This is a genomic window from Thermogemmatispora tikiterensis (genome assembly GCF_003268475.1).
In the GTDB taxonomy this organism is placed as follows: domain Bacteria; phylum Chloroflexota; class Ktedonobacteria; order Ktedonobacterales; family Ktedonobacteraceae; genus Thermogemmatispora; species Thermogemmatispora tikiterensis.
Genome location: NZ_MCIF01000002.1, coordinates 4,658,556 through 4,716,226, shown reverse-complemented (window position 1 = coordinate 4,716,226; position 57,671 = coordinate 4,658,556). Strand labels below are relative to the sequence as shown.

Genomic DNA, 57,671 nt, shown 5'->3' with positions numbered 1-57,671 from the left:
CGAAGTAGTAGCTGTAGGCATGGGCAGCGGCGGCGACCTGACAGCCAGCGCAGCCCCGGTCTTGCTGGTCCAGGGCCTGAGTTTTGCCGAGACGCCCACCGAGGCGCGCGAGGCCCTGGCTCCCTTCGAGCGCTGTCCGGCGCGCTCGCGCGCCCTGCTGGAGCAGGTGCTGGTTCCCACAACCCTGGCCGCGGAATACGTCGAGCAGCGGCGCGCCAATCCCAAGGAGCACCGCTACGCCGTCGATAATGCCTGGCTCAACGCGCCAGCGACGACGGCCATTCCGGCCCTGCGGGAGGCCTTCGTTAGCCTGCCCACCGCGCAATCGTTCTCGCTCTGGTTCGGCATGGCCCCCCTGCATCCGCTGCCGGATATGGCCCTCTCGCTGCAAGCCGATGTCTATTTCGCCAGCTACGTGATCTGGAAACAGCCCGCGGATGACGCTCGCTGCCGCCGCTGGCTGGCCGAGCAGATGCGCCGCATCGAGCCGCTCAGCGAGGGTCTCTTTCTGGCCGATTCGGATTTTACCACGCGCCCAGCACGCTTTATGGACGAGAGCCACTGGCAGCGTCTGCAGGCAGTGCGCGCCCGCTACGATCCCACGGGCCTCTTCCATTCCTATCTGATCAATCCCGAGACCCCCATCAACGTCAATCCCTGGAGCCAGCCCGGAGCTTAGACAGCATCCACCTCACACGGGTCCTTTCTCCATCCAGAGCCGGCTGGGGCTGGTCGCGGTCCCTTCGGGCAGCCTACCCCGTCCGTCCCGACCAGCCCTCTCTCACTGTTCCTTTGCCTGGTCAGGCCAGAGCGGCGGACAGCGGGCCCCAGCAATGGCGAGCGGACGGCGCGGCTCAGTCAGGAAGGCAAGTCGCCCGCCCGCGGCGGGTTGGTCTCCTGACGCAGCCGTTCACCGTCCGCTGAGGACCAGAAGGAGAAAGGGAGTCTGCAGCTCGCCCACAGCCAGTCAGGGCGCGCGGGGAAGCAGATCGGCGTGGCCGCTCAAGATCTGCTGGCGCACCTGTGGCGCCAGCTCTGCCCCAAAGAGAGCCGTTGGCGCGCGCGTTCCCATGTCGAAAGGCAGGTCCGTGCCGAGCACCACGCGCTCCGCTCCCAGCAGCGTCACCAGGTAACGCAGCGGCTCAGCGCCATGCACCAGTGAATCAACATAGATACGGCGCAGCAGATCGAGCGGTGTTTCACGTAGATGGGATAATTCAGGTCGCACGCGCGCCCCATGCTGCCAGCGTCCCACCACAAAGGGGGCCACACCTCCGCCGTGGGCCGCCACAAAGCGGATCTGCGGATAGCGCTCCACCACACCGCCGAAGAGCAGCGAAGCCAGGGCAAAGGCCGTCTCCGCCGGGTTGCCCAGGAGATTGCGCAGGTAGTAGCGCGTTAGCCGCTCGGCCCCCAGAACCTCCAGCGGATGGATCAGCACCAGAGCCTGGCGGGCGTCCAGGGCCTGCCAGACCGGTTCCAGCTCGGGCGCATCCAGGTTCCAGGCATTGACACGCGTCAGAATCTCGATCCCTGCCAGGTGGAGCTGATCCATCAGATAGGCAATCTCTTCCACGGCCCGCTCCGGCTCCTGCAGTGGGGCCAGGCCCAGGCCGTGAAAGGAATGTGGATAGCGGCCTACCACCGCGGCGATCGCCTCGTTCTGTTCACGCAAGAGGGAGGCCGCTTCTGCGCCCGGCAGCTCGTAGAAAGCCATGAAAGGCGGCGGCGACAGCACCTGCAGATCGACACCCGCCGTCGCCAGTAGCTCCAGGCGCGCATCGAGATCGTAGAACTCCTCGGGTCGGCAGGCGCTGCCCAGAGGGATACCGCCGGTCTCCAGTATGGCCGCCTGGCCTTCCCCTCGCCAGCGGGCCCCCAGGATGCGCCCGTCGGGGGCGCGGGCATGCATCTGGAGATGCTCACGCGCCAGATAATGGGCATGAAAATCGATAATCATAGCGTAGAGCCTCTGTCTGCGGTCACTGTTGGCACGACGGTCTCGGCTGCCTGGCCTGGTGCGGACAGACAGGTAGCAGGCAGACTGGCAGGTCAGCGGCGATTGCCCTGGCCCAGGCAAGGACAGCGGAGCCGCCAGGCCCTCAGCGCGGGCCGGTGCCAGTGGTCGGCGGCTCGCCCCTCAGATAGGGGTCGCGGCAATCTCGAACGAGCGGCGCGTCAGGCCCTCCACGTCGGCATCGGGCGTCTGATCGCGCTCCCACTGGCTCAGCTGTGATGAGATCTCGACCAGGGCCTTGCAGCGCTCGTAGCGACGCTGCATGAAGCGGTCCAGAGCCTGTGGAAGCGGGTCGCCGCTCTCCAGCTCCTCGGCCAGGACGATCGCATCCTCGATGGCCATCGCCGCCCCCTGGGCCACATGGGCCGTCATGGCGTGGGCCGCATCGCCGATCAGCAGCACGCGCCCACGATACCAGGGCGAGGGCAGCAAGAGCGTCTCGAAAGGACGATAGATAACCTCGGACTCATCGGTAATGTAGCGATCGCGCACCAGAGCCACCGGTCCCCCGAAAGGAGCAAGCCGCTCGCGATAGGCCGCCGGTAAGCATTCGCGCGGGAAGCGCGGCGGTGGCCCCGGAGGAGGCGTCTCCACCAGCAGGATGTACATCAAATCGGGAGCCAGCGGAATAAAACCAGCTTTGCCGTGGGGGCCGCCATCGAAGAGCCAGCCAGTGGTGACGTCGGGCAGACGCGGCACATTGCAGCGCCAGCAGACCTGGCCCACGTAGGTCGGCTGGTACTCGGAGCCGAAGACCAGGCGGCGCACCAGCGACTTCAGGCCATCGGCCCCCACGACCAGATCGTAGCTGGCAAAGGAGCCGTCGGAGAAGGTCACCGAGACCTCGCTCTCGGACTGCGCCAGGGTCGCCACCGTCAGGCCCAGGCGGATCGTCGCGCCGGACTGCCGCACGGCATCCTGCAGAATGGCGTGCAGACGGGAGCGCGTCAGGCCGTTCCCTGGGGGATAGTGCGGCCCTGCAATCGGAGGCTGGGGCACCTCGAAGAGAAAGGTCCCCTGAAGATCGTAGAAGCGAACACCCCCCATCGGGTGCCCGGCAGCAATGCACTTCTCGGCCAGGCCGATGCGATCGAGGGCCCGCAGGGCGTTGCCTTGCTGGATAATGCCTACCCCGTAGACCGACCACTGGGGATTCAGCTCAACGACCTCGACCTCGCGGCCGATCTGGCGCAGCGCCACTGCCGCCGTCAGGCCGGCGATGCCGCCGCCGACAATCAATATCTTCTGCGCGCTTTTGTCCATCGTAGGACACTCCATCTTTCGCTGAGGATTCTCCCACCGCCCGAGCGAGCTGGTTAGCCACGCCCGCGCCGACGGAAAGGATTGACCAGATCAGGATCGATCTGCGTACCCCCGGTGGCCGCCGGCTCGGGGAAGGAGCCACCCGGCGCCAGCGGGAAGGATTCCGTCATCGAGTCGGGCATGGCAGCATTGCGATACATGGTGTTCGATCCCTGCGAGGGCACCCAGCGCACCGGCTCCCAGTCCGGAATGTAGTTGCGATAGCCGCCCGAGTTTAGCTCGATACGCATGCCGCCGGGCTCGCGGAAGTAGAGATAGTATTGCTCGCCCATCCCATGCTGCCCGGGGCCGTACTCCATGCTCAGCCCGGCCTCCAGCAGGATATCGGTAGCCCGCAGCAGGTCCTTGATCTCCGGCAGGAAGAAGGCCACGTGATTGACACGGCCCGGAATGCCTGAGAAGTCGGCGACAAAGCCCAGATCGTGCGACTTCTCGTTGGTGGTGATCTGCGTGAAGACGACGATGTCCGGCATTTCGTCAGGAACGGTATATTCCATGAAGCGGAAGCCGAGGGTATCGCAGTACCAGTGCGTGTCTCGCATGACATCGAGCGAGGCGACGGTGACGTGATCGATTTGACGTGGAGCCACACCCCGCCCGGTGAAGCGCTGCGGGCGGGCGGGATAGGTTGAGCGCAGTTCGGGCGGCGCGCTGTAGCGATCTACCTCCCAGAAGACTTCGTTGAGGTGGCCGCCGGGCCCGCGGAAGCGATAGGCCGGACCGTGCCCCGGTCCGCGTTCGATCCACTGGCCCTGCTGGCCAGCGGCTTCGATTTCTTTGACGGCCTGCTCTAGCTCTTCCGGTCCCCAGGTACGCCAGCCAATGTGGCCCAGGGCTGGTTGCTCACCAGCGGTGAGCACCAGGCTGTGGTGGTAGAATTCTCCCCAGCAGCGCAGGTAGCAGGAGTCCCCGACACGCTCGCTCAGCTCCATCCCCATCACCTCCGTGAAGAAGCGCAGCGAATCCTCCAGGGCTGGCGTGATGATCTCCACATGGGCCAGGTGGGCAAGCAGGTGTTTGCTCATGGTCTCGTTCTCTCCTCATTGGGTGATCGATAGCACCAACAGCGGTAGCAGCAGCAGCGTGCCGTCTGGCGTGGCGCCTTCGCCCCCGCTGGCATCGCCGATCCGACCGGCGCCGGCCCACACTGGCGCCCGGCAGCGCGGGCTTCAATAAGGCGCCTCTCTGGTGGTGGCAGGCCGATACCAGGCCAATCCCAGCCACTTAGCAATCATACAAGCAAGCAGAGAGAGGGGCACCGCTCTTGATTGACGCTCAGCCAGTTCTGTGCTACCATAACAGCCAGGACGCTGCTGAGTGCCCGTCATGCCTCTCACAACGCTGTGAAAGGGCCTGGCCTGCTTCCTTCCCGTTTGCAAGCGACGGGCATCGAGCTTGGCGCCTCGTCTGACCGAAGGCTGTGCCTGGTGGAGCGATCTGTTCGTTCCTCTCTCCCGTTCGCCAGACTCGCTCACAGTGTAGCGAAGGGCGGGGGAAAGATCACTACCACTCGCTTCCGCTTTTCTCTTTCCGGTTGCTTCCGGTGAAGGAAAGCACCCGCTGCGCTCTGTCCACAAGAGGATACTGAAAGTGGGCTATCACCGTCGATACAAGCTCAAAGATGACCGCTTCGGTCTGCTGGCACTCACGCTGCGCGAGAAGGCCGGCTTGACACAGACTGAGATCGCGACCATGCTCGGAGTGTCGGAGCGCACGATCCGCCACTGGGAGGGCGGCACGGCCTTCCCCACAAGCGAGAATCTGAAGAAGCTCATCGAGATTTACTGGCAGTACGGTGCTTTCCATGAGGAGCACGCGCGCGACGAGGCTCGTACGCTCTGGCATCAGGCCGCTGAGAGCGCGGCCCGGCGCTCGATCCCCTTCGATGAGCTATGGTTTGAGGAGCTGCTTCAGACACAGCGCCGCTCGCCTGCTCACGTCCGTTCCTCTTCTTCTTCTGTATTGACCCCAGCTTTGATCTCCTCTTCGCAGGAGCCGGCGACCGCCGCCACCGGACCCCTGCCGGCCCAGTCGGCGCACCCCTCTCCTGCTTCGGCTCCAGCGACCACCACTCACGCCGAGTGGGGCGAGGCTCCCGACGCATCTGCGTTCTATGGCCGTCAGCAGGAGCTGGCTACCCTGGAGCGCTGGCTGCTCTCTGATCATTGCCGCCTGGTCGTTGTCCTCGGCATGGGCGGCATCGGTAAGACGACCCTGGCGGTGCGCTTTGCCCAGCAGGTGGCGCACCGCTTCGAGTTTGTCCTCTGGCGCTCGCTGCGCAACGCTCCGCCGCTTGATGAGTTGCTGGCCGACTGCATCCAGACCCTGGCTCAGCAGCAGGGCCTGACGCTGCCAGGGCAGCTCGAAGGACGCATGACCTTGCTGCTCGATCTGCTGCGCAAGCGACGCTGCCTGCTGGTCTTCGATAACGTGGAGACCCTGCTGCAGCCCGGCAGCTTCGAGGGACGCTATCGCGAGGGCTATGAGGGCTATGGCCGCCTGCTCCGCCACGTGGCGGAGTGTACGCATCAGAGCTGCCTGCTGCTAACCAGTCGCGAGCTGCCCGGCGAGCTGGAGCCGCTGGAAGGGCCACTCTCGCCGGTGCGCGCCCTGAAGCTGTTCGGATTGGAGCGCGAGGCTATCCAGCAGCTGCTAGAGGAGCGTCGCCTCTCAGGCACGCCGCACGCCTGGGATGAGCTGGTACGCCACTATGCCGGCAATCCTCTGGCGCTGAAAATCGCCGCTGCTACTGTGCAGGAGGTCTTTGGCGGCCAGATCGAGGCCTTCTTGCGCGAAGGGCCAATGCTGCTTCACACCGTGCGTCAGCTGCTCGACTACCAGTTTGAGCGCCTCTCTTCCCTGGAGAGCGATCTGATGTACTGGCTGGCGATCGAGCGCGAGATGGTCCCTCTGGAGGAGCTGAGTCAGGACTTGCTGGGGGCGGTCTCGCGTCGCGAGGTGCTGGCGGCTCTCAAGTCGCTGCGCTGGCGCTGCCTGGTAGAGCGCGCTGAGCAGGGGGCCATCTTCACCCTGCAGCCGGTGGTGATGGAGTATGTGAGCGAGCGGCTGGTCGAGGAGGTCTGCAGCGAGATCTTGCAGGAGCGCCCGCGGCTCTTACTCTCACACGCGCTCATGAAGGCTAACAGCCAGGACTATATCCGTGAGAGTCAGATTCGTATGCTACTGCAGCCGCTGCTGGAGTGCCTGCTCTCCTTCTGCGGCGATGAGGAGCGGCTGGAGGAGCGGCTGATGGCTCTGGCGAGCAGCCTGCGCGGCCTGCCCTACACGGCCCAGGGCTATGGTGGCGGCAATCTGGTCAATTTAGTGGCCACGCTCAATGGCCATGTCCGCGACAAGGATTTTTCTGGCCTGGCTGTGCGTCAGGCTTATCTACAGGGCATAGAGGCCCAGCGGGCCAGCTTCGCTTCAGCCTGGTTGAGTGACTCGCTCTTCACGGAGCCGGTCGAGAGCATCGCCTCGCTCACGCTCAGCCCCGACGGGCACCTGCTGGCTGTGGGCAGCTTCAGCGGGCAGATTCGCCTCTGGCACCTGACGGAAGGGAGCCCGCTCTTGACGCTGCGTGGTCACAGCCGCATGGCCTGGGCCTTGGCTTTTAGCCCCGATGGGCGCCTGCTCGCCAGCGGCGGCTACGATCGCAGCGTAAAGCTCTGGCATGTGAGCGGCGAGGAGCGGGGGCAATGTTTTCGCCTCTTCCAGGGCCATGAGAAATGGGTGCGGGCCGTGGCCTTTAGCCCCGACGGGCGCCTGCTCGCCAGCAGCGGCATGGATCAGACGATTCGCCTCTGGGAGATTGAGACGGGCCGCTGCCTGAAGGTGCTCTACGGCCACATCGGACCCGTCTGGGATCTGGCTTTCAGCCCCGATGGCCGCTTTCTGGTGAGCAGCGGCAATGATGAGACAGTGCGCCTCTGGGAGCTTCAGTCGGGCGCCTGCCTGCGCATCCTGCGTGGCCACAGCGGCGATATCATGGCGGTCGCTTTCCATCCCCAGGGCGAACTCTTCGCCAGCGGTGGCGAAGATGGCCTGGTCAATCTCTGGGACATGGCCAGCGGGCATCTCCTGGCCACGCTGCGCCTGCACACAACGCGCGCGGCCACCATCGCTTTCAATCCCGAGGGCACTTTGCTGGCCAGTGGCTGCGACGATGGGGCGGTCGAGATCTGGCAACTCAGCGGCGAGGCTCAGCGGCTGCGCATTCTGCATGGTCATTCGACGTTCGTCAGCGCCGTGGCCTTCGGTCCCGCCGGCCTGCTGATCAGCGTCTCCTACAGCGGCAAGGTCAAGCTCTGGGATGTGGAGAGTGGCAAGTGTCTGCGCATACTGCAGGGCCACAGCAGCGTGGCTCGCTCAATGGCTTTCAGCCCCGACGGGCGCTATCTGGTGCATGGAGATGATAACGGCCTGCTGCGCCTCTGGCTGCTGGAGCCTGGTGGCCAGGCCCGCTGCCTGTACGCCTTCCAGGGCCATGCCGGTCCGATCTGGTCGATTCTCTTCCGCGACAGCCAGACCTTTATCAGCAGCGGTGACGACCAGGCGATCCGCCTCTGGTCCCTGAGCGAGCAGGAGGGGACCACACGCTGCCTGCAAACCTGGCACGGCCACAGCGCCGTCATCTGGTCTCTGGCTCTCGCCCCCGACGGCCAGCGGCTCGCCAGCGGGAGCCACGATCGCACCGTCCAGCTCTGGGACCTGCGCCGCGAGGGCCAGGCGGCCTGTCTGAAGACCCTCCACGGCCATAGCTCGATGGTCTGGTCGCTGGCCTTTAGTCCCGATGGCAGCCTGCTCGCCAGCGGCGACAACGACGGAGAGATCAAGCTCTGGGAGGTCGAAAGCGGGCGCTGCCTGCGGACGCTCCAGGGCGAGGCCAGCCCTATCGGAGCCCTGACTTTCAGCCCCGATGGTCGCTTCCTGCTGAGCAGCAGCAACGATGGCAGTCTGAGCCTCTGGGAGGTGAGCAGCGGCTACCGCTGCCAGCGCTGGCCTGGTCACGGCGCGCTCACCTGGTTCCGGGCCATCGCCTTCAGCCCCGATGGCAGCCTGCTCGCCAGCGGCGATGAGCATAGCCTGCGCCTGGGTCAGATCGACGGCCTGAGCTACCACCTCTGCGAGCAGACCTTTGCCAGCCACCGGGGCCAGGTCTGGTCGGTGGCCTTCAGCGCCGACGGCGAGCTGCTCGCCAGTGGCGACGACGCTGGCGTGATTTTCGTCTCTCAGGCCAGAACCGGGGCCTGCCTCTACGTCCTGCAAAGCGAGCGCCCCTACGAGGGGATGAACATCCGCCACGTGCGTGGCCTCAGCGAGGCGCAGAAAGCCTCGCTTAAAGCCCTGGGCGCCTGCGAGGGGAGCGAGACAACGCCAATTGCTCCTTCCCTTCCAGCTAAGTCATAGACGGCCTCCGCCTCCAAGCGCTGGTCTCTCTTTGCTTTGCCCTCTCTCCTTTCTTCCTTCCCCGCGGCGGGCCTCGCAACTGAGCTGGAGGAGCGGACCGGAAGCAACCGGAAAAGTGAAAACGGAAGCGAACGGTAGTGAACTCTGGTTCCGGTCCAGCTACACTGAAGTATGGAGTGGAGGAACAGATGGCTGGTGCTACGCTGCGCTGTGCCCGGGCCTGCGCTGCTTTGTGGGCCTCCCATCGCCGTCGGTTGCGCTCCTGCCGCTCCCGCTCCCCTGGAGCGGCCCCGTTCGTTGGCTTCCTGGACGCCTCTCCCCTGTTGGCCAGCGCGTCAGGCGCCCGCGGTCGGCACACCGCCAGCGATCGGGCACAGCGCACAGCACTGGCCAGCAGAGACCGCCATCTCATCAGCAAAGCGGTAGGCAGCAGAGGAGGAATAGAGCGAGCATGGCCCAAGAACGCTTTCTTGTCACCGGGGCCCTGGGCTGTATCGGGGCCTGGACCGTGCGCAACCTTGTGCGCGAAGGCACCCCCGTGGTCGCCTTTGACCTGGGCCAGGACACACGGCGACTCAAGCTGATCATGGCGCCCGCGGAGCTGGCCCAGGTCACCTTCGTTCAAGGCGACCTCAGCGAGCTGGCAGCCGTGGAGCAGGTCATTGACCAGTACGGGATCACCCACGTCATCCATCTGGCCGCGCTCCAGATGCCTTCCGTACGCGCCAATCCCTCGCTGGGGGCACGCGTCAACGTCGTCGGCACCGTCAATGTCTTCGAGGCCAGCCGGCGTCGAGCGGACCAGGTCAGGCGTATTGTCTATGCCTCCTCTGTGGCCGTCTACGACCCCGGGGCCGGCGGGCCAGGTGGGATCGTCCAGCACGATACGCCACTGCGCCCTCACTCGCTCTACGGCGTCTTCAAACAAGCCAACGAGGGCACGGCGCGCATCTACTGGCAGGAGCATGGCCTTACCAGTATCGGCCTGCGCCCAGCCACCGTCTATGGCCCGGGCCGCGACCAGGGCCTGACCTCCGCCCCTACACGGGCCATGCTGGCCGCCGTACTGGGGCGACCCTTCCACATCCCCTTTGGGGGACGGGGCGAGTTCCAATACGCCGATGATGTGGCCAAAACCTTCCTTGCCTGCACACGCGCGCCCTTCGAAGGGGCCGAGGTCTTCAATCTGCACGGCGCCGTCGCCCACATGAGCGAAATTGTGGCCCTCATCGAGGAGCTGCTCCCAGAGAGCCGCGGCCTGATCACCTTCGCCGAGCCTGCCTTTCCTTCGCCCGAAGCCTATTCCTCCGAGGCCCTGAGCCGCGTCATCGGAACACCGCCACAGACGCCGCTGCACGAGGGTATCGCCGCCACTCTTGCCCTCTTCCGCGAACGGGTCGCGCGCGGCGAGCTGAACGAGCGCGCACTGCAAGAGGGCAGCGCCGGCAGCTAAACAGGGTCGCCGCTGCTCTCCAGCAGCCCAAGCCAGCGCGGCTCTCGTCCACGCGCTCTGTTCCAGGCCGCAGACGAAGATGATGCTCCCCCTGCCCACATCGGCGCAATCTGCGCCTTTCTGTGACCAACCAGGACAGGGAGCAGCGGGCCTGCATACGATCAGTCAGTAGGAAGCAGAAGAGAAAGGAAAGAGAAGAGCCAATGATTGTGCTCGTGGCACGTTACTACGGCAAGCCGGGTCAGGGCGACGCCATCGAGGCCGCTCTCAAACAGATGGCGCCCCGCGTCGCCGCCAGCGAGCCTGGCTGTTTGCTTTATCACGCCTGTCGCTCGCAGGAGCACCCCGATCAGTTCTTACTCTATGAGCACTACGTCGACGAGGCCGCCCTGCAGCACCATCGTGAAACGCCGCACTATCGCCAGTTTGTCGAAGAGACCATTCTGCCGCTGCTAGAGAAGCGCGAGCGCGATCTCTACACGCTGGTCGTTGGTCAGCCACCAGCCTCCACAAAGCAGAGAGCAGGCGAGTAGCAGATGAGTACCCGATTCTTTGCCCTTGGCACCTTTTCCGTAGCTGGCTGCCCGCCCTTTGCGGGCCTGGTTCTGGACGAGCGCGTGATCGCCGTCCACGCCCTGCAACCGCTCTGCGAGCGCCTCGGCCTGCCGCTGAGCGCAGACGAGAGCGTCCTTGGCCTGCTGCAGCAGTGGGAACGCAACGAGGCCGCCCTGCAGCGCGCCGTCGACGCCCTGGCGGAGCCAGCCGCCGCCACAGCCACAGCCGACCAGAGCTGGCTACCTCTGGAAGCCGTGCATGTTCACGCGCCGATATTGTATCCGCGCCAGATCTTCTGCGCCGGTGCCAACTATCGTCAGCACGTCATCGAGCTGGCCACCGCCCAGGGACACGGCGCCCACGACGCCCGCGACGAGGCCGAACGCCGCGCCCTGGCCGAGCGCATCATGGATGCCCGCATCGCCAACGGCATCCCCTACGTCTTCACCAAAATCCCATCGGCCATCACTGGCCCTTACGATCCCATCCCTTTGCCTGCCGACAGCACGCAACCGGACTGGGAGCTAGAGCTAGGCGTCGTGATCGGACGACCAGCACGCCGCGTCAAGCGCGAGGAGGCGCTGAGCTACGTCGCCGGCTACACCATCGTCAACGATCTGACCTGTCGAGATCGCGTCTACCGTCCCGATCTGGAGGCCATCGGCAGCGACTGGCTGCGCAGCAAATGCCCGCCGGGCTTCCTTCCGACTGGGCCTTTCCTCGTGCCAGCCAGCTTCGTGCCCGATCCCCAACAGCTCCACCTGACCCTCAAACTGAACGGCCAGGTCATGCAGGACGAGGGGACCAATGACATGATCTTCGGCGTCGCCCGCCTGATCGAGTACATCTCTCACTACGTGCAGCTCTGGCCCGGCGACCTGATCTGCACCGGCTCGCCGCGCGGCAATGGCATGCACTACCGGCGCTTCCTCCAGCCCGGCGACGTGCTGGAAGGGAGCATCAGCGGCCTCGGCACCCAGCGCAACCGCTGCATTGCCGAGGAGGAGCGCGACAGCTAAAGACCGCCAGACCAGACCCAGGCAAAGGAGAGCAGCAGCATGGTGTCCTCAGCCAACCCACTCAAAGACTGGCAGGTCGATCGCCGCAGCATCCGCACTATTGGCCACGATCTGCAGCGCCCGGAGTGCATTCTGGCCGAGCGCGATGGCACCCTCTGGGTCGCTGATGCCCGTGGCGGCGTCATGCGCATCAACGCCGACGGCAGTCAGCAACTGATCTTGCCCGTGGTCGAGCGTGAACCAGGCACGGGGCCGACCCCAGAGAGCGGCGCCAGCTTCGAAGAGCGCTATGTCCAGGCCCAGGGATCGCTGCCCAACGGCCTGGCCTTCGCCGAGAACGGCGATCTCATCATTGCCAACTGGGGGACCGACGCCGTCGAGATCATGACGCGCGACGGACGCCTGCGCACCCTCTACCGCGAGATCGACGGCCAGCCGCTGGGTAAGGCCAATTTCGTCCTGCGCGACAGCAAAAATCGTATCTGGCTCAGCGTCAACACCCGCGAGCATCCCTGGACCAACCAGCTGAACACACGCACCGCCGATGGCTACATCGCCCTCATCGACGAGCGCGGCATTCGCATCGTCGCCGAGGGCTTCTGCGGCACCAATGAAATCCGCTTCGACGCGCGCGAAGAGTGGCTCTACGTTGTCGAAAGCACAGCCTGGCGCATCAGCCGCCTGCGCCTCCAACCCGACGGCTCCCTGACCGATCGCGAGATCTATGGCCCTGCGCGCCTGCCCGGTTTTCCCGACGGCTTCGCCTTCGATGCCTACGGCAACCTCTGGGTGACGCTGATCTTTACCGACCAGCTCATCGCCATCACTCCAGAGGGCGAGGTCCTGACCCTGCTCGACGATAGCAATCCCGAGACGCAGGCCCGCCTCTTCGCTCACTACGAGAGCCATACGCTGACGCCCGAGATCCTGGCCGCCACCCACGGCACTATCGCCCCCTGGCTGGCCAGCCTGACCTTCGGCGGGCCAGACCTGCGCACCGTCTATCTCGGCAGCCTGCGCGGAACGACCATTCCCTATTTCCGCAGCCCAGTTCCTGGTCAGCCAATGATCCATTGGCACTGAGCCCGGCCATCGTCATAGCGCGCAGAGGAGCCTGAGAAGGCCGCCGGAAGCCAGGTCGGCCTCTGGCCTGGCCCGGCAGCCGACCTGGCTTTCCACCAGGACAAAGAAGCATACGAACACAAAAGCTAAACCACTACCACTTACCACCACCATCGCCATCATCTTGATCACAAGGAAGAGAGGCCAAACGCTTATGTCCAGGCAGCAAAAACCGTCTTCTCTCGCCGCCCTGACAGCAGCTGGTGCACGCTGGTTCCAGGTCGCCTACGCCGTCAACGATCTCGCCGAGGCCCAGCGCTTCTTTCAAGAGACGCTCGGCGTGCCCCGCTTCTTCGTCATCGAAGATATTCAGTTCCGCGCCTATACCTATCGCGGGCAGCCGGCGTTCTGTCGTCAGAACGTGGCCTTCGGCTACGCTGGCCCGCTGCAGATCGAGCTGATGCAGCCGCTAGAAGGAGAGAACAGCCTGACCGCTTTCCTGCGCCAGCGCGGTCCAGGCGTGCATCATCTGGGGCTGGAAGTTGATGATCTTGAGCAGGTTCTGCAAGCGCTCCAGGCAGGATCGGAGCCATCAGGAACGGGGAGTGTAACTATTATTGAGAGCGGGATCGCTGGCCAGGGCACCCGCTTCGCCTTCCTCGATACGCTGACCAGCAGCGGCACCTATCTTGAGCTGGTCGCCCTCGACGAAGAGAATCGCGCCCTCTTTGAACGCATCCGCCGCGGCGACTTTTAGCCAGACCGCACCGGACGACGCCAGCCCACAGCCAGCCGGCCAGACGGCCAGATAGCGAGGAAAGGAGGGGAGATAGACAGCCCCCTCCCCTGTAGGGAGCAGCCCAACCAAACGCCGCCGCGGCGTGGGCGGCTGCTCGCTCCCGGCCAGCCCCGCATAGATAAGGCTGCCAGACACGCGGACCTCCTACGCGGCGGCGACGCCACCGGTCGGACCACTCCCCCTGGTCTTCCGCAACAGGACGAGTTGCCGGCGCGGACCAGGTGGCGCTATTTCTTACTCGCACCAGGTAGAATGCGGTTCAGGCGCGTGCCACAGACGGGACAAGTGCCCTGCAGCGCCGCCCGACCGTTCTTCATCGTCACCTGATGCGCGTCCTTGATCTCCCGCTTCTCTTTGCACTTGACGCAATACGCCATGTCTGCCATAACTTACATTCCTTTCCGTCTAAAGCTTATGTACACGACAAACGACCGTCAGTCACGGTAGTTAATCGTGCCCTGCCCCTCGTACTTCACGAAGGACAGAGGCTATCTAGGTACACGACAATATTACTCTCTCTGGTTCATTTCCCGAAAGCATAGGGCTGGATTGGCTATGCAAGGTGTCTCTCCTCCTGTGCTATAGTAAAATCCAGAGCCTTGCCGCCCGCCTGCCACAGCAGAAAGAAAGGTGCAATGCCCTTCATATCAAGAAGAATAGAGAAGATATGCATCACCAATAAAAGCGGCGACAAGTGACTCTACTGTTACTGTCGGCAAGATACGAGGAATGTCTGTGAGGGATCTCGACCCAGAACGAGGCGCATCTGATGCCTCTAGTGACGCGCAGGCTCGCCACGATCCCTATCGGGCCCTGCGCTACCGTAACTTTCGCCTGCTCTTTATTGGCATCTTTCTCTCGTCAATCGGCGAGCAGATGGTCACGGTGGCCATTGGCTGGGAGCTATACGACCGCACCCACTCGGCGCTGGCCCTGGGGCTGGTCGGCCTGGTGCAGGTGTTGCCAGTGCTCTGCTTCTCGCTACTGGCCGGCCACCTGGCGGACCGCCTGAATCGGCGCCGCATGGTTATGCTGGCTCAGACCATTCTTGCCCTTTGCTCCCTGGGGCTGATGCTTCTCTCCTGGCAGCGCGGCCCGCTCTGGCTCATCTACGGCTGCCTGCTGCTCATAGGCACAGCCACCGCCTTCAACGAGCCGGCGAGCGCCGCGCTCCTGCCCCAGACCCTGCCAGCGGCCCTCTACGCCAACGCCGCCACCTGGGAGAGCAGTGCCTGGCAGCTCGCATCAGTCGTCGGGCCGGCCCTGGGTGGTTTCCTGGTGGCCCTCTTCCGTGGGGCCACGCCTGTCTATGGCCTCAATGCCCTGGCCATTGTTCTCTATCTGCTGCTGCTGGCCCTGCTGCGCCTGCATCCGGCGCCAGCGGCCCCATCTCGAAGCGACGAGCAGGGCAAGGAGGGGACCCTGCGCTCGCTGGCTGAGGGCCTGCACTTCTTGCGGCGCACCCAGGTCATCCTGGCGGCCATTACACTCGATCTCTTCGCCGTCCTCTTCGGCGGCGCCACCACCCTGCTGCCAATCTACGCGCGTGACATCCTGCAGGTCGGCCCCACCGGTCTGGGCTGGCTCCAGGCCGCGCCCTCTATTGGGGCCGTCTGTGTCGCCTTCCTGCTGGCTCACCTGCCGCCCTTCAAGCGAGCCGGACGTACTCTGCTGCTGGCAGTGGCCGGCTTCGGTCTGGCCACCATCGTCTTTGGCCTCTCGCGCTCCTTCTGGCTCTCGCTGCTCATGCTCTTCATTCTGGGCGGACTTGACAACATCAGCGTGGTTATTCGCGGCACCCTGCTGATGACACGCACCCCGGACCACATGCGCGGGCGCGTGGCGGCGGTCAACACTATTTTCATCGCCACCTCCAACAAGCTCGGTGGCTTTGAGTCGGGCCTGGCGGCTCAGCTCTTCGGTCCCGTGCCGGCAGTTGTCGGCGGTGGCCTCGGCACCATCCTGGTGGTGCTCTGCGTAGCCCTCATCTGGCCCGAGATGCGCCGCCTGGGAACGCTTGCGCCTGCAGGCCCGAGCCAGGCAACCGGGCAGCTCGCTGGCCAGATCGCCGCAGAGGTACGGGAAGAGACCGCTGCCCAGCGCCAGCTCTGACGAAGCACGACAGAATCAGCGGACAGGCCAGCCTCCTCCGCGGCACTTTCCCAGAGGAGGGTGAACCTGTCCGCTGAGCCAGGCCGGAGCTTTGGCAGCGCTCTGACTGGCCTGGCCTCACTCCTGCTCTTGCTCTTCCTCGGAAGGCGGCACCGCCTGCAGCCATTCGCCAGCTTCCTCGATATGGCGCCGCATCACCTGCTCAGCCCGCTGCGGATCACGGTCTCGCAGGGCCTCAATGATGACCTGATGGCGCTCGGCCAGCTCCTGGGGTGTGCGTTGCGCCATCGCCACCGTCACAAAGGTCGTCGTGTAGAGCTGCATGCTGTCCCAGTACTGCAGCAGCAGGCGATTGCCCGCCGCCTGCACAATCAGACGGTGGAAAGCAATATTGGCCGCCGTTTGGGCATGCAGCTCATTGCGTGCAGCCGCATCGCGCATCTCGGCGAGCAGCTCCTCTAGCTGTTGCAGCGTCGCCTCGTCGATGCGGATCGCAGCCGCGCGCGCCGCCACTCCCTCCAGGGCGGCGCGAATGGGATAGAGTTCCAGTAGATCACGCCGTGAGACCTTGCGCACCTGCGTGCCGCGATAGGGCGAGCTGACGACGAAGCCGAGCAGCTCCAGGTCGCGCAGCGCCTCGCGTACTGGCCCCTGGCTCACCCCCAGCTCCTGCGCCACACGGCTCTCCACGATGCGCTCCCCTGGCCGGTAGTGGCCCTTGACGATGGCATCGATAAGAAATTCTTTGATATCCTCGCGCAGAACGCGTCTGCCAAGAATAGGTGTACGTATATTCATCGGTGTCGAAAATCCCGCAGAAATTGGCCCCGTATTCCGGGACACTGCTCCTCACCTACAAAGAGGCACAATCGATTATTGATTAGTATAGGTCAGGGAGAAAAAGGGCGTCAAGGCAGAGATGAAGGGAAGAGAGCGAGCAGAGCCTGACGCCCTTGGTGTAGAAGCGCATCAATCGGTGTGGCGATACTGAGCCACCATGCGCGCCGCCTGCTGATTGGCAGTGGAAGCAGCGCCCTTTTTGAGCAGGATATAGCCGTCCTGCATATCGATCACGCCATATTCGCCGCTGCTGAGTATGGCGTCGACCGCATGTTCGTAGTCAGCATAGGTCTTGAAGGGATAATAGTAGCCTGGGGCATTCAGCAGGATATAGTCGGCATAGCCCGCCCCATAGGGAAAGAGATAGATGCTACGCCGTTCACTCAGATGGGGGACCAGCATTGTCTGTGTCGAGACCGAGGCGGTAGGCGGGATCTCTTGCAGAAAATGATAGGCGAGGCGGTCATGAGCATCCTGAGAGGGCCAGATAAAGCCGGTTGCATAGGGCATGGCACTATAGACATCGTAGCGCGCAGTGGCCCTGACCACCTGCCCCATCACATAGCTCAGCAGGAGCAGCAGGAAGAGGGCCCGCAGGATGGGCCAGAGCCGTCCACCAGCCAACGGGGCAGGCTGTCTTCCGAACCAGCCTCCTGCCGACGACAACGAGGACCAGGCGGGGCGCTCCTTCCCCTGGTCCCCGGCAGCGACAGGCAAGACGCTAAGGGCGGGACCTCTCATCTGAGCAAGCCAGGCCTGGCCCAGTCGCAGGCAGCGGCGCAGCAACCAGAGCAGCAGCACCGTCGCCTCAATGGTGGCAAAGATCAGGATCGGCACGATCTCCGCATTGTACTGATAGCGGCCACTGTACATGTTGGGCGAGGAACTGAGCAGGTTGAGGGCCAGCGTCGGCGAGGCCAGGACCAGGACCCAGGGGGCCAGCAGCGGCAGGTAGCCCGCCGGAGCAAGCAGTTTCCGCAGGTAGAGCTGATGTTGCGGCTCCAGCACATGCTGGTCGATCACCTGCAGGGGATGCAGCAGGATGTTCAGCGCCACCTCCACGGGCGAGTCCCCATACTCTGACCAGCGGGAGGCCAGCAGCGAGTGACCAATCGGACTGGCGTAGTGGACGATCAGCAGGCCGATGGCAGTCCAGCCGACCGCCAGTCCGAAGACAATCAGGCCAATGCGCCAGCGCCGCTGGAAGATGGCCATCCACAGGCCCAGCAGGGCAATGATGCCGGCAATCTCCTCTTTGCAGGCCAGCGAGAGAATCGCAAAGGCCAGAAACCAGCCATTGCGCTGAGTATACATAAAGTACAGGGTAAAGAGGAGCAAGGCCAGCGTCAGCGTCACGGCGTGGAAATCATAGTCGACGGCATACTGCTGCGCAGGATAGAGCAGATAGAGCAGGGCAAAGGGAACCGCAGCCAGGTCGCTGCGCAGGCGCAGGCGGGCTAGCCAGAAGGCTGGCAGCGCCCCCGTGGCCACTACCAGGACCTGAAGAATCAGCAACGTTTTCGGATCAGCCCAAAAAATATAAAGGGGCACAATTAAAAAAAGAATCGGCTCATAGTGAATGGCGAAGCGATTGATGCCCTCCAGCCCATAGCAATTCGTATCGGTCAGCACATTACAGATCGTCTGATGCAGAAGGGCGCCGTGCAGCGTATTCCAGATCGCCTGGTCCATAATGCCCAGGTCTTCGCCGTTGGTGGCAAAAGCATCCTGCTTGCTGGTCACAAAGATGACGAAGTAGACGCTGTAGGCGAGCATCGCCAACACGACCAGGCCCAGGGCCAGCCAGAAAGCACGTCCCCGGGGTAGCGGTTCAGGGGGGGGATAGAGTTCCTTCCCACAGGCCACCCTCCAGCGCCGCCATGTCAGATGGAGCCACTTGCCAATTTTGTTCATAATCCAGGACTCTCAAGGGGATCAAAACGAGGCCCCGTGCAACGAATGCGAGCCGACTGGGAAAGGCCTCTTTCTCCAGACGATTGGCTCTGTTATGATAGCATGAATCCTTTCTAACAGGCCAGTCTCCAGGACGTTTGGCTAATGCTCCCTGAGACCTGCCAGACGATCTCATATGTCCTTCATCTCGGTCACCCTCCTGTCCCTGTCAATCTATTGATCATGATTGAGATACTGATTTTCATTTTGTGTCTTGAGTATCATAAGTAATGGAAGCAGCGCATAAGCTGCTCTGAGTTTGTGAGGGAAGTAAGCCGGCGTACGGGCCGTGATGCAGCAAACAACCACAGATTGTAGAGGCCCAAAATCGCCTCCAGCAAGGGGTTGACACGACGCAAGTTGAAGCAAGGAAGAAGGAAGCAAGCACGAGGAGAGGAAGAGCTGCTACTCCGTTCCTGATCGCCGACGGGCAGTAGACGCCATGCCCCTGCTTGCTTATCACTGCAGTGGTGAAGGAGACGTGATGATCAACCTCTCTCGCTTGTTGCCCCGAGTAGCGGCAGCACTGCCCCTGCTGCTACTCGGGGGCCTGCTCTTTTCCTCCTGGCTACCTGGCGGAACCGGCAGAGCGCTGGCCTGGAAGCCCTCTTCCGACCAGCAGGCCGCGGGCCGCGGGTCCCAACCTGCCGCCTACGCTGCCCCCGCGAGCGGTACCGCCGTGCTGACCTTCAAGTACAATAACCGGCACAGCGGCCACAACCCCGCGGAGGTGCTGCTGACAACGAGCAATGTCAACGTCAGTACCTTCGGGAAGCGTCTGACGCTGGCGGTCGATGGCCAGGTCTACGCCCAGCCCCTCTATGTGCCCAGTCTGCCGATTCAGGGTCGGGTGCGCAATGTGGTCTTCGTGGCAACCGAGCACGACAGCGTCTATGCCTTCGACGCCGATGCCACCAGGCCCGAGCGGGCCTTGCTCTGGCGGACAAGTTTCCTGGGACGCGGTGTGCAGGTCCCGACAAACCACGATGTAGCCTGCAATGACCTGGTGCCCGAGATCGGCATCACCGGTACGCCGGTCATCGATGCCGCCACTCGTACGCTCTACGTGGTGGCCTTCACCAAAGAGAGCGGTCGCCTGCTCTATCGCCTCCATGCGCTGGATATCACCACCGGCCAGGAGCGCAAGGGCAGTCCGGTGACGATCCAGGCCAGTGTGCGCGGCACAGGCGCCGGCAGTCGCCGTGGCCTGCTCACTTTTGATCCCCGCTTCCAGCGCCAGCGCGCTGCTCTGGTGCTGGCCAATGGCCGGATCTATATCGCCTGGGGCTCGTTCTGCGATAATATGCCGTACCACGGCTGGATCATGAGCTACCAGTATAACGGCAGCGCCTTCCGCCAGATGGCCGTCTTTAACGATACGCCCGATGGCGCACGGGCCGGTATCTGGGGTTCTGGCGGCGCCCTGACCGCCGATGAGCAGGGCTTTCTCTATTTTACGAGCGGCAATGGCTCCTTTAATCTCCATCTGAACGGTCGTAACGCCGGTGATTCGGTGGGGAAGCTCTCGCCCGATCTGCGTCTGGTCGACTATTTCACGCCCTTCAATGAGCGTTGTCTGGACGATGCCGATGCCGACCTCGGCTCCGCCGCTCCTTTGTTGCTGCCGACGGTCGGAGAGCTGATCGCCTCGGGCAAAGAGGGACGGATCTATGTCCTGGCCCGCAATCACCTGGGCCGCTACCACACCATTCCTGACGCCTGCAACCACCAGGCGCGTAACGATGTGGATCAGATCGTGCAGGAGTTTCCGCCGACGACGATCGGCGGCCTCTTCAGTACACCCGCCTACTGGAACGGACCCGATGGCGACTATGTCTATTTCGCCAGTGTGAACCGTCCAGTGGTGGCCTATCGTCTGATCAATGGCCGCCTCTCGTCTCAGCCGCTCTCGGCTACGCCCGAGGAGCTGCCTTTCCCAGGTGCCAACGTGGTGGTGACTTCTAGCGGCAATCAGGCTGGGACAGGTATTCTCTGGCTGGTTGATCCGCGCGGGGTGCTGCGGGCCTACGACGCCAGCAATCTGGCGCGTGAACTGTACAGCAGCGATCAGAGCCCCGAGCGCGATGCCCTACCGGGGTATGTGAAATTCAGTGTGCCGACGGTGGCTGACGGGCGGGTTTTTGTGCCGAGCGGGAAGGCATTGGTAATCTATGGCCTGCTCCCGACAGTGCATCTCTCGCCGTTCCCAGGTCAGACGCAGGGGAGTCCTCAGCAGCCGGAGCCGCATCCGGTTCAGCCGCTGCGCCTGCCCCATCCTGGGCCACAGACACAGCCTGGTCCTCAAAATCGACCCGGTCCGCAATCGGAGCCGGGACCGGATCAGCGCCCGGCCAGCGATCTAAGAGCAGGTCCGCGTTCGCTGAGCGCACTGCCAGCCAGTGGCTCGGGGGCTGCCGCCGCGATGCCAGTGCCGACTGCAGCTGCTCGCCCGTCACCGGCTCCCGGTGTGGGCCAGTCTGAGCAGGCGCCCCGCGAGAGCGCACGCAGCGGTTCGTCAGCTTCCGGCCCGGCTCAGGCCGGTCCGCGCACGACCCCCGCTTACAACAACGTGGGGGTCAGCAACGACGAGCGTCCGACGACGGCCAACTTTGATCAGGGAGGCAATAGCTACTCGGCCCAGGCCCTTCAGCGGGCCGGCGTCAATCCCGGCGACCATGTCTTTGCAGGTGGCTTCGTCTTCGTCTGGCCCAATGCGCTTTCAGGCGAGCCGGATAACTATGTGGCGGCGGGGCAGACGCTGCCAGTAGAGCACCAGCCACGCGCGAAGTTGCTCGGTCTGCTCGGGGCCGCCGATCATGGCCTGGCACGCGGCCAGCTTTTGATCACCTTTACCGATGGGACAACGCAGACCGTGCCCATCGCCTTCAGCGACTGGACTCTGGACGGCGGCGGCTCACGTCCCCTGCCGGGCAGTCCCCAGGCCGTGAGCATGCCCTACTTCAATAGTCCCAACGGTCCGGTTCAGATGAAGTGCTATCTGTTCTATGTGAGCATCGCCCTGCCACAGGGAAAGACCGTGAAAAGTGTGACCTTGCCGGCAGCGGTGAGCGGCGGCAGGATGCATGTCTTCGCCGTCGCTTTGCAATAGCGCCTGGCCCGAGTCGAGGCTAGCAGTTCACTTAGCAGACCCACCTCATAGCGAGCGTCGTTCACCCCGGCAGGAAGGGTAGCGGGGAGGAGCCAGCAAGGAGGCTGCTCCCCTCGTTACCCTTCCTGGCGTTTTGCTCCCCCGTCCTCTCCCATCCTGTTCCTCTCTGGGAAGGCCCCATCCAGGGGGTCGCTCGCAGCTTCCGCTCCCGAAAGCTGCTTCGGGACCGCATAGCGGCCCACGAGCTGCACCAGGTAGCGCCCGAGAATGTCGCTTTCCAGGTTGAGGAGGCTGCCCGGACGCAGCCGGCCCAGGTTGGTGTGGGCTCGCGTATAGGGGATAAGAGCCACGGAAAAGCGATCGTCTTGACAGGAGACCACGGTGAGGCTGACGCCGTTGAGAGCGACAAAGCCTTTGGGGACAATATAGGGGCGCAGGGCAACAGGCAGGGTCATCTCACAGACAAGCGAGTTGCCCTCTTCCCGTGTGCTCAGCACAGCGACCACAGCTTCGATATGCCCCTGGACGATGTGCCCTCCGAAGCGGCCTCCCACTGGCAGCGAGCGCTCTAGATTAACAGCGCGTTCGTCTTGATCAGGCCCTTCTCCCATGAGCAGGGCGGCGAAGCGCGTGCGGCGCAGGGTCTCGGGCATGAGTTCAACACGCAGCCAGTCCTCGCCGCGCGTGACGACGGTGAGACAGGCCCCGTCAACGGCGATGCTGTCACCGAGTTTGACGTCGGACCAGGTGGCCGGGATGGCAATGTCCAGGGTGGTGGCGCCGGTCGCCAGGACGCTGCCAACTTCTTCGACGATGCCGGTAAACATGAGGACTTAGCTGCTCCTTTCGCTGGTGCTCACCATATCTTGTTGATCGTGCCGGCAGACGTGCATCGCGCCTGGATGACGGACGCGCCGCAGGGTAGAGACTAGCTCGATGGCAGCCAGGGCACACTCGGCGGCGCGGGGAATGCGCTCCTGGGCCTGGAGACGATTGGCGGCACAGATGACGCCGAAGATCACCGGCAGGCCGCTGTCGAGGGCAACGCGCTGGATGCCCTGAGCGGCGGCGTCACCGACCAGAACGTCGTGACGCGTCTCGCCTTTCATGACGCAGCCCAGGCAGATGATGGCGTCGTAGCGCCGGCTGGCAGCCAGCGTCTGAGCCAGAAGAGGAAGCTCGAAGGAGCCAGGGGCCTGCCAGATGTCAATGTCCTCTTCGGCGACACCGTGGGCGATCAGGCTCCGCCGCGCCGTCTCTTGCATGGCGCCGGTGATCTGCGGATGGTAACGGGCCACGGCCAGAGCAATGCGCAGCCCTCTGCCATCAGGCCGCTCTTCAGCGCTGATAGCTTCTGACATGACGCTCCACCTCCTCTGTTCGCCTTGCATGGTGGCTGGCCGCCTGGCTGACGGCCCCGATGGCTTCTTCAATGGCGCCTGGATCTGGCTCTGTCGAGGCGCTAAGAAGATGGCCCAGGCGCCGGCGACGAGTGTCGAGATAGGCACGGTTCTCTGGACTGGCAGCGATCTCCAGTGCTACACGCTCAACCTGGAGGTCGGCGTTTTGCAGAGCCTGGAGCTTGGCCGGATTGTTAGTGAGCAGGCGCAGGCGACGCAGGCCCAGCTCCGCCAGAATGGCGACAGCATCGTCGTAGGAGCGGGCATCGGCGGGGTAGCCAAGACGCTCGTTGGCCTCGACAGTATCGTAGCCGTTGTCCTGGAGGCGATAGGCATGCAGTTTGCCTGCCAGGCCGATGCCACGCCCCTCTTGGGGAAGATAGAGCAGCAGGCCACGCCCTTCGCGTCCAATGAGAGCCAGGGCCTTCCTGAGCTGAGCCTGGCAGTCGCAGCGCTGTGAGCCAAAGACCTCGCCGGTGGTGCAGGCCGAATGGAGACGCACCAGCGGCGGCAGGTCGCCCCAATCAAGCTCCCCCAAAATGAGAGCCAGGTAGTCGCGCCCCTGGCGCGTGTCGCGATAGTGGCGGAGATGGAAGTCGCCTTCAGGTAGCGGCAGGCGCGTCTCGTTGACCAGGATGACACGCTGTTCTCGCCGAAAGCGGGCAATGGCGTCCACAGTAATGAGGCCCAGGCCGTGACGCTGAGCAAAGCGTAGCAGAGTGGCCCCACGCGCCGGCTCGCCTTCTTCATCGAGCACTTCGCAGATGACGGCCCCTGGCTCCAGACCGGCCAGACGCATCAGGTCGACCGCTCCCTCGGTGTGGCCGCGGCGGCCCAGGGTACCGGCAGGATGGGCCCGCAGCGGAAAGAGGTGGCCCGGGCGCGCGAAGTCCTCTGGCTGTGCGGTTGGGTCGACAAGCAGACGAGCGGTTAGGGCGCGGTCGCGCGCGGAGACGCCAGTAGTAGTGCCGCGGCGGGCGTCGACGGAGGCCGTAAAGGCGGTGTCCTGCAGGGGAGCGTTAGCGCGCTCGGCCAGGGGAATGCCCAGAGCATCAAGCCGCTCGCCGGCCAGGGCCACACAGAGCAGGCCGCGCGCCTGCTGCAGCATAAAGTTGATACGTTCAGGGGTAGCGAACTGGGCCGCCAGGCAGAGGTCGGCCTCGTGCTCGCGCGTCTCATCGTCGCAGAGTAAAACCATCTGGCCGGCCTGCAGTCGGCGTACGGCAGCAGGCACTGAGAGCCACAGGTCGTTTGTCTCTAATAGCTGGTTGATTGACATCACCTGGTTTCTCACTTTCTGGTCAGGTTCTTCGCTCCCTCCGCCGCTTCGCCAGCGACGGATGAAGAAGGGTGATAGCGGACCTCACCTTCGATCAGCAGGTCGTCGCCCAGAGTCTGCGTGCGCTGATCATCCAATGTAGCCGCCAGGCTCAAGCGGGGCAGACCCTGGCCGGCAAGCGGAATCGGAGCACCGGCCCCTCCGATCAGCCGGGGCGCGACGATGACTGCGACATGGTCAATGCAGCGACAGTCGAAGGCGCTGCCCGTGAGGGCTGCCCCACCCTCCAGAAGAATATGCATCAGGCCCTCGGCGGCCAGACGCTGCAAAGCCTGGCGGAGATCAACGCGCCCCGTCGGCTCGCAAGGCACCTCGATGAGACGCACCCCCGGACGGGCCAGAAGCGTGCGTCGCTCTGCGGGAACCCGCTCGCCAATCAGCAGCCAGGTCTCTCCGGCCTCGGGCGTCGTCAGCAGCCGCAGCTCTGACGGGAGCTGGCCGCTGCTGGTAATAACTAGCCGCCGCGGCGGCTGAAGGCGGGGCCGGCGCGCGTCAGTGGTCAGGCGCACGGTGAGCAAGGGATCGTCGCGGCGCGCCGTGCCAGCCCCGACCAGGATGCCATCGACGCGATCGCGCAGCTGGTGAGCCCAGGCACGGGCCTGCGGTCCGCTGATCCAGAAGGCGTCTCCCGTGTACGCGGCCATCTTGCCATCCAGGGTCATCGCCCACTTGGCGGTGACGTAGGGCCGGTTGCCACGCACAAGGGTGGCAAAGGGACGTAGCAGCTCGCGAGCCTGCCGGGCCAGGGGATCATCTTCGTCCAGGAGCGCAACCTCTATCCCAGCCTGCCGCAGCCGCTGCAGCCCGCGCCCATCGACATGAGGATTGGGATCACGAGCGGCTACCACCACTCGCCGGATGCCCGCAGCGATGAGGGCCTCGGTACAGGGTGGCGTGTGCAGGGCAATGCAGCACGGTTCCAGCGTCACATAGAGATCGGCCCCCTGAGCATGGGAACCGGCTTCGCGCAGGGCCTCCACCTCGGCATGTGGCCCATAGGGTGGGGCCGTCGCCCCCTGACCTACCATCTGCCCGTCACGCACAAGCACAGCCCCCACTGGTGGGCGTGGGCTGGTGCGCCCCTCGACAGCCCGCGCCAGCTCCAGCGCTCGCTGCATTATCTGGCGCTCCTGTTCGCTCAGCACGATCGTTGCCTCTTCAGGCATGGGCATGGCACTCCTCCAGCGCAGGCAGCGCCAGCGGCTCCTCCTCGCTGGCAGCGGGAACCGGCGCTACTCCTTGTATCAGCGCAGCCTTCACATCGCTCCCAGGAACCTCAGCAGTGGGCAGCAGCGTCTCTAGCAGGGGCTGCACAGAGCCACTTCGGGCCGCCAGCAGGAAGCTATTCAGGAGAGCACGATGCTCCTCGGGCTTTACGCTAAAGCGCGCACGGGCCTGGGCGAGACGCAGCCGGGTGCGGGCTCGATGCAGGAGCTGGCGACAGGCGCTGGCGCTGCTGTTGAGCAGGCGAGCGATCTCTTCGTAGGGACAGGCAAAGGCTTCGTGGAGAAGAAAGACAGCCCGCTCGGCGGGGCTGAGCCGCTCCTGAAGCAGCCAGAGCGCATGCGCCAGGGCCTCTCGCTGTTCAAGGCTCTCGACAACCAGCTCTTCTGGCTCTGGTGCCACCGTCGGCCCTCCCCCCGGAGCCGGCGGCCAGAGGCCAAGGGGCTGCTCGCGCTGCACGCGGGCTGATTTGAGGCGATCCAGGCAGAGGCGCGTCACAATGGTCAGGAGATAGGCGCGTAGCGAGCCTATCTGCTGCGCCGCTGCCGTAGCATAGCGGATATAGCTTTCCTGGACAACATCCTCGATCTCATCGCAGCTGCCCAGCAGGCTACGCGCAGTAGCGAAGAGTAGAGGATAATAACGATCGAACTCTTCCAATCGTCAGTCTTCTCCTATCGGACTATACCGTCGGCCCTGGAACTTCCCCAGGTCATGCCCTCACGCTGCCATGCGACAGCGAGCGCAAGGGCGTACGGGCTATACCGCCGATCGGGAATTGGGAGAGACCGTCGCCCCTGTTGTTGAGCGCCGGCCCGTCTCCCTCACCCTGCCCCGAAGACAGCGTTCTGTTTTTTCTTCGTCCTATTAGAGGAGACGAGTCAGACCTCTGTTCTGTGACAGCTTTCCGTCCTTCGGTCCAGAGGGCCACCACGCCATCGCGGCACGGCAGCAAGACGCTTGATTTCCCCAGGGCGACAATGCTACGATTGAACTGAGCTTCAGAAGAGGAGAGCGCTGCCTATCGCCTTCCCGCGTCGCGTCGCGCCTCGCCTCGCTTCGCCTCGCCGGCACAAGGAGGAACCGCCAATGACAGAGCCTCAGTCTCCTCAGATCGAGCCATCCCTGCCAACAACCAGCCTGGAGCAGCCTTCTGCCAGGCCCGATACCAGCAACGGTGACAGTGCCGCCTTCTCGGCCAGCATGCCTGAGAGCCGCGCTGCGCAGGCGCAAGCTATGCTCCGCGACTACCAGTATTACCGCGAGATTTTCCGTGGGCGCCCACTGCCCTTTGCCTATGTAGACCTGGACCTGTTGGAGGAGAACATTCGTCTGACACGCGAGCGCGCCGGCGGCACGCGGGTGCGCATTGCCTCCAAGTCGCTGCGCAGCGTTGCCATTATCAAGCGTATTCTGGCCGCCGAGCCGACCTTTCAGGGCATTATGGCCTTCACAGCTCGCGAGGCCGTCTATCTGGCCCGCCAGGGCCTGGACGATCTACTGATTGGCTACCCAACCTGGCACGCAGAGGACATCGCCGCCGTGGCACGCGCTACCGCGGACGGGGCCCACATCACGCTGATGATCGATAGCCAGGCTCACGTAGAACAGATCGAGAGCGTTGCCCGCCGCTACGGTGTGCGCCTGCCGCTCTGCCTTGATATTGACATGGCCGTCGACTTCCCTGGTCTACACTTCGGCGTCTGGCGCTCGCCGCTGCGCACGGCGGAACAGGTGCGCCCGGTCATCGAGCGGATCATGTCCTCGCCCCATGTCTGGCTGGACGGCCTCATGGGCTATGAGGCCCAGATCGCCGGCGTGGGAGATCGCTATCCTGGCCAGGCGCTCAAGAACGCTCTGGTGACCTGGCTCAAGCGCCGCTCGTTGGGCGAGATCGCCGCGCGCCGCGCAGCCCTGGTGGCCCTGATCAAGGAGTACGCCCCCCAGGTGCGCTTCGTCAACGGCGGCGGGACCGGCAGCGTACATACAACACGCCTGGAAACGAGCGTCACCGAGATCACCGTCGGCTCAGCCTTCTATGGCCCTGCCCTCTTCGATCACTATCGCGATTTCCGCTATCAGCCAGCGGCAGGCTTCGCCATTGAGATTGTCCGCCGCCCACATCCGCAGATCTATACCTGCCTCGGCGGAGGCTACGTTGCCTCTGGCGCCGCGGGCCCCGACAAGCTGCCGCAGCCTTATCTGCCCCAGGGCGCGCAGCTCATCACTACCGAGGGCGCCGGCGAGGTCCAGACTCCTATCCGCTACAGCGGTCCCGTGGCACTCTCCCTGGGCGATCCGATCTTTCTGCGCCACGCCAAGGCCGGGGAGCTGTGCGAACGCTTCACTCACCTGCTGCTGGTGAGCAAGGGCACCATCGTTGACGAGGTCACCACCTACCGCGGCGATGGCCAGTGCTTTCTCTGAGCATCAGCTAGCAGACATCGCCCACAAAAGGCCGGCAGCCACCAGCCCGTGGAGGCCGCCCCCGGTCCTGGCCCCTGCCAGTCCCGGCCTTTCTAAACTATAGGAAATTCCCACACTCAGGCAGTGATCGAGGAGCAGAGAAGCCGGGAAGACGGCCAGAAAGCGAGAGAGCAGAGAAGCAAGAAGGAAGGAGCAGGTATGATTGCTGGAGAGAAAGAGAGCTGGCAGAACTGGTCAGGTACAGTTGCCTGTCGACCGGAGATCATCCAACCAGCGAGCCTGGAAGAGCTAGCCAGTAGCGTCGCCGAGTGTGCGCGCGCCGGGCGCCGCCTGCGCGTCGCCGGGGCCGGCCATTCGTTCACCCCTCTTGTCGAGAGCGATGACGTTCTGCTCTCCCTGGATCACTTGCAGGGCCTGGAGAAGGTTGACCGCGAGCGCGGTACGGCAGTCGTGCTGGCCGGCACACGTCTTGGGCGCCTGGGTGAGCTGCTGCTTGCCCACGGCCTGGCCCAGGAGAACCTGGGCGACATCGATGTGCAGAGCATTGCCGGCGCCATCAGCACGGGTACCCACGGCACGGGCATCCAGTTTGGCTCACTCTCCACGCAGGCTGTGGCCCTGACACTGCTCACCGCCAGCGGCGATCTCATCGAGTGCTCCGAAGAGGAGAACCGCGACCTCTTTAAAGCGGCCCAGGTCTCGCTCGGCACCCTGGGCGTCATCGCCAAGGTCACCCTGCGCGTCGTGCCGGCCCGTCCCCTGCATTACGTTGGGCGCCGCGCCTCGCTGGAGGATTGCCTGAACAATCTGGAGCGCTATCGCCAGGAAAACGAGCATTTCGAGTTCTTCTGGTTCCCCTATACCCCTTGGGTCCAGGCCAAGTCAACTACCCCTGGCTGGAGCCAGAGGTTTGCCCGCAGCCTCAGCGGCCCGGGCTTCAGGGCTGGTTGACAACAGCCCACTGCCCCGCAGGACAGTACAGCGTGCACGCGTTCGAATGTTGCGCGCGGCATTGATATCGGCATGCTCCTCGGCCCCGCAGTGTGGGCAGGTGAAGCGATGCCGGCGACGCGTTCCTCGCTGCCCACAGTGGGAACAGATCTGACTGGTGTAGGCCGGGTTCACCTCTACCACGCGCAACCCCTGCTCCTGCGCCTGCTGTTCGGCCCAGCGCCGGATCAGTCCCCGCTGCCACAGCGCGAGCCGGCGTCGCAACGCCCGCCCCCGGATCTGCTCTTGCTGAGGCGGAGGGACCTGCAGCCGCTCAAAGACCAGGACCGCCTGTGGAGGTGCCCAGTCCACCAGGCGCTTTGCCACCGTCTGGGCAAAGGTCTGGGTGCGGTGCCGTTGCCGGCGACCAAGCCGTTTCAGCACCCGCCGGACACTGCGCGTGTCCCGGTGCTGTGCCTTATGGGCCGCCAGCTTCCGCTGCAACCGCGCCCGCGTCTTCGCCGTGCGCCGGTTGCGTACCTTCACCGCTTTCCCGCTCACAAAGAGCACCCGCTCCTCTCCATCCACCGCCACTAGCGCATTCGTCTCGTTTAGATCAATCCCCACGATGGCCTCGGTCTCTGGGCATGCCGCTGGGGGATCAGGCACCTCCAGCGTGAGGGTGAGGCGCCCGATGAGCTGCCCAGCCCGTTCCAGCACCATGAGACTGTCGATGGTCTTGGCCTGCGCCAGCCGCTGCTGAAACGCCTCCGGCACCCGGTAGGGGAGCTGCTTGCGTCCGGCCACGGTCCAGATCGAGAGAGAGCCATCGGGGCGCAGGGAGGCATCGCGTCCTCGTGGCCCGATCAGAAACAACGCCCGTCGGCGCCGAAACTGGAACGGGTGTCGCGGCGGGCGGCGGTTGCTCTGGGCACTCTGGTAGGCGGCAGCCACCAGCCGGATGGCCGTGCAGGTCATCTGGGCGTTGAGCTGGCCCCTGACCTCCTGATAGCAGGCCCGGTGCAACCTCACCGCAGAGAGCGGTCTGCCCCCGTTGAAGCAAGGGGCTGAGAGTTGCTGCTGCACCGCCTGGAAGACCGCCAGGGTCTGACGCAGGTCCTCATCAGCAGGCAAGAGAATCGGGATCGTGCGCTGCACCTGGGCCATGCCTTCCTCCTTCCGCTGTTCGTTCATGCCCTTTCTGATCGCCGGTTACTTTACTGCCAGGGTCCTCTCGGGCTGGCCGGCAGGAAGGACCCTGGCAGCAGCAGCGTGGCCTAGTGGGCAACGCCTGGATCGCTGGTCCGAGGAGGCAGACAGGTGCAGGGATCGTCGCAGCGGGGGCAATGCCCACAGGCCCGCACGGGCTGATGACACGCCTCACAGTTGCCGTAGAGCGGCAGCAACGAGGGGATGCGGGCCGAGATCAGCCCGGCCATGAACCCGGCGGTCCAGGCAGCCCACTCCTGCCAACTACTCCCATCGGGCGGCTCCTCATAGGCTTCGCCTTCGGAGAAGATTTGCAGGAATTCCTCGATGAGGGCTTGATCCGTCAAGACACGGTGGGAGTCATCTTCCCGATAGCCGTCGATAAAGTAGTACAGAGTCCCGTAGTAGTACCCCCTCACGAACTCGGGATCGCTGACCTCGATGAAGGGGACGTGAACCAGCTCCGGGGGTTTTCCCTGCGCCACCGTGACGAGCATCGCGCAGCGAGGCAACGGCACGGGGGCCATCGCCGGGGAAGCCGCCGCAGGAGCGGTCTCCTGCGCTGGGAGCGACGGCAGGGGGACGGACTCAGCGGGCGAGGCAGTGACAGCAGCACACTCACCAGACGGCGCAGGTGGGAACCCCGCGCGGTCGGCAACCAGGACCGGGTCCAGGGGCTGCTGTGGATCAGGGGACCCTGTAGGACAAGACAGCTCGGCCATGATGGTCTTCCTCCTTGCTTGCTTGTTTGCCAGTCGTTCCACGAACGGGACAGACAGGCAGGCACAACACAGAACGCGGGAACCTCTGGCCTGCTGGGACGCGCGGGGTCTTGACAAGACAGCCCGACCCCGGCAGCCAGCAAGCGACCAACGATACAACAGCGGACAGACCAGAAAGACCGCTGATCGCGCTTGACAGCCGGGGTCAGACGTGGCATACTACATCCAGACCTCGCTGTCTCGATAGACTGTGTACCGACTACCCCCTAGGCAAGATCGGTACATAGCGCAAGCGGCCAGCGAGCCTCACCGAAGCGCTCAAGGTGTGAGCTTGAGCGCTTCTACTTCTAAGATTACCTCTTAGAGATCACAATACCATCGAGATCCTCAGCACGAAGAACAATCCCTTCACCTTGCCTAGCCAACTCTTTATTCAAGGCCCTTACAACTTTAGAGACAATATGCTTCCGGACAGGCTCACCCCTCTCAAGGCGCCTTAGCGTTGTAGGCGAAATGTCAGCAATCCTTACCAAATCCATCTGGGTCATGCCCAGATAATCAATCCATTCCTGGACAGTCACAAGGACACCCCCTCGGATCATCTCCTACCACCCTACCACAAACTGAAGAGACCTATCACCCTTTTCACCTGTACTATATCACACAGATAGCTACCTGTCAACACCTAGCATGTAAACACCCGTCTATGGCGTACTATGCCTGATAGAGATGGTTGAGTCGTGGGAAACCCTGCCTTCTACCTCTGGATTCATCCAGGGCCTCAGCAAGACGTCTTGATGGATCAATACCACGGAGGAGGCTGTCCGCCAGAACAGCCGCTGGGGCCGCCTGTGGAGCAACCTGAACCAGCTCGTACTGGAGAACGGCGTCTTCTGGCTGCTATCGGAGGCTAATCGCCTGGTGCCGGCTCTTTCAGCGACGGTCAGCCGCATTTCAGCCCTGGGCGTGGCCAGCGTCGACGAAATTGACTATCCTCATCGCATCTTCGCCACGCCGCGCCTGGTGCGCTTCGTCGAGATGGAGTACAGTATCCCCGCCGACCAGCTGCGACCCGTGCTTGAGGAGATCCGTGCCTGCATCGAGGAGCAGCGCTTTAAGGTGCATTTTCCGGTCGAGTGCCGCTTTGTGAAGGGAGACGATATCTGGCTCAGCCCGGCTTATGGGCGCGACTCGGCTTATGTGGCCGTGCACATGTACAAGGGGATGGAATATAAGCCCTATTTCCGCCACGTGGAGGCCATTTTCCGACGCTACGAAGGGCGCCCACATTGGGGCAAGATCCACACGCGCCGCGCCGAGGAATTGGCGACCCTCTATCCCCGCTGGCACGACTTCCGCCGCCTGCGCGCCCAGCTTGATCCCCAGGGCGTCTTTCTGAACCCTTATCTGCGCGAGCTATTCGCCGCCGATGAACCGATCCCCGTATCGGCCAGCCAGCCAGATCCAGATGGCCTCTAGCCAGCCATGACAGGAGAAGAGAGGAGCCAGTAGTGTGATCCAGTTCACAGTCTGACTGTGAGCTGCTCCATTGCTGGCTCCCGGCTCCAACAGGCATACTTCTTTAAGGAAGCAAGCACTTATCAGGCCAGGGTCGTACAGCGCCAGGTCCGTCGCGGCCTGCTCCACTCGCCCGGTCGAGGCAGGAGCGATCTCTCATCCATCTCTTGTTTTGTCATGTATACTCTCTTTTAAAGCATCTCTCAAAACTTAAAAAGGTTAAAAAGTGAATGATTAGAAAGATAGCCAAAAGACGCCCTGTCTCGGCCCGCCTGCTGTTTCTGGTTCTGAGTGTCCTCAGCCTGGCGCTGGCGGCCTGGCTGCTGCCAACCAGTGGAGCTGGTCATTCCCAAAGCCAGGCCAATGCTGCCCCGATGGTGCAGGGTCAGCCGGTCAGCACCTCCCAACCAGGAGGTTACCCGATCAAGGTCTTCTTCTCGCGCTACCCTGTCTCTGTCACGAGTGATCCAACTGCTGTCTCGCCGGTAGAGCGCATCTCACCAACGCTTTCTGTAGGCACCTTTGCTTTGCAGATGCTGATCGCCGGACCGACCCCCAGCGAGCGCAGCGCTGGCCTCTTCAGCGAGCTGAATACGCTGCTCAGTGGCCCCTCGAACTGTACGGCCCCGCTGCCGGTTGGTGGTCCCGATTTCACGCTCACCCTGAACCAGCGTGGCAGCCACAGCGAGCCTGGCACGGCCACTGTGCGCTTCTGCCGTCAACTCAACTCGCCTGGCATTGGCGCAGATGCGCGCGTGCGGGCTGAGATCACGGCAACCCTGACGCAGTTCTCTAGTATTCGGAGGGTCGTCATTCTGACGCGCGATGGTCACTGTTTTGGTGACGGCAGTGGACTTGATCGCTGTCTGAGTTAGTCTCTGAGATCAGGCCGCGCGGCTCACTTCGCCCTGACCGGCAAGGAGCTGTCCGCCCGCCCGCCAGCAGGAGAGATGCGCCGCACAGGCACCGTCGCAGATTGCTTCATCTCTCCACGCTGTGCTCCTTTCCTGTCTTGTACAGGGGGATTGCTTCCTTACGCAACGCAGCGGAGCCGTCTCATCCCGCGTGGATGGGACGGCTCCGCGTTCTCTGTACCTGTACAGGATAGGGTGGGATTCTGCTGGCGAGAGGGGGAGCAGGCGCCCCTCAGCCCTCGGACCGGGGTTCCGAGCCGAGGAGCGCCTCTATGACCCCCGTAGGAAAGGACGACCCGAAGGAAGAAGCACAGCTAAGGGATGACGATATCTTGCAAGACCACCGGCTGATGGCGCGTATAGTCCAGCTCGTCGGCCTGCTGCACCCCGGGCGGCGTCAGCGTATCCATCACCTTCGGTACCGTACCTGGATCAACAGTGCAGTGCGGGTCACTGCTGGCCGTGGCGCAGACACCAAAGGTATAGGGGCCAGGCGTGCTGGTGAAAGCCCGCGCCTGATCTGGCTGAAAGCCATCCTGGCCGGTCAGGGTGACCGTGAAGCCCCAGCCGGGTCCGGGCTGGCCAAGGCTGGCCTTCGGGACGCTGAAGGTGATAAAGTGCGAGATGCTGTTTGCGCTGATGCTGACGCTACCCAGGGTTGTGCCGTGGGCATCGATATAGCGCTGCCCAAAGCCTTGCACCTCGATGAGCCGGCTCCAGGCCGCCGTAGCGGCAATGGTATAGTTGCGCTGCGGGAACGACGCTGCCGTCGAGGTGTCAGCGGGAGCAGCGTTCGGATCGTGCACGTAGACATCGATGAGCTGGGCCCCCAGCGGACTGCCGAAGGTCGGCGTCAAATCACCCACCTTGAGTTTGAAGACAATCGTGTCGCCGCTGTCGATAACGCGAAATTCCAGGATGTCGAAGGCGCCAGCATGGAAATCGGCAGCGGTCGGATAGGCGTAATTGCCAGGTCCATTGTCATCTCCGGCGGGATCGCTGACGTCGAGCAGCACGGTGCCAGGGGTGTAGTCCCAGACAATAGTGCGCGTGGCGTGGGCTGTGGCCCCCTGGGGGCTGACAGCGACCACAGAGATGACGGTGGTGCCGCCAGTGATGGGCAACTGGACGCTGAAGGTACCATCCGCCGCGGCCACGGTGCTCACCAGCGTTGTCTGGCTGTTGTTATCGGTATTGGTGCCGGCTACGTAGATCCGATTGCCCGGGGCCGAGCTGCCGCGCACGGTGACGGGCGAGCCATCGACCGCCGCCAGATCGCCGGGGACGGCGATGCTCAGTGTGGTCTGACCCGGGTGCTGGAGCACATAGCGGGCGTAGGTTGCGGCGGGCCGCTCCAGCAGCGTGCGGGCCCCCAGGTCGAGGAAGAGGCGCACAAAGGCCCCTTCGGCCCAGGTCAGCGGCGAGGCCGAGCCTGCAGGATGGCCATTCTGGAAGCCGATGGAGGCCACGGTCGGGTCGGTACCATAGGGCGAGGGGGCCAGATCGGGCAGCTCCCAGTCCTGTTCAGGGATGAGGCCCACCCCCGAAGCAAAGCGCTGCATGGTGGCCAGTAGTTCGCTTGCCGTGCTCACATCGCCATTGGCCAGGGCGTACTCGCCGCGCTCCTCGTCAAGCACTGGCCAGACATGGCCCGTCCCCACTCCCGAAGGCGCCCAGGGATGCCCATTGCTGGCCGCATCTCCGTAGCCGTCGCCGTTATAGCGGTGCCAGCCCGGGCCGCTGCTCGTCTGACTCTTGATGGTGGCGTCAACGACCGGCAGCGATTCGGCGATCACAGGATCGTTGGCCGGCTTCAGGCCCAGGCGCACCAGCTCCAGGAAACCGGCGTCGATGACGCTGCGCTGATCGAGGGTCGGACCGCCGTTGCCCAGGTTATAGCTTATGGCCGCATTGGGATCACCCGTTTTCGACAGGCGGATATAGTAGGGATGATTGGCCAGCGGCCCATTGGTGGTCACGGTCCAGTGCTCCAGCGAGCGCTGCCAGTCGTCGGCGACTCCCAGCCAGAGCCTCGCATTGGCCTCATCGCCATTGGCTCGTGCGAGCTGAGCCGCCGCCACCAGGCCGGCGATCTCGGCGGCAATGGTCGAGGGCGAGTAGCCGCTCTGCTCCTCCCAGCGCTCTACACCGTAGGCCGGGCCGTGGCTCATCACAAAATAGGCTGCCGGCTTAATGTGATGCTGATAGAGATCGGCATCGGTCATCTGGAGCTGATAGGCCATCAGGATCGGATAGCTGGTCTCATCGAGCTGGGTGCCAAAGGAATCGGGAGCCAGCTGCCCATTGAGCAGGCTATTGCGCGGCATGGAGCCGTCGGGGCGCTGCTGATGGTAGAAAAGGAAGGCGACGGCATCGCGCGCTGTCTGCAGGTCGCCATCCAGGAGCAGGCCGGTCCAGGCTTCGTAGAGGTCGCGCGCAAAGACCTCACGGTAGGAGCCGAAGAAGAGATTGGTGGGATCGCCGGCTGAGACGGCTTGACCCCAGGGCGAGGCCAGGCTGGCGACAATGGCCCCGGGGAAGGTCTTGTCTTCGGATGCTTTGATCACATTGGCGCTCAGATAGTATTCGCGCCGCAGCGTCTGCCACTGGGCCTCATCGAGACCCGGCAGGCGCGGAGCCGGACGCAGCGCGGCATCATAGCGCAGCCAGCCGGCAGCATAGTCGGCACGCAGGCGCGCGAAGGGAACAGTCAACGAGCCGCGCGCCGCCTGCAGGGCTGCTGTGCGTGTGGTGCCAAAGCCCAGGACGACCGTTAGTTCGGCGCCGTGGCTCAGGTCCAGTTGCACCGTCTGCACCACATTGCCGTTGTCAGCCTCGTCGTAGACCTGCGTTAGGGTGTGGGCCTGCTCAAGCTGTACCAGGCCGTCGCTGGCCGCCCCGAGGAAACCGTTACTCACCTGCAAGAAGGGTCGCGAGGCGGCGAGGGCCGCATAGACCGGCACAGCATAGCTGCGATTGGTGGCGTTACTGTGGGTGTTGGTGTCGAAGGCCACAGGCAGCGGCTGGCCGGTCGAGGTATCGGTCAGGACACTGTCAGCTCCGCCATTACCGGAGCCGCCGCCTCCGTTACCGTTGATGGTTGGATCGAAATACAGGTAGAGATGATAGTCGCTCAGGCTGCCAGCCAGGGGCGTAAAGCGCAGGTGCATCACGACGCTGTTGCGTTGGGGATCGGTGACATAATCTGTGACGATGCGATAGCGACCGCTGCGGGCCGTCGTGATGACGCGGCAATCGAGAGCCGCCCCATCGAGCAGCTGCACACTATAGGTGGTATCGCGCTCCTGCAGGTCGGTAAAGGTGCGCCCATCGGTCACAATATACTGCAGGGTCTTGACATTGGTGTTATCGATGGTTGGGAAATAGACGTCGCTGAGCACGCCGTCGGCCAGGGTAAACCAGACCTTGGAGGTGGTATTGCGGGCCGTGCCGACGCAGTCCTTGCGCGCCAGGTCGAAATAGGAGAGCGCGCCCGGTCCATCGGTGGCTACACGATAGGGCTGCCGCGCCTGGGCGCTGGCCGAGCCACCCGGGAGGACCAGCAACAGCGCACAGCAGAGTAGCGCGAGGATCAGGCGCATCGGCGCTGGCTGCCTCAGCCAGGCACCATAGCCGGAACTGGCGTTCTGGCTCCTTCCATGCATCAGACGCTGCATGCGTTGAACCTCTTCGGCAATCATAGCAGCTTTCACCCTCTAACGGAGGCGGGAGGTGCATCATCCAGGTGCGCCTCTCTCCTCGTGGCCGTTCTTTCCTCCGCCTTGTCCTTCCCTGCTCCCCACTGAGGCAGTTTCCTGCTGGAAAGACATAGTTGCAAGAATCGTGCCCACTTCTGTGCTACACACAGCACACAAATGGAGCTGCCTAGAAGGCAGGCCGCTCTCTGACAGCGCGACAAACCAGCCGGGCGGCGAACGCACTGACGCCACTGGCTCTCAAGACAGTTTTTTCATGCTTATTACTTCTTACTATAAATATTCTTCATCTCTACAATAACTAGATAAAAATACTTATATTCTATTCATTGACAATTGCCAATATATCGAACATATATATGTTTGTCACCGTTGTGCTAGGCAGAGCGAATGGTAGAGGAATTGTCGTGCGAGCACTTCCGCGGAGAGGAGAACAAGCATGCAATCGTGGCCGACGGCAGGAGCAGCGTATCCGCCGGAAGGATCTGGCGCGACGGGGCACGCTCCCTGGCAGCAGTTGCCGCAGCGAGGCGGGTGGCTACTGCTGCTCAGCTTGCTGTATGGGCTAGCCGCCCTGCTGGCTCTAGCGGCGAGTCTGTTCACTGTCACACTAGGCCGAGAGGCCAGCCTCAGCATTATTCTTTTTGGCCTCCTGAGTCTACTCCTTTTTCTGCTCGTGAACATCCTGCTACTAGTCACCGATGGAGCCCGTTTCTGGAGTGTAGGAGGAGAATCAGCGTGGACAGCCCGCAGTTGGGGGCGCCGGCTGCTGACAGGAGTGCTCTATGTGCTCCTCGTGGTCATGCCTCTGGTCTATCTGCGCCAGGCCATGCGCCACTATCTTGATGCAGGCGAGGCCACCCAGGGGAGAGCGCAGCTGCAAGTCTGGCGTGGCTGGGGAGCGAGGCAGCGTCTGGCCTTCGGAGTAGGGGGGAGCATACTACTACTCATCTGCGCCTTCTGCTCTTGCATAGCGGGCATGCTGAGTCAGAGTTTCATCCAGGCGAGCATGCCCGCGGCCTCGCCCACGGTTCCGCCGGAGAACCGCGCTGTCTCTCTGGCCGCTTCACCGACTGCTGCCAGCGCTGTTGCCGCCGGCAGCACGACGCCAACCCCAACAGCACGCAAGCCGGGCGCAACCGTTGCTCCGACCCGTGCGCCAACACCAACGCCAACACCCAGACCGACCCCAACACCTTCGCCTACACCAACTCCTACACCTACACCTTCGCCTACACCTACACCTTCGCCTACACCCTCACCCGTCCCTACGCCTTCACCAACCGAGAAGCCGACGCCCACGCCTACGCCTACCCCTACCGAGGCGCCTGCACCCACACCGACCCCCTGCCCCGGTGTCGATTGCAATCCCTGGGGCTACAACTTCGATCCCACCAATGGCAGTCTCATCTACTCGCCTCCCGCCGATTTTTGCAGTTACTTCAACTGCATCGCCAGTTTCTGGAACGGCAGAGGCTACGTAGTTGAATGCAGCGACGGCATGTACAGCAAATCAGGCGGTCTCTCTGGTGCCTGTTCAAGCCACGGCGGCGCCTGGCGCCCGCTCTATGCTCATTAAAGAGTCAGGGGGACGCGAAGCGATCTCCGCCAGAGCCTTCGAAGCCGGCGGCTAGGCCACGCTAGCCGTCGGCTTTTTCTACCGAAAGGCTGCTCCTCCAGATGGCAAAAGCCGGCTCTGCCCCAGCTCACAGGCCGCTAGGCGGGCAGCCGTTGGCAGGGCCGCCTGTAAAGTCTGTATGGGGCCGTTTTCCGTTTTCCTCGCACACGCCAAGATCTATATATTGAAATTAAGTAGATTTATATGACAGAATATTATTCCCCTGAGAAAGCAAGGGAGCATATTCACTGTAAAGCGAGGAGAAAGACAGCATGAAGCCATCAGCCGAAGCAACTCCTGTGGTTCCCGGTGGTCCAGGAGGCCGGCGCAGGGTATTATTATTGCTTGCTTTACTATTGGCCTATTTCTTTTTTATATTTCTCATTTGCATCCATGTTGCGATTCACAGCGACGTTAGCTCTTACGCCACAGCCACTGGTCTGGAGCCTTTAGGGGTCTTTGACACGCTTTTACTGCTGCTCGTGCTGTTCACACTCATCATCAGCGAAGGTCGTCGCCTGTTCAATCTGGAGGGGCGGATCAGCTGGAAGCGGCTCAGCCGTTGGCAAAAGGTGCTCCTGGTGCTGGGGTATCTTTACACTATCATTGTGCCGATCTACCTCGTCCTGGCCCTGCGGTCGCAGCTGCGGCGTCAACAACAAAGCCTGGGTCAATTCCTGCGGGACGAGTGGCAGCGCTATCGCCAGCGCTCCCAACGCAGCCAGCTTGTGTTAGCGCTGAGCTGCATCTCGCTGGTGTTCGTCTGCTCTTTCTGCACGAGCGCGGCGGCGTTTAGCGAGCGTCAGGCCCTGCTCAACAGCCTCACGCCCACGGCGGGTAGCGCCGTCCAGGGGACCTCACTCGCCCATCAACCAACCGTTAGCGCCGTGGTCCATGGCACGCAGCTCTCCCAGACGACGCAGGAGCCTGCTATGTCCAGCGCAACGCCAACGCGAGCGCCGTCGCCGACTCCCAGCCCTACGCCAATGCCACGCCCGCAACCGACGCCGACGCCCAGACCAAAGCCCACTCCTCCCCCCGCGTCTACGCCACCTCCCTGCCCTGGCGTCAACTGCAACCCCTGGGGCTACAACTTCGAGCCGGGCGCTCTGATCTACTCGCCTCCAGCCAGCTTCTGCGCCTACTTCTCTTGCATCAGCAACTTCTGGAACGGCAGGGGCTACGTAGTTGAATGCAGCGACGGCATGTACAGCAAATCAGGCGGCATTCGCGGCGCCTGCTCCTATCACGGCGGCGTCTGGCGCCCGCTCTATGCTCATTAGGCTGTCAGGCTGCTCGCTCTGCTCGTCGCGTCGGCAGACTGGGGCTGGGTCAGACTCAGCCTCAGTCGCCGATACGGCAGCCCTCTGCTGCGCTGGCTCCCACCGCAGTGGCCGTGTCGGGTGCGGCGGCAGACCGCTGCTCCCCACTGCCAGCAGGAAGCTTGCCGCGTGTATTCACCAGTAAGACCCCGGCAATGACCACCAGTCCCCCGAGCACTTCGAGGAGCGTCGGCACTTCATGCAGCCAGAGCCAGGAGATCGCCAGGGCCAGCAGCGGAGAAATATTCAAAAAGCTTGTGGCCAGCGAGGCCGGCAGGCGAGCCAGAGTGAAGGCCCAGGTGCCGTAAGCGATGGCCGCTGGGAAGAGGCCCAGATAGACCACCGCCAGCGTCGCCGCCGATGTGGCCTGGGGCCAGTCGTGTAGCAAAGCTGGTGCGAAAGGCAGCATAAAGAGGGTTCCAGCCCACATCGTGTAGGCCGTCATCTCGCTGCTGCTGTAGCGCTGCATGTAGCGTTTCTGAACGATAAAGTAGACGCTTTCGCAGAGCGAGGCCAGCAGCACCAGCAGGGCGCCGGGGGTGAAGTGGAGGCCCTCCTTGCCACCAAGTGAGATAATGGTGACGCCCACGACGCTGATGGCGATGCCCAGCCAGCCCCAGAGCGTCAGGCGTTCGCGCAGTACGAGTAGAGCCAGCAGGGCCGTGAAGCAAGGGACCGAAGATACGAGGAAGCTGGCCGTGCCGGCGTTGACGGTCAGCTCACCGAAGGTCAGGCCGGCATGGTAACCGGTGATGCCGATGAGTCCGAGCAAGAGCAGGCCGGGCAGATCGCGCCAGGCGGGCAGGCGCATGCGCGTGAGCAGAGCATAGAGAGCCAGGGCCAGCGAGGCCACAAGGAAACGTAGCAGGATGAGGGCGCCGGGCGAGTAGCTCTGCAGGCCAGCGCGAATGCCGGCGAAGGCCGAAGCCCACAGCAGCAGCGTGACGATCAGCGAGAGTGCGGCGCGGGCATCGCCTGGTTTGGTCGAATGCATCGTTGCAACCTCCATTTCCAACAGGGGATAGTATAGCCCAGGCGAGCAGCCCTTTCACCAGCCAGCTCCTGACGCAGAGACCGGCCAATCGTGCTGCACAGCGTTGCACAGTCACCGGAACAAGGTTGCAGGAGAAGCGCGAAGGATCGGGCAAGAGCACCCTGTTGTTCATACTTTGCAGCAGGTTTAGTGGCAAGCAGGGGCAGGTATGGCGATGGGCATCGACAACTGAGATGTTTGCTACTCTGCGCAAATGAGGTAATCCGTTTGCATAACCTCTGCGTATCCTTCTCATGAGGCGGAGGCGGGTGGCCAGGGAAAGCATTGCCGCTCTGGTTTCTCAGCAGTGACGGCCCATCCCGGTTCGGTGAACGGGCGCACGCCGTTCCCCTTCCTGGCCATCGCGCGCCGCCTTGCTGTTGGGAAAGACCAGCCCAAGAGTCAATGCGTCAGCCAACCGGTGGTGTTGCACCCTCGACCCACAGTAAGCCCTCATGCAGGGGGACACGATGTTTCCGATTCTGCCATTTGACATTGCGAGCACGCAGTGGCTCAAAGCGCCAGGAGCGGAAGCCGCTGGCCAGGGCCAGCCTGCCAAGCCACTCCTCCACCGGCACATGAACGCCATAGGGAGCGGAGTCGCCGATCACCAGGCAGATCAGCCCTCCTGTCGCCGTGACGCGCCGCAGGGCTTGCCAGCAGCGAGCCATATCCAGGAAATAGGCAGCGATCATGGTATGGTACGCCTTCCTGCCCCCATGCTGCAGTCGCTCCTGCTCTAAGCGCGCGCAGACAGCCGGCAGCTCTGGCTGCAATGGGGACAGCAACGGATCGGCCAGCAAGCTATTGGTCTCCTTCACCAGGTTGCTGACGTGTTGAGTACAGGAGCGGATCAGGTGGCAACGTACCGCCTGCTGCAGATCGCGCCAGCGCTCGATCTCGCCAAAAAAGCAGAGTTCCAGACGGGTGGCATCGGCGTAGTCATAGTTGTTGGCGTAAGGCGGCGAGGTAACGACCAGCTCGGCCCAGCCGGCAGGCACTCCTTCGCAGGTACGTGCGTCACCTTGCCGAATCTCAGCTTTTCCAGAGCGCGCCTGGCGCTGCCAGTAGCGCATGTCATCTGCCATCAGCTCACTTCTGGCCAGGAAGGCATCAAAAGGATCAGCAACCTGGGCTTTTGTCTTAGAAGGCAGTACATATTGCCACTGGGCCGTTCCTACCGAGGAACAGGGGCGCAAAATGGCTGCCAGCACCAGCCAGGTGAGCTCGGACAGTGCGGCTGGCCAGACAAGCACCTGCTCCAACCAGGCACGTTGCAACTGGATCAGCTTCTGAAGCGTCTCAGGCTGATAACACCTGACCAACAGCTCAGGTACCTCCTCCACGGTCGCCGGCAGCTCGCGAGCCATTGCCACAAGCTCAGCGGCAGCTCGTGGCAACAAGGAGGCATCTGCCCGCCAGTGCAGTTTCGCCCTGGCGACCTGAACCAGGAAGGGATGGGCCTCCAGCCCAAGGGCTTCCAGGCCCGTATACTCAGCCTCCAGCAGGACAGTTCCGGTGCCACAGAAAGGGTCAAGCACGCGCCTGCGCCCCTGGCTTTGCTCGCGCTGCAGGAGCTGACGCACCCAGAGGGCAGAGAATCCTGCTGGATAACGGAACCAGCGATGCACAGGCAGGCTCAGATTGTCGGCAAAGGTGCCGCTGCGTTCAGGCCGTACCTCTACGGGCAGTGACTCCAGCTCTGGAAAAAGTGTATCAGAGAAATAGCGCTCTTGTACCACAGCTCTCACGACGGCCTCCCAGGTCGGTGGCGACCACCTTCACACCAGCCCTGGTCAGCATTGCTCCTCTCTAAGATCCAACATGCGTGCAGCTCGTCCTTAGTCTACCACAGAGAGGTCTCGCCACCGGCCCGCTCCGATCCAACAGTACTGCGACTGCCTTATGCGGGGCCGAGGCTGTGACCCGGAGCAGGCCAGCAGGCTCGCCTTCCTTCCCCCCTTCCTCCGGCGGGGCCAGCCCGGTGACCGGGCACCGGACCAGACCATCTGCCGCCGGCAGGCCAGCAAGACCAGCACCGACCAGACTAGGAGGGTCCCAGACCTCCACCCCCGAGCACAGACAAGACGAAGCGGGCCGCATTCTCGGCAGCACGGCGCTGGTTCTCCTCTTTGTTCTCGCTCTTGTGACCGTCGCCCCAATCGCAAATGGCCTTGACCACGATCCACTCGCAGTGCTCACGCATGGCTGCCGCATAGAGACCAGCCCCCTCCATCTCGCCACCGATGGCCTCGGGTTCAATGGCCAGCAACTGCCTGAGCAGGTCAGGATGATCGACAAGCTTCTCGCCACTGAGAAGCAGACCGAAATGTGCCCTGGCTCCCGGCCAGTCCAGCGCTCCATCGCGGAAGCGCGCGAGCAGGCGCGGCGAGGCGGTGGCGCGGTCTCCACGCGGCACCGAAACCATTTCGCCGTGGGCACCGGAGCCGACGCGCTGCGGCTCGTAGCTCATGAGCTGCCGCGAGACCAGAATGTCGCCAAGTTGCTGCTCGTCGGGTCGCAGGCCGAAGGCGATCCCCACCATGATCACCGCCGCCGGCTTGAGAGCGTGAATGGCCCCACTGATCGCCAGTGTCGCCCCGCTGGCGCCCTGAGTCCCCATCTCAGTGCGTAGCAGCCAGGTGGCAGCTCCACCGATCTCGCCTAAAAAGTAGTAGGTCTCGACCGGGCCACGCTGGCGCTCGAAACGCGCCCCCCACTCCTTTTGAGCAATATCACGTACGGCTTTCACCTCAACATCGGTGGCCGTCACGAGCAGGACGTCACAGCGCTGAGCGGAGGACGGCGAGGCGCTGCGACGACTCTCAGCCGTTTGGCTCCCGCCAGCCTGGGAGACGGAGGCAGGCCCCAAAGAGGTAGCTGCAGGCGCCGCCGCTGGCCCAGGTCTCTCTCGCCCTCCTTCACCGGCAGCCAGCTCCTCAGCCAGCTTGCGAACCTGTATGACCAGATTTGTCAGCTCCTTCTCGCGCTGCGGTGGCGTGAGGGCGTGCAGCGATCGCCCATTGGGAGGGAAAATGACCAGATCGGCAAATGGCTCCAGCTCGTAAGGGCCTTCTCGCAGCTTCACAGGAAAGAGGCGCACACGCTCAGGCTCACGCTGATGACGCTCCCAGGCAAGCTGTAGCAACTCCGGGTAGAGCGGATCATTGAGCAGATTGGGGCTGAGGAGAATCAAGACAATCTGCGCTTCGCTCAGACGCCGGCGCAGCTCCTCGCGAATCGGCTGCCCGGCGCGGAGCTGCCGCCGCTCCCAGTCGTCGATCAGCCCGGCTTTGCGCAGCGGGCCGAGAAAGTTCTTGACCTGATCAAGCAGGCGCTCATCTTCATCGCTGCGCGCGCAGAGATAGAAGAGGTTGACAGACACGAATCACCTCGTTTTCTTCTTTTCCTTTTCACAGAGAGCCTTCATCAAGATAACTACAGTATAGCTAGAAGGTTATCGCGCGGCAACACGGGCAGAGAGAGCAGACAACGGCCAGGGTTCAGGTGACTAGATTCCACAGCCTGCCCTGGAACTGCCCGGTTCCCCTCGCAGCTAGCTCCTTCGCCTAGAATATTGTACGCAAAAGACGATCCATTTTAAATCTATAGCCTGTTTGTCAGTAGCGCCCAATCTCCGCCCAAAAATACAGCTTGCTTGCTAACTATAATGAATAGTTTCCAAGAGTAAGAATTGATGGGCAACGCCATTTACAATAGAGCAAGCAGGATGCTATTTTAGAGAAAAGGGCTACCGATGAATGGCTCTATGAAAGAAGGGAGGTGGTATTTTTCATAAAATACACAAATACTACCCACAGCAAGAGCAAAGTAAGTTATCCTAGAAACGATAGACAACAAGAGATTTATCAGATATGCACAATGGTGCAGAAAGGACTGCATCATGTCATGTCAAGAGAAACAGCAGCAGCGGCGAAGGGTGCTGATAGTAACGCCACTCAGCTTAGAGATGAGGGCTGTCCAGCGATACGCTCGCTCTCTTCAGCGCTGGAGTCCCTCCACGGCCAGCACCAATGACTACGAGGTCGGCGAGTTCAAGACGAGTGGCACACACTGGGAGATTGTTTTCAAGGAGAGCGGCCAGCGCAATACAGTCTGCTCGGTGGTGACCCAGCAGGCCCTCACTGATACGCAGCCGGAGCTAGCGATGCTGGTGGGGATTGCCGGCGGTCTGCGCGATGTAGTGCCTGGCGATGTGGTGATACCCGAGCTGATCTACGACTACGCTTCGGGAAAAGCCGGCGAGCAGTTTCAGCCACGACCACGTACGTTCGCTCTCGACCCGATTCTGCTCGAACAGGCACGTAGATTGGCCCGAGACACGACCTGGCAGCAGTGGCTGCCAGCTCCGCCGGAGCGCAACCCCTCCGTCATGTGCAAGCCTCTGGCTGCAGGAGATATTCTGATGCATTCGCGCCGTGCCTCAGTCTATCGTTTTATTCGCACTCATTACGATGATGCCGTCGCCGTGGCAATGGAGGACGCCGGCTTCATGGAAGCCGCTCATTATAACCGGACCCCGGCAATCGTGGTGCGCGCGATCTCCGACCTTCTTGATGATAAACCAGAGCGAGATGCTCAGGGCTACCAGGAGCAGGCTGCCAACCACGCGAGCGCTTTCGCCTTTGCTTTACTCGCTTCCGGCCTCCCGCCATTGGGCAAAGCGTGCGCCAACAGCAGCGCACCTCGACCGGTACCAGCTTCAGACCGCGCAGGGCTTGCTCTCCTGCAGGAAGACCTGCCCCACTATGAGGAAAAGCTAAAGGCAGCTTCGAGCCTGTTCTCAACTGCCAAAACGATTTACCCAGATCAGTGCCGCCACTACAAAGAGTGGCTTGATAGGTTCGCTACCGCGGTCCGGCAAGCCCTTGGCAGGCCGCTCGACGACTACGCTCTCTTTTTGCGCCTTGCCAATCTGGAAGAGGCTCTGCAGCAGCTCCAGCAGGCCGCTGAGCGCTTGCGCCAGTGCTGTCCCCCCGGCGAATCGTCACAGGAACAGCGCGCTTACCAGCAGGCTCTTCAGCAAATCTGTCAGGCCCTTCAGAAAGCCCTGACCTGCCTGGAGCACCTGCACGAGTCCCTGGATAGACGTCCTCCTTGACCTTGAGTAACAGACCCTCCTGGACTATAATGAGGCCCGTGGCCCTGGCGTGGGGTGGCCCACACTGGCCCTGGCTCGCGAGGGTTATCCTCGGGAGACTCAGCTTCGGTGAAATTTTCATGGTAAATGAGTCGGATCTCATCTTTGCTCGAGGCCAAGAGGATGTAGAAGAGCGGACGCGCCGTCACCTGCGCGGAGTGAGGGGTTGTATCGAAGAAATGCGCGCGGTCTTCCTCTATAGGGTGAATCTCCATGAGATCGGTATCACCACTCTGCAGCGCTTCGAACAGGAGCTGCGCGGTATCCATGAGCAGCTTGACACGGATACCACTCTGAAGGCCGCTCTCCATAATGTCGACGCCATTATCGCCGCTATCCAAGATGCTAAGACCAGCATCTATCTCGCCATCGACCTGCAAAATATGCGCCAGACGTATGAGAATCGTAAGCGGCTCTACAGCGAATATAGAAATATCGCTCATGCACTCACTCGCGCTCTCGAACACCTCCTGGCCATTCCCCCACGTTGATTTGAATGTTTGTTCAAATATTTTTTATGCCTTCTTTATGTCCCCTTGTGCTAATATAACAGTGACTATGGCCTTCGCTGTGTCGATAAAGCAAGCATGCTGAGAACAAAGCGTGACCTGGGGCACGAGATTCTTCTCTTTCGGAGAGAGACCGAAGAGAAAATGGCAGATTTCTGCGTCTATATGAGTGATGCGATAAGCCCGCTCAGGAAGGGTCAATCTGAAGCAACTGGATAGGTTCCTCTCCCGTCACCCCTACCTAACCAAGCAGAAGATCTCAGTCACGAGAGGAGGGAGGTTCGCTTTGAATGATACTGTTGGCAGGCCAGCGGAGCTGTTCGCCGCCCCAACAACGAGGCACTCGCTCGACCAGTTCCGCCAGACCCTGAATCATTATTTCGCTGTGATTGGACAGCAACAAGAGGCACTTTCGTTAGAGTATCTTGCTCTGCGGAGTCAGGCGTGCCTCCGACTGGATCAGTGCCTGCATCTGCAGCGCCTGCTGGGCCAGTATCACGAGCAGCTTCTATCGTTCCGTGGCTTGTTGGAGCAGCCTCAGCAGCTCCCCGATGAGATCGTTCCTCGCCGCTATCTGCCCCTGCTCTTCCTACACAATGCCGAGGGCCAGACGTGCCATCTGCTCGATCTACTCATGGCGCTCCCGCCCGCTGAGCAAGAGCGCGCTCCAGCCCGACAGCGCCAGCGTCAACTACAGACCTTCCTGCAGAGCTGGGAGCAGCTGCTTCACTATTATGAGGAGCTGGTTTTTCACACGCGCGCTCTCTCCGATCAGACCCGCTTCCTGCTGCGCCGTCTCAGCTGCGAAGCGAGGAAGGATACTGCCCCCCAGCCGGCTGACGGCGATCAGGTCGCTTCAGATCGATCAGACGCCGCTCATTCTTCAGATCAGTCTGCTGAGCCATCCTCATCCGTTCCACCTGACCAGTACGAGCGCCAGTCTGGCCCGGATACTCAAGGTCGCTAAGCGCCAGGGCCTGCCCTTGCATTGAGGGATGCGACGCGCGACAATAAGAAGTATGGAGTACCGCACACTTGGACGAACCGGCTTGAAGGTCTCGCGCCTCTGTCTGGGCACCATGCAGTGGGGCTGGACGGTCGATGAGCCGACAGCCTTCGCTATCATGGATGCTTTTGTTGAGCGCGGAGGCAATTTCTTCGACACCGCCGACTTCTACGCGCGCTGGATTCCAGGCAAGCGCGGCGGCGAATCTGAGGAGATCATTGGGCGCTGGCTGCGTGCACGCGGCAACCGCAGTCAGGTGGTGATTGCCACCAAGGTCTATCATCCGATGGGCGAGGGACCAAACGAGCGCGGCCTCTCGCGTAAGCATATCATAGAGGCCGTTGAGGCTTCGCTGCGCCGCCTGCAGACGGACTATCTCGATCTCTATCTGGCTCATGCTTTCGATGCGGAGACGCCGATTGAGGAGACGCTGCGCGCTTTCGACGACCTCCAGCGCAGCGGCAAGGTGCGCTACATTGGCGCTTCGAATTACCCCGCCTGGCGGCTGGTCGAGGCGCTCTGGTGCGCGCGCTATGAGTGCACAGCCCGCTATGAGGTGCTGGAGCCACACTATAATCTGGTGCACCGGGCTGAGTTTGAGCAGGAGCTGCAGACCATCTGCCTGCAGTATGGCCTGGGGGTGATCCCCTACAGTCCTCTGGCCAGTGGCTTCCTCGGCGGCAGCTACCGCCGCGGTGAGGGCCGCCAGAGTGCGCGCGCCGCCGCTGTGCTGGGACGCTACGATCAAGAGCAGGCCTGGCGCACTCTGGAGGCGGTGCAGGCCGTCGCCGAGGAGACCCAGGCTACGCCCGCGGCAGTAGCCCTGGCCTGGCTCCTGGCCCAGCCGGCGGTGACCGCTCCCATCATCGGTGCCAGCCAGCCAGCCCATCTGGAGGATGGCTTTGCCGCCCTGGGGCTGCAGCTCACCCCAGAGCAGCTAGCCCGCCTCAGTGCCGCCTCGCAGGGTCTCTAGTCAGCCCTCAACTGCGCGCCTCCAGTCAGCCAGAACAGTCAGCAGGTCACACTGCTTCAGCAAAGAGGCCGCCGTCTCTCATCCATTGCCTGCCCGTTCAGCAGTTCGTCATCAGGCTGGGAGCCAGCCACGAACGGGAGGGAGGGAGCAAGCAAGTACAAGAGCAAGACGGCGGCCTTCCCTATTTGACTGTGACTGCCTCTCTTCTTTATTTAAGGTAGAGAGAGATAGACGGTTCCCCCTGGACTGGAAAAGGTTTTTCAAACCTTCTTTGGCTTCTCAGCAGTGCACCGGGATGGCTTTCCCTGCCCTTCCGCGCCCCCTATTCTGCTTGATTGGATCTTAACCGCGACCGACGCCGCTGCTGGCCACAAAGGGTACGCGCTGTTCGACGCCAGCGTCTTCGGTGCTGACCTCATGGTAGCGGTAGCTGTTCCCTTCGGTGGGGCTGAGGTAGCCGGCGTCTTGCACGACCTGGGGAGCATCGGCGACGCTGGCGATCAGTACCGGGGTGAAGGCCCAGTTATCGGCAGGGCGCAGGCCACCGATGACTCGCCCCAGGGCACGATGCTCGGCCTCAATACAGGCAATCTGCCCGGCAACCTGAGCGAGATCAGGCCGCCCCATCGCGGCAAACTCTTTGATGGCCGCCAGGAAAGCGGAATCAAAGACTCCCTCTAGCTGCTGCTGGGTCTCGATAAAGGTCTTGAGGTCGCTGAAGGTCTGGGACCCTTTGGGGAAACTAAAGGTGTCAGCCAGCGATTGGCCACCGTTGGCTGTGAAAAACTGCTGGTGAATCTGCTCTTCGACCAGAGCTGCCTTGAGATAGGCCAGGTCATCGCCGCTGATGCCCAGCGCCTCGGCGTTAGCGATGCCGTTGCTGTAGAAGGTGACGGCTAGCTGCTCCGCCGTACGCGCGATCGAGAGAATCTGCGTGACGGCATCATCGAGGGTAACGAGCCGCTCAGTCAGCGCTCCCTGGGCGCGCACCACCAGCGGCCTGGCGCCGCTTCCAAGCAGGGTGAGACCACCAGTAGCCAGCCCCAGGCCCGCAGTGGCCCTCTGGAGAAAGCGCCGCCGCCCCTGCTGCTTGCGCGAAGAGCTGCGATTGATATAGGTCTTCATGGCGATGGATTGATCCTTTCTGTGCTCTTCCTATTAGAGCTTGCTTGCTTTCCGGGTTCCCCTCACACTCCACCGCCTTCCGTCCTCACAGTTCCACTCTAGCAAGCTCTCTAAGAAAAGGATCTACATCCACCGATGCCAGCCAGGAGCGCAGGGCGCGAGGTCCGGTCAGGGGCGCGGTGGCAGCTCGCGCTCGTCGCCGTAGAAGAGGGCCAGCGTCAGGCCAAAGGCCAGATGGCGCAGGAGGTTCTGCCCAAAGGAGGACCAGGTCGCCAGGCGCGGGAGCTGGCCGCGGCGAATGAGCGGATGCACACGGTCGGCCAGGGGCGTGAGCCACCAGACTGAGGCCAGAAAGCCTTCGCCGAAGAGGAGTCCCTTGAGCCAGATCGGGCCGGGCAGACGCGGTCTGACCAGGGCGGCATAGATTTCGCCCAGCAGGACCCCATTGAGCAGATGGAGGCCCCAGGCCAGGAGACGGCGACCGTCAGGCTGTCTTGTTCCTCCCCCGAGCAGGCCCTCGATGAAGCGCACGTCGCTGAAGTGGTTGCCGCTGAGGCGCTGGTCGAGAGCCATGACGAGGCTATAGACGCCCGTGGCCAGGAGGCCAGCCAGCGCCGCCCGCCCAGGACGCCAGGTCGGTGGACGACGTTCAACAAGCTCTTGCATCGTTTCTCGCTCCTTCTTCTCACCCGGCAGGGCGCAGCCACTCCCGCTGGTCGGCGAGCACCAGCCGCGCTGTATGCGCTCCACTGCTGAGGGCGCCGTGGATGCTGCTCGAATGCAGGTATTCGCCGGTTAGATAGAGGCCCGGCTCCCCACTGCGCGCCCCCGGCAGATGGGCGAAGATGCCCGGCGGCTGGGCGAACTGCGCAAAGGGAAGACGATAGACGGCCAGAAGACGCCAGCGCTGCAGGTCATGCTCTGGGAACCAGGAGGCCAGCTCCTGTAGAGCGCGCTGAGCCAGCCGCTCATCGTCTTCTTCAGCCTGGGCCGCTGCATCCAGGATGGTGACCGAGAGCAGGTGCTGCCCCGATGGAGCGTACTGCGGAACAATATTGGTGAGCTGCACAGCATGGTTCACCAGTCCGTCAGGCTGACAGTTGAGCAGCAGGGCTGGCTCATCGTACAGCGGCTGAGGGCCAGCGAAGTAGAGGCAGGTGCAGCCGCGGCCTGCGGTTGGCAAGGACAGGCCGGTAAGACGGGCCGCCGTCGGGCTATCGGTGGCAATCACGACGGCTTCGGCCCGCAGCTCCTCACCGCTCTCCAGACGCACGCCCGAGACTCGTCCGTCCTCACGCAGCAAGGCCTCGACGCGCGCTCCCAGACGCAGGCTGTTCTCTGGCAGAGAGGCCGCTAGCTGGGCAGTGATCGCTCCCATGCCCTGCTCCGGTAAGACGATATCGCCGCTCGCCAGCATGCGCCAGACAAAGCGGAGCATGCGCGCGCTGGTCTGCAGCTCTCGATCGAGGAAGATGCCGCCGAAGAAGGGACGAGCGAAGTGAGCGATGAAGCCCTTGCGGCTAAAGCCCCAATGGCGCAGGTACAGCTCGCTGGTCTCGTCAAGCGTGGCCACGGGCCAGGCCGCCGGGCTTTCCACAGAGACCGTCTGCAGGATCGTGCGCGTCAGGCGCAGGACGCGCCACTTGTCGGTCAGCGGAATGAGGGGGTTGCTGGCAGAGGCAGTCAGCCAGCCTGGCTGGCGTCGCGGATCAGCTAGCGGATAGCGCCGGCCCCCTTTGACCAGCAAGGCCCCAGGCAGGAAACGTCTCGGTCTGAGTGCAGCGAGATCAAGCTCGCGCTGCACGGCGGGATAGGCAGTAAACAAGACCTGGAAGCCCCGGTCGAGTAGGAAGCCCTCGGGATGGCGATCGGTGCTGACGCGGCCTCCGGGCCGGTCGCCGGCCTCCAGTACCAGGACGCTCAGCCCGGCGCGACTCAGGTGGCGGGCGCAGGTCAGGCCGGCCAGACCGGCACCGACAACGATGATCATGGTGACGCCTCTCTCTCCTTTCTGCATCAACAGGCAGCGCGATCGCTGCTTTACCTCACCTGAATTAAGCACGTGAAGGCGCCCGGATACGAGTCACCTCAGCCTCAGCCTTGATGATCGCTGCCCTCACCGGCTCCGGGCAGGGGTCCGGCAGCGATCAGGCCCAGCTCCTGACGCAGGCGCAACAGGGCCAGGTCCTTGGCTTTGCACTCAAGCATGACGTCATAGTCAGACCAGGGAACAGCAGTGAGAAAGGCCCGGAAGCGGTCGGCATTGATGTACTCGCTGTGAGCGCCGGGACGCTTACCAGGGTCCTGCTCAGCGTAGTGCAGCTTGGGCCGGAGCCGGCCCCAGGTTGTCAGGATACGTTCCCAGGGCAGGCGCTCCAGCGGGGTCTCCGCGCCACCGTTGAGGGTATGATGCAGGTTGTCAACCACAAGCGGCAGGCCACTCGCCTCGCAAATCGGCAGGAGCTGGCTCACCGACCAGCAGCGCTCATCATTCTCCAGGCGCAGCCGCCGGCGCACACTCTCCGGTAGCTCATCGATGTGAGTCAGGATACGCCGCAGCGTGGCAGCACGGTCGCCGTAGACACCACCACCATGCAGGATGATATCACCTTCGAGGCCGAGTCGTTCCATGACCTCTGCATGATAGCAGAGGTCGCGATAGCTGCTCTTCCAGACAGGACCATCGGCAGAGATCAGCGTATATTGACCAGGGTGCATCGACAGGCGCATCCTACCCGCGCGAGCCAGCTGCCTCACTTCGGCAACCCGAGCCGGATCAAAGCGGATCTGCTCTAGCGCCACCTCGGGATGAGAGCCAAGCGGCACCAGATCTGAGGAGATGCGGAAGACGCTGATACCCTGGGCCAGGTTCCAGCGCAGGATGGCCACGAGTAGCGCCAGGTTCTCATCGACGAGGGCCTGCAGATAGGCAAGGCCGCGCTCGCGCAGGGTGGCCAGGCGCAGACTGCGCATCTTCCCCCCCAGCGAGAGATTCACACAGGCATAGCCAAGTCTCATGCCGCTCCCTTTCCTCCCCCCACGTGCGGGCCATCAGGCTGACAGCGCTCCTTCAGGCACGGCATGCCAGGTCCTCCCGCACAAGACGAGCCGTAATGGCGGCGGAGAGCAGGACGCCCGGGATGCCCGCCCCGGGATGGGTACCGGCACCCACAAAGTAGAGGCCCCCAACCTGGGCAGCGCGGTTGTGTGGACGGAAGTAGGCCGATTGGAACAGCGTCGGCTCCAGCGAGAAGGCCGCACCCAGATGGCTGCGCAGCTCGTCGGCGAAGTCGAGGGGCGTAAAGCGCTGCTCGTAGACGATGCTGGCGCGCAGTCCGTGCAGGCCCGCCTGCTCTTCGAGATAGCGCAGAATGCGCTCGCGAAAAGGCAGCGTCTCGCGCTGCCAGTCGACGCCGTGCCCCAAATGCGGCACCGGCGCCAGCACGTAGAGGCTCTCACCACCAGGTGGGGCCAGCGTGGCATCGGTGCGGGTCGGCGTGTGCAGATAGAGCGCCAGATCAGCCGGCAGGCCCTGGCCGTCAAAGAGCTGCCGGATCAACCCCCGATAGTCGTGGGGCATAAAGATGGAGTGATGGCGCAACTGCGGATATTGCCGCTTCAGTCCCAGGTAGAGCAAGAAGCAGCTCATCGAGTAGTGGGCCCGCTCCAGGCGACGCACCAGCCCACGGGGGCGCACTTCGGCGGGGAGCAGGCGCAGATAGGTGGTGGCAACGTCGCTATTGGCCACCACCGCCTCGGCCTGCAGGAGAGCGCCGTCGGCCAGCAAGACGCCCCAGACCTGCCCGGAGCGCACCAGGATGCGCTCAACGGGCTGGCCGCAGCGCAGCTCGCCGCCCAGCGCGGTAAAGAGGCGGGTCATAGCCTCGACGAGCGCATACATTCCCCCAGGGATGAAATGGACGCCACCCAGACGCTCCAGATAGGGGACAATGCTGTAGATCGCGCTGGCCCGGAAAGGGTTCCCGCCGATGAAGAGGGGATGGAACGAGAAGACCATCCGCAGTTGCGGATGGCGGAAGTAGCGCGAGACAAAGCGGTAGACGCTACGGTGGGCGCCCAGGCGCACCAGCTCTGGAGCCACGCGCAGGAAATCGCTCAGGCGCAAGAACGGCTCTCCGGCCAGCTCGGCAAAGGCTCGCTGGTAGATGCGTTCCGTCGCCGCCAGGAAGGCGCGGTAGCCGGCAACGTCGCGCGCATCAAAGCGGGCGATCTCGGCCTCGTCAGCGGCGGGGTCACCCCAGTAGTCGAAGTGATTGCCGTCGGCAAAGCCAATGCGATAGAAGGGCCGCAACGGCACCAGGGTCACGTCTTCGTCCAGATGGCGCCCGGCGGCCTGCCAGAGATCCTGCAGGAGCCAGGGCGCGGTCAGCAGACTTGGCCCCATGTCGAACGTGAAGCCCTCGGCTTTGAGCTGGTAGGCCCGGCCCCCAGGCTGGGAACGCGCCTCGATCAAGATGACCTGGGCCCCGGCGGCCTGCAGACGAATGGCCGCCGCCAGCCCGCCGAAACCGGCCCCTATGACAATCACCCGCGGGCGCACGCCGCTTCCTCCTGCCGGCAGCCTGTTGGCAGCAGATGTGACGCTAGAGCGACTGCTCATGAGTGCAGCATCTCCTTTCCAGGAAAGAGGCTCAGGCTCAGGCCCTGGTCGTGATCAAGCCCTGAGAGCGCCCGCACGCAACTCTCGAGCGCACTCATGAATTGGGCAGTGTCGGCGTAGAGGCGACGGAAGAGGGGCGCCCCCAGACGCAGGGTCAGCAACGGCGGGCGCGTCTCGCTCCAGATGATGCCCGCTGGCACCACCGGAATGCTGGTTCCACTCGCACGCTCGGCCAGCTCCACCAGGCGGGCCAGGCCGGGCCGGAATGGGAGCAGGGCTTGCTCCGGGGAGCGCGGTGAGGGCTGAGGATCAACCACGGGATAGCCCTCGGGGAAGATGACCAGCAGGTCGCCGCGACAGAGCAGGGTCCGGGCCTGACGTAAGGCTCGACGTAGATAGGGGGCGACCTCGCCCAGACGGTAGGCACTGACGGAAGCCCCTGTCTCTTCGGGGCGCAGGCGCTCAGGGCGCAAGATAACCGGCCAGCCAGCCAGAGCACAAAGCAGCTCCATGAGCCGACGCTGCCAGCGGCTGCGCGCCCAGTCGAGGGCAACCAAAATGTGCACCGGACGTGGGATCACTCGCAAGAACAGGCAACCATCGTAGAGATGGTGATAGTGGCGAGCGGCGACAATGACCGGGCCATAGGCTGGCAGATGCTCGCGTCCCTCAACGATGATGCGCAGCCGGCGGCGCCAGAGCAAGATGCCCGCCCCGACGCGCATGACCAGACGGGCAATCCTCTGCAACAGGGCCTGCCCCTCTGCCCGGCTCTGCGCTTCAAGCCCACGGCTCCCCTGTTGGGCCTGGGCCAGATCCGGAGCCAGCTCAGCCCGCTCCGAGAGCGTCGGCACAGGGCGGCCACTCCCGCGCTCACCCCCCTCGCTGCCATCACGGCGTAGCACCAGGGCCGCCGGCAGTATACCCAGCAAGAGGCCCAGCAGTGGTGGCAGCCAGAGACCAACGCTCAGATCGAGGACAATGGCAAAGAGGGTATTGGCCGCATAGACGCCAAAGGGCAGCCAGGCCACGCCCTGCAGGCGGCGCTCTTCGAGATCGCTGCGCCAGAGCAGCCGACTGACGCCCATATAGAGCAAGCCAGTGACCGACCAGCCAACTAGATTTTGGACAGGCATGCCGAAGTAGGCTCCGCTTACTCCCCACTGCCAGAAGTGCAGAGGCAGCCGCTCGCTGGCCATCGCTGGATCAAGCGTCAGGTCCCAGACGGTCAGCAGGTAGGCACCCAGCAGCACGGTCCACAGGCCACGCCCCCGCTGGCCGACGCCTTGGCCACGACGGGTCAGAAGCAGATGGGCCAGCAGAAAGGAGGAGAAGCCCATGTAGAACCAGGAGAGCGGGATCGAATAGGGAACGTGATCAAGGATCTTGAAGCCCAGGAAACTGTTGTAGGAGTAGGGACCGAAGGGAAAGCCGGTCGAGGTTCCAAGCAGCTCTATGCTGAGCGAGATCAACGTCGAGGCGGCGAAGAAGATCAGGGTGCGGCGTACCCCCACCACCCGTAGCCCAAAAAGGAGCACCGTGGCCGCCCCAAAGAGGATGTGCAGCGAACCGGCATAGTTGATGCCGAAGCTGAAGACCGAGACCAGCAGCGGGCTAAAACTCCACAGTTCGGGATGGGGCAGGGCGATCAACAGCCCGGCAAGACCGAAGATGAGCGCCGCCAGATGGCAAATAAAGAGCACCTTTACGGCTTTCATGCAATACCTCCAGGAGCGTTTCCACGGATGATGAGGCGTCCGCGCCAGCGATGACGACGCCGCAGGGCCTGCCGGCCCAGCTGCAGCGTCACCGCCAGGTCGCAGAGCGGAGAGAGCCAGTAGGTCCAGGGAGGACGACGATAAGCGCGACGCATACCTACCAGGGTCCCGAGACGGAGCAGCAGCAGCCCGGCATTCAGGCCCAGCATGGCGACGAGCAGCCAGAGTGAAGCCTGCCGCCAGCGCCTCCGCCCGGCGATCAGCGCGCCCGCGAGCAGGCTGAGCAGGGGGAGAGGCAGAGCCTGAACCAGTAAGACCTCCAGCCAGCCGAGGCAGGTACGCCAGGCGGGACTGAGATGATCATGCAGCGGCAGGGAGCGCGTCCAGTTCTGCCAGGCTTCGCGCGCCGTGCGATACATCTCGACAGAGGCCAGGCTCCCCCCTTCGACGAAGGCCAGGCGTCGACCGTCCTGCACCAGCAGGCGCGCTAAGGTAATGTCCTCGCAGAGCGAGTGACGCAAAGGGGCAAAGCCACCGCAGGCAGCCAGGGCCTCGCGCTGCACCAGAAAGCATTGGCCATTGGCCTGTACGCGCAGCCTATCGACCGGTCCCTCATAAACCACGCCGGGCAGGCCGTAGCGGTAGACGAGGGTGGCCAGTAGCGAGGGATGGAGCAAGCCCAAGAGCGGCGCCGGCGGCAGCTCCTGCTCTGTGGCCAGGCTGAGGGCCGCCAGCCTGTCGCGGCTGGCGCGGGCCAGCAGCGCGCTCACCAGGCCCGGCCCTGGTCGCACGTCGGCATCAATGGTCAGCACCCAGGGGAAGGTAGACGGAAGTGCGCGCCAGCCGGCTTCCAGACCCCAGACCTTGCCATTCCAGCCGTCAGGAATCGGGGCCGCGGAGAGCAGGCGCAGACGGCGATCGCGGCGAGCATAGGCAGAGACCAGCTCGTCCGTCCCATCCTCGGAGCCGCCGTCAATGACCAGGATCAGCCCGACCTCCGGTCCTTGAGTGAGCAGGCCCTCCAGACAGGGGGACAGACGTTCGCGCTCGTTGAGCACAGGCACCAGCACCGCCACGCTGGCTTGCGTGGCGGCATCAGCATGAGGCAAAGAGAGAGCCGACAGGCGCTGGCCGCCAGTGCTGCGCAACCAGCGGAGGATCACGCGCAGGGCCAAGACCAGCTGCCCTGCTGAGAACGCGCCCAGCCAGCCCATCCATAGTAGCTTACGGCTCATCCTCAAGGCTCACCTCCAACCCGAAAGCCCCGAGCTGCTCACCACGGCGCCAGAGGCGATCGAGGGTCAGAGCAAGCATGGCCTCGCGCAGCTTCTCCGTCAGGGTTGTATGGGCACGCGCGCGCAGCACATCGTAGTCATGCTGCTCAATGGCGTGCAAGATGCGCCGGTAGAGACGCCCGGCCAGGAGAATCGGCAGGCGGCGATCGGGTGGCAGGAGCCAGACGCCGGGCAGGCTCTGAGCATAGCAGAGATGGGTCCGTGTCACCTCGTAGCGCATGAGATCTCGGAAGGCCGCAT

At 63.2% G+C, this 57,671-nt stretch carries 45 protein-coding genes and 1 riboswitch (2 of these 46 cut by a window edge); of the genes, 20 read left to right on the top strand and 25 right to left on the bottom strand.

Going from position 1 to position 57,671, the window contains the following annotated elements:
• Window positions 1-679: the 3' end of an FAD-binding oxidoreductase gene (locus tag A4R35_RS18905; RefSeq protein ID WP_112434326.1), read on the top strand. It extends 740 nt beyond the left edge of the window; 679 of the gene's 1,419 nt are visible here — the last part of the coding sequence; the start codon falls outside the window, past its left edge; it ends in the stop codon at window positions 677-679.
• 288 nt (window positions 680-967) lie between these two features.
• On the opposite strand, the gene A4R35_RS18900 is transcribed toward A4R35_RS18905, so the two are convergent.
• From A4R35_RS18900 to A4R35_RS18890, 3 genes are all read right to left on the bottom strand, one after another.
• Window positions 968-1,960, bottom strand: a complete 993-nt coding sequence (locus A4R35_RS18900; RefSeq protein ID WP_112432092.1) for an amidohydrolase family protein — start codon at window positions 1,958-1,960, stop codon at window positions 968-970.
• Window positions 1,961-2,140: 180 nt separating this feature from the next.
• Window positions 2,141-3,280 carry an FAD-dependent oxidoreductase gene (locus A4R35_RS18895; protein ID WP_112432090.1) on the bottom strand — a complete coding sequence of 380 codons (1,140 nt, stop codon included), beginning with the start codon at window positions 3,278-3,280 and terminating at the stop codon, window positions 2,141-2,143.
• A gap of 53 nt (window positions 3,281-3,333) precedes the next feature.
• A complete protein-coding gene (locus tag A4R35_RS18890; protein ID WP_112432088.1) occupies window positions 3,334-4,365 on the bottom strand; it encodes a VOC family protein in 1,032 nt (343 codons plus the stop codon).
• Here A4R35_RS18890 and A4R35_RS24395 point away from each other — a divergent pair.
• The 7 genes from A4R35_RS24395 to A4R35_RS18860 all read left to right on the top strand — a co-directional run bounded on the left by A4R35_RS24395 (window position 4,364) and on the right by A4R35_RS18860 (window position 13,595).
• On the top strand, window positions 4,364-4,516 hold the full coding sequence (locus A4R35_RS24395) for a hypothetical protein (RefSeq protein ID WP_189362037.1): 153 nt from the start codon (window positions 4,364-4,366) through the stop codon (window positions 4,514-4,516). The genes A4R35_RS18890 and A4R35_RS24395 overlap by 2 nt on opposite strands.
• Window positions 4,517-4,930: 414 nt before the next feature.
• Window positions 4,931-8,749, top strand: a complete 3,819-nt coding sequence (locus tag A4R35_RS18885; protein ID WP_112432086.1) for a WD40 domain-containing protein — start codon at window positions 4,931-4,933, stop codon at window positions 8,747-8,749.
• 451 nt (window positions 8,750-9,200) lie between these two features.
• Window positions 9,201-10,202 carry an NAD-dependent epimerase/dehydratase family protein gene (locus A4R35_RS18880; RefSeq protein WP_112432084.1) on the top strand — a complete coding sequence of 334 codons (1,002 nt, stop codon included), beginning with the start codon at window positions 9,201-9,203 and terminating at the stop codon, window positions 10,200-10,202.
• A 203-nt stretch (window positions 10,203-10,405) separates the two neighbouring features.
• On the top strand, window positions 10,406-10,735 hold the full coding sequence (locus tag A4R35_RS18875; RefSeq protein ID WP_112432082.1) for a putative quinol monooxygenase: 330 nt from the start codon (window positions 10,406-10,408) through the stop codon (window positions 10,733-10,735).
• 3 nt (window positions 10,736-10,738) lie between these two features.
• Window positions 10,739-11,776 carry a fumarylacetoacetate hydrolase family protein gene (locus A4R35_RS18870; protein ID WP_112432080.1) on the top strand — a complete coding sequence of 346 codons (1,038 nt, stop codon included), beginning with the start codon at window positions 10,739-10,741 and terminating at the stop codon, window positions 11,774-11,776.
• A gap of 39 nt (window positions 11,777-11,815) precedes the next feature.
• Entirely contained in the window at window positions 11,816-12,859 is a 1,044-nt protein-coding gene (locus A4R35_RS18865) for an SMP-30/gluconolactonase/LRE family protein (RefSeq protein ID WP_112432078.1), read from the top strand.
• A gap of 193 nt (window positions 12,860-13,052) precedes the next feature.
• Window positions 13,053-13,595 (top strand): VOC family protein, encoded by a 543-nt coding sequence (locus A4R35_RS18860; RefSeq protein ID WP_112432076.1) that lies wholly within the window; start codon window positions 13,053-13,055, stop codon window positions 13,593-13,595.
• 269 nt (window positions 13,596-13,864) lie between these two features.
• Here A4R35_RS18860 and A4R35_RS24390 read toward each other — a convergent pair whose 3' ends face one another.
• Window positions 13,865-14,023 carry a DUF5679 domain-containing protein gene (locus A4R35_RS24390; RefSeq protein ID WP_052890408.1) on the bottom strand — a complete coding sequence of 53 codons (159 nt, stop codon included), beginning with the start codon at window positions 14,021-14,023 and terminating at the stop codon, window positions 13,865-13,867.
• Window positions 14,024-14,372: 349 nt separating this feature from the next.
• Between A4R35_RS24390 and A4R35_RS18855 the strand changes: the two genes are divergently transcribed.
• Window positions 14,373-15,749: an MFS transporter gene (locus A4R35_RS18855; RefSeq protein WP_223258402.1), complete on the top strand. Its 1,377-nt coding sequence runs from the start codon at window positions 14,373-14,375 to the stop codon at window positions 15,747-15,749.
• A gap of 117 nt (window positions 15,750-15,866) precedes the next feature.
• Here A4R35_RS18855 and A4R35_RS18850 read toward each other — a convergent pair whose 3' ends face one another.
• Both A4R35_RS18850 and A4R35_RS18845 read right to left on the bottom strand, forming a co-directional pair.
• Window positions 15,867-16,547: a GntR family transcriptional regulator gene (locus tag A4R35_RS18850; RefSeq protein WP_112432071.1), complete on the bottom strand. Its 681-nt coding sequence runs from the start codon at window positions 16,545-16,547 to the stop codon at window positions 15,867-15,869.
• Window positions 16,548-16,718: 171 nt separating this feature from the next.
• On the bottom strand, window positions 16,719-18,503 hold the full coding sequence (locus tag A4R35_RS18845; protein ID WP_112432069.1) for a DUF2079 domain-containing protein: 1,785 nt from the start codon (window positions 18,501-18,503) through the stop codon (window positions 16,719-16,721).
• A gap of 523 nt (window positions 18,504-19,026) precedes the next feature.
• Between A4R35_RS18845 and A4R35_RS18840 the strand changes: the two genes are divergently transcribed.
• Window positions 19,027-21,651 carry a hypothetical protein gene (locus A4R35_RS18840; protein WP_112432067.1) on the top strand — a complete coding sequence of 875 codons (2,625 nt, stop codon included), beginning with the start codon at window positions 19,027-19,029 and terminating at the stop codon, window positions 21,649-21,651.
• 116 nt (window positions 21,652-21,767) lie between these two features.
• Here A4R35_RS18840 and A4R35_RS18835 read toward each other — a convergent pair whose 3' ends face one another.
• From A4R35_RS18835 to A4R35_RS18815, 5 genes are read right to left on the bottom strand one after another with little or no spacing between them, the layout of a single operon-like run.
• Complete coding sequence (locus tag A4R35_RS18835) at window positions 21,768-22,478, bottom strand: riboflavin synthase (protein ID WP_112432065.1); 711 nt, start codon at window positions 22,476-22,478, stop codon at window positions 21,768-21,770.
• A gap of 6 nt (window positions 22,479-22,484) precedes the next feature.
• The gene (ribH, locus tag A4R35_RS18830; protein ID WP_112432063.1) at window positions 22,485-23,012 is read right to left on the bottom strand and encodes a 6,7-dimethyl-8-ribityllumazine synthase; all 528 of its coding nucleotides are present in this window, start codon (window positions 23,010-23,012) and stop codon (window positions 22,485-22,487) included.
• Complete coding sequence (gene ribA, locus A4R35_RS18825; protein WP_112432061.1) at window positions 22,990-24,330, bottom strand: GTP cyclohydrolase II; 1,341 nt, start codon at window positions 24,328-24,330, stop codon at window positions 22,990-22,992. The genes ribH and ribA overlap by 23 nt, the downstream gene beginning before the upstream one ends.
• 11 nt (window positions 24,331-24,341) lie before the next feature.
• The gene (gene ribD / locus A4R35_RS18820; protein WP_189362035.1) at window positions 24,342-25,556 is read right to left on the bottom strand and encodes a bifunctional diaminohydroxyphosphoribosylaminopyrimidine deaminase/5-amino-6-(5-phosphoribosylamino)uracil reductase RibD; all 1,215 of its coding nucleotides are present in this window, start codon (window positions 25,554-25,556) and stop codon (window positions 24,342-24,344) included.
• On the bottom strand, window positions 25,549-26,274 hold the full coding sequence (locus tag A4R35_RS18815) for a sigma-70 family RNA polymerase sigma factor (RefSeq protein ID WP_112432057.1): 726 nt from the start codon (window positions 26,272-26,274) through the stop codon (window positions 25,549-25,551). The genes ribD and A4R35_RS18815 overlap by 8 nt, the downstream gene beginning before the upstream one ends.
• Window positions 26,275-26,276: 2 nt before the next feature.
• Window positions 26,277-26,460, bottom strand: a riboswitch (FMN riboswitch).
• Between the two features lie 390 nt (window positions 26,461-26,850).
• Between A4R35_RS18815 and A4R35_RS18810 the strand changes: the two genes are divergently transcribed.
• Window positions 26,851-28,041: an amino acid deaminase/aldolase gene (locus A4R35_RS18810; RefSeq protein WP_112434324.1), complete on the top strand. Its 1,191-nt coding sequence runs from the start codon at window positions 26,851-26,853 to the stop codon at window positions 28,039-28,041.
• Window positions 28,042-28,239: 198 nt separating this feature from the next.
• On the top strand, window positions 28,240-28,992 hold the full coding sequence (locus tag A4R35_RS18805; RefSeq protein ID WP_112432055.1) for an FAD-binding protein: 753 nt from the start codon (window positions 28,240-28,242) through the stop codon (window positions 28,990-28,992).
• Here A4R35_RS18805 and A4R35_RS18800 read toward each other — a convergent pair.
• Window positions 28,924-30,138 carry an RNA-guided endonuclease InsQ/TnpB family protein gene (locus tag A4R35_RS18800; RefSeq protein WP_189362033.1) on the bottom strand — a complete coding sequence of 405 codons (1,215 nt, stop codon included), beginning with the start codon at window positions 30,136-30,138 and terminating at the stop codon, window positions 28,924-28,926. The genes A4R35_RS18805 and A4R35_RS18800 overlap by 69 nt on opposite strands.
• 110 nt (window positions 30,139-30,248) lie before the next feature.
• A complete protein-coding gene (locus A4R35_RS18795; protein ID WP_146747265.1) occupies window positions 30,249-30,902 on the bottom strand; it encodes a hypothetical protein in 654 nt (217 codons plus the stop codon).
• 801 nt (window positions 30,903-31,703) lie between these two features.
• Here A4R35_RS18795 and A4R35_RS18785 point away from each other — a divergent pair.
• Both A4R35_RS18785 and A4R35_RS18780 read left to right on the top strand, forming a co-directional pair.
• The gene (locus tag A4R35_RS18785) at window positions 31,704-32,381 is read left to right on the top strand and encodes a D-arabinono-1,4-lactone oxidase (protein WP_112432047.1); all 678 of its coding nucleotides are present in this window, start codon (window positions 31,704-31,706) and stop codon (window positions 32,379-32,381) included.
• A gap of 269 nt (window positions 32,382-32,650) precedes the next feature.
• The gene (locus tag A4R35_RS18780; protein WP_112432045.1) at window positions 32,651-33,295 is read left to right on the top strand and encodes a GerMN domain-containing protein; all 645 of its coding nucleotides are present in this window, start codon (window positions 32,651-32,653) and stop codon (window positions 33,293-33,295) included.
• 353 nt (window positions 33,296-33,648) lie between these two features.
• Here the strand turns inward: A4R35_RS18780 and A4R35_RS18775 are convergent, their stop codons facing one another.
• Window positions 33,649-37,035, bottom strand: a complete 3,387-nt coding sequence (locus A4R35_RS18775; RefSeq protein ID WP_223258400.1) for a glucodextranase DOMON-like domain-containing protein — start codon at window positions 37,033-37,035, stop codon at window positions 33,649-33,651.
• Between the two features lie 454 nt (window positions 37,036-37,489).
• Here A4R35_RS18775 and A4R35_RS24785 point away from each other — a divergent pair, with 454 nt between their 5' ends.
• Window positions 37,490-38,629: a hypothetical protein gene (locus A4R35_RS24785; protein ID WP_223258399.1), complete on the top strand. Its 1,140-nt coding sequence runs from the start codon at window positions 37,490-37,492 to the stop codon at window positions 38,627-38,629.
• 311 nt (window positions 38,630-38,940) lie between these two features.
• On the top strand, window positions 38,941-39,951 hold the full coding sequence (locus tag A4R35_RS24385) for a hypothetical protein (protein ID WP_189362032.1): 1,011 nt from the start codon (window positions 38,941-38,943) through the stop codon (window positions 39,949-39,951).
• Between the two features lie 61 nt (window positions 39,952-40,012).
• On the opposite strand, the gene A4R35_RS18760 is transcribed toward A4R35_RS24385, so the two are convergent.
• From A4R35_RS18760 to A4R35_RS18750, 3 genes are all read right to left on the bottom strand, one after another.
• Complete coding sequence (locus A4R35_RS18760; protein ID WP_112432042.1) at window positions 40,013-40,984, bottom strand: DMT family transporter; 972 nt, start codon at window positions 40,982-40,984, stop codon at window positions 40,013-40,015.
• 449 nt (window positions 40,985-41,433) lie between these two features.
• Window positions 41,434-42,774, bottom strand: coding sequence for a TRM11 family methyltransferase (locus A4R35_RS18755; protein WP_223258398.1), 1,341 nt, complete (start codon window positions 42,772-42,774; stop codon window positions 41,434-41,436).
• Between the two features lie 296 nt (window positions 42,775-43,070).
• Entirely contained in the window at window positions 43,071-44,408 is a 1,338-nt protein-coding gene (locus tag A4R35_RS18750; RefSeq protein WP_112432040.1) for a phosphorylase family protein, read from the bottom strand.
• 519 nt (window positions 44,409-44,927) lie between these two features.
• Here A4R35_RS18750 and A4R35_RS18745 point away from each other — a divergent pair.
• The 4 genes from A4R35_RS18745 to A4R35_RS18730 all read left to right on the top strand — a co-directional run bounded on the left by A4R35_RS18745 (window position 44,928) and on the right by A4R35_RS18730 (window position 48,672).
• Window positions 44,928-46,145: a 5'-methylthioadenosine/S-adenosylhomocysteine nucleosidase family protein gene (locus tag A4R35_RS18745; protein ID WP_112432038.1), complete on the top strand. Its 1,218-nt coding sequence runs from the start codon at window positions 44,928-44,930 to the stop codon at window positions 46,143-46,145.
• A gap of 119 nt (window positions 46,146-46,264) precedes the next feature.
• Window positions 46,265-46,675, top strand: coding sequence for a hypothetical protein (locus A4R35_RS18740; RefSeq protein WP_112432036.1), 411 nt, complete (start codon window positions 46,265-46,267; stop codon window positions 46,673-46,675).
• Between the two features lie 304 nt (window positions 46,676-46,979).
• Complete coding sequence (locus A4R35_RS18735; protein ID WP_112432034.1) at window positions 46,980-47,660, top strand: hypothetical protein; 681 nt, start codon at window positions 46,980-46,982, stop codon at window positions 47,658-47,660.
• A 52-nt stretch (window positions 47,661-47,712) separates the two neighbouring features.
• Window positions 47,713-48,672: an aldo/keto reductase gene (locus A4R35_RS18730; protein WP_112432032.1), complete on the top strand. Its 960-nt coding sequence runs from the start codon at window positions 47,713-47,715 to the stop codon at window positions 48,670-48,672.
• Window positions 48,673-49,014: 342 nt separating this feature from the next.
• On the opposite strand, the gene A4R35_RS18725 is transcribed toward A4R35_RS18730, so the two are convergent.
• The 8 genes from A4R35_RS18725 to A4R35_RS18690 form a co-directional block, all read right to left on the bottom strand.
• Window positions 49,015-49,797 (bottom strand): ferritin-like domain-containing protein, encoded by a 783-nt coding sequence (locus A4R35_RS18725; RefSeq protein ID WP_112432030.1) that lies wholly within the window; start codon window positions 49,795-49,797, stop codon window positions 49,015-49,017.
• 168 nt (window positions 49,798-49,965) lie between these two features.
• The gene (locus tag A4R35_RS18720; protein WP_112432028.1) at window positions 49,966-50,463 is read right to left on the bottom strand and encodes a hypothetical protein; all 498 of its coding nucleotides are present in this window, start codon (window positions 50,461-50,463) and stop codon (window positions 49,966-49,968) included.
• Window positions 50,464-50,482: 19 nt separating this feature from the next.
• Entirely contained in the window at window positions 50,483-51,787 is a 1,305-nt protein-coding gene (locus tag A4R35_RS18715; protein ID WP_189362030.1) for an NAD(P)/FAD-dependent oxidoreductase, read from the bottom strand.
• Window positions 51,788-51,891: 104 nt separating this feature from the next.
• The gene (uvsE, locus tag A4R35_RS18710) at window positions 51,892-52,815 is read right to left on the bottom strand and encodes a UV DNA damage repair endonuclease UvsE (protein ID WP_112432024.1); all 924 of its coding nucleotides are present in this window, start codon (window positions 52,813-52,815) and stop codon (window positions 51,892-51,894) included.
• Between the two features lie 52 nt (window positions 52,816-52,867).
• On the bottom strand, window positions 52,868-54,418 hold the full coding sequence (gene crtI, locus A4R35_RS18705) for a phytoene desaturase family protein (RefSeq protein WP_112432022.1): 1,551 nt from the start codon (window positions 54,416-54,418) through the stop codon (window positions 52,868-52,870).
• Complete coding sequence (locus A4R35_RS18700; protein ID WP_112432020.1) at window positions 54,415-56,136, bottom strand: carotenoid biosynthesis protein; 1,722 nt, start codon at window positions 56,134-56,136, stop codon at window positions 54,415-54,417. Before A4R35_RS18700 ends, crtI begins: the two co-directional genes overlap by 4 nt.
• Complete coding sequence (locus A4R35_RS18695; protein WP_112432017.1) at window positions 56,133-57,371, bottom strand: glycosyltransferase; 1,239 nt, start codon at window positions 57,369-57,371, stop codon at window positions 56,133-56,135. Before A4R35_RS18695 ends, A4R35_RS18700 begins: the two co-directional genes overlap by 4 nt.
• Window positions 57,361-57,671, bottom strand: the 3' portion of a protein-coding gene (locus A4R35_RS18690) for a phytoene/squalene synthase family protein (protein ID WP_189362028.1). The gene runs 652 nt beyond the window's last position; the window shows 311 of its 963 coding nt (coding positions 653-963); its start codon lies beyond the right edge, outside the window; it ends in the stop codon at window positions 57,361-57,363. Before A4R35_RS18690 ends, A4R35_RS18695 begins: the two co-directional genes overlap by 11 nt.

Coding starts and splice junctions, on each gene's coding strand:
- A4R35_RS18875 (WP_112432082.1), top strand. CDS start 10,406: ATGATTGTGCTCGTGGCACGTTACTACGGCAAGCCGGGTCAGGGCGAC.
- A4R35_RS24390 (WP_052890408.1), bottom strand. CDS start 14,023: ATGGCAGACATGGCGTATTGCGTCAAGTGCAAAGAGAAGCGGGAGATC.
- A4R35_RS18845 (WP_112432069.1), bottom strand. CDS start 18,503: ATGAACAAAATTGGCAAGTGGCTCCATCTGACATGGCGGCGCTGGAGG.
- A4R35_RS18870 (WP_112432080.1), top strand. CDS start 10,739: ATGAGTACCCGATTCTTTGCCCTTGGCACCTTTTCCGTAGCTGGCTGC.
- A4R35_RS18800 (WP_189362033.1), bottom strand. CDS start 30,138: ATGGCCCAGGTGCAGCGCACGATCCCGATTCTCTTGCCTGCTGATGAG.
- A4R35_RS18760 (WP_112432042.1), bottom strand. CDS start 40,984: ATGCATTCGACCAAACCAGGCGATGCCCGCGCCGCACTCTCGCTGATC.
- A4R35_RS18730 (WP_112432032.1), top strand. CDS start 47,713: ATGGAGTACCGCACACTTGGACGAACCGGCTTGAAGGTCTCGCGCCTC.
- A4R35_RS18860 (WP_112432076.1), top strand. CDS start 13,053: ATGTCCAGGCAGCAAAAACCGTCTTCTCTCGCCGCCCTGACAGCAGCT.
- A4R35_RS18895 (WP_112432090.1), bottom strand. CDS start 3,280: ATGGACAAAAGCGCGCAGAAGATATTGATTGTCGGCGGCGGCATCGCC.
- A4R35_RS18795 (WP_146747265.1), bottom strand. CDS start 30,902: ATGGCCGAGCTGTCTTGTCCTACAGGGTCCCCTGATCCACAGCAGCCC.
- A4R35_RS18780 (WP_112432045.1), top strand. CDS start 32,651: ATGATTAGAAAGATAGCCAAAAGACGCCCTGTCTCGGCCCGCCTGCTG.
- A4R35_RS18880 (WP_112432084.1), top strand. CDS start 9,201: ATGGCCCAAGAACGCTTTCTTGTCACCGGGGCCCTGGGCTGTATCGGG.
- A4R35_RS18700 (WP_112432020.1), bottom strand. CDS start 56,136: ATGAAAGCCGTAAAGGTGCTCTTTATTTGCCATCTGGCGGCGCTCATC.
- A4R35_RS18900 (WP_112432092.1), bottom strand. CDS start 1,960: ATGATTATCGATTTTCATGCCCATTATCTGGCGCGTGAGCATCTCCAG.
- A4R35_RS18850 (WP_112432071.1), bottom strand. CDS start 16,547: ATGAATATACGTACACCTATTCTTGGCAGACGCGTTCTGCGCGAGGAT.
- ribH (WP_112432063.1), bottom strand. CDS start 23,012: ATGTCAGAAGCTATCAGCGCTGAAGAGCGGCCTGATGGCAGAGGGCTG.
- A4R35_RS24385 (WP_189362032.1), top strand. CDS start 38,941: ATGAAGCCATCAGCCGAAGCAACTCCTGTGGTTCCCGGTGGTCCAGGA.
- crtI (WP_112432022.1), bottom strand. CDS start 54,418: ATGAGCAGTCGCTCTAGCGTCACATCTGCTGCCAACAGGCTGCCGGCA.
- A4R35_RS18890 (WP_112432088.1), bottom strand. CDS start 4,365: ATGAGCAAACACCTGCTTGCCCACCTGGCCCATGTGGAGATCATCACG.
- A4R35_RS18720 (WP_112432028.1), bottom strand. CDS start 50,463: ATGCAAGAGCTTGTTGAACGTCGTCCACCGACCTGGCGTCCTGGGCGG.
- A4R35_RS18865 (WP_112432078.1), top strand. CDS start 11,816: ATGGTGTCCTCAGCCAACCCACTCAAAGACTGGCAGGTCGATCGCCGC.
- A4R35_RS18715 (WP_189362030.1), bottom strand. CDS start 51,787: ATGATCATCGTTGTCGGTGCCGGTCTGGCCGGCCTGACCTGCGCCCGC.
- A4R35_RS18810 (WP_112434324.1), top strand. CDS start 26,851: ATGCTCCGCGACTACCAGTATTACCGCGAGATTTTCCGTGGGCGCCCA.
- A4R35_RS24785 (WP_223258399.1), top strand. CDS start 37,490: ATGCAATCGTGGCCGACGGCAGGAGCAGCGTATCCGCCGGAAGGATCT.
- uvsE (WP_112432024.1), bottom strand. CDS start 52,815: ATGAGACTTGGCTATGCCTGTGTGAATCTCTCGCTGGGGGGGAAGATG.
- A4R35_RS24395 (WP_189362037.1), top strand. CDS start 4,364: ATGGTCTCGTTCTCTCCTCATTGGGTGATCGATAGCACCAACAGCGGT.
- A4R35_RS18740 (WP_112432036.1), top strand. CDS start 46,265: ATGGTAAATGAGTCGGATCTCATCTTTGCTCGAGGCCAAGAGGATGTA.
- A4R35_RS18835 (WP_112432065.1), bottom strand. CDS start 22,478: ATGTTTACCGGCATCGTCGAAGAAGTTGGCAGCGTCCTGGCGACCGGC.
- ribA (WP_112432061.1), bottom strand. CDS start 24,330: ATGTCAATCAACCAGCTATTAGAGACAAACGACCTGTGGCTCTCAGTG.
- A4R35_RS18725 (WP_112432030.1), bottom strand. CDS start 49,797: ATGAAGACCTATATCAATCGCAGCTCTTCGCGCAAGCAGCAGGGGCGG.
- A4R35_RS18775 (WP_223258400.1), bottom strand. CDS start 37,035: ATGATTGCCGAAGAGGTTCAACGCATGCAGCGTCTGATGCATGGAAGG.
- A4R35_RS18745 (WP_112432038.1), top strand. CDS start 44,928: ATGTCATGTCAAGAGAAACAGCAGCAGCGGCGAAGGGTGCTGATAGTA.
- ribD (WP_189362035.1), bottom strand. CDS start 25,556: ATGCCTGAAGAGGCAACGATCGTGCTGAGCGAACAGGAGCGCCAGATA.
- A4R35_RS18695 (WP_112432017.1), bottom strand. CDS start 57,371: ATGAGCCGTAAGCTACTATGGATGGGCTGGCTGGGCGCGTTCTCAGCA.
- A4R35_RS18840 (WP_112432067.1), top strand. CDS start 19,027: ATGATCAACCTCTCTCGCTTGTTGCCCCGAGTAGCGGCAGCACTGCCC.
- A4R35_RS18805 (WP_112432055.1), top strand. CDS start 28,240: ATGATTGCTGGAGAGAAAGAGAGCTGGCAGAACTGGTCAGGTACAGTT.